This window comes from Nostoc sp. DedQUE05, assembly GCF_034530955.1.
In the GTDB taxonomy this organism is placed as follows: domain Bacteria; phylum Cyanobacteriota; class Cyanobacteriia; order Cyanobacteriales; family Nostocaceae; genus Nostoc.
Window position 1 is genome coordinate 68253 of sequence record NZ_JAVRCB010000019.1, and the last position, 57671, is coordinate 125923.

Here is a 57671-nt window from a genome sequence, read left to right on the forward strand (position 1 = left end):
CCCTACACCCAACCCCCTACACCCTACACCCAACCCCCTACACCCTACACCCAACACCCTGTTTTCGATCAACAATGGACATTAATCGGGCTAACCAACATCAGCAGGTGGCAAGGGAAGATTTAGTCATGTTTATTAATGCCTGCCTCTCCTGCACAGGACAGCGTGAGTTCTATGGTGATGGTTACGGGCAGCGCGTATCCATTGACTTTTTGCACGACTATATTTTAGGTAATTACCGCTTACTCTATACCCGAACATTGGCAGCAGGGATTAACCACTTCAACCAAGCGCAGATTATCCTCAAATTACTAGCAACAGGAAAATATACACCCCCTGAACATCGACAAGAAGAAGGTGCATTAATTGCCGCAGCATTAACAGCCCTACCACCACAACGAGGTTGGGAAGTATTGCAACAATTGCGAAAAAGAAGTATCAATAATCGTCGTAGCAGAGCGATCGCTCGTGATTATCTCCAGCAAAAACGTGACATCAACTTTGATGCTGTCAAGTATCGCTCCAAATTTCGAGCGATCGCCTCCCATGCTCACCTCACCCTACCAGGGGAATTAGGTAATTTTCTCTTTGGTAAATGGAAACAGCAAGTTTATCAAACAGAGCTATTCGAGACATTTCGCCAAGCACACTATAGCGCTCAAGCAGTTTATCAACTACCCTTTACAGTTGCCGAAGGTTTAGCAGTAAAACACGGGATTAAACGAGAGGTCTTTTTATCCCGTATTCAAGAGCAAATGACTTTGAATGAAAAATTGCGCTTTCAAAGTTCAGCCAACCGCACAGAAGTAGAAATCGACATTAATTTAGGTCGTCTCCCCCTAACTCGCTTGGCGCTGTATATCCTATCTTTGCCATTGGATACTCGTAAACAGCAGTGGGATATCTTAAACCAAGCATTAGAGAAATCTGCTGCCTTCACATTAAGAAAATCACCTCTAAAACTAGGACGAGTAGCCGCAGTTCTAGATTGCAGCTACTCCAGTTCCGGTTCAGCCGAAAAACATCGTCGTCCTCTAGGGGTAGCCTTAGCTACTCATTACTTACTAAAAGCAGCATCCCAGGAATACCAAGCTTTTTGGACAGCATCAACCAGCGATCCACTGCTGATTCTACCTCGTGGACAAACAGACCTAGCTACTCCCCTACTGGATGCTTTAGACTGGGGCGCAGATTTAGTAGTACTTGTCACCGATGGTTGGGAAAATGATCCCCCCAGTGGAGCATCGGAAATTCTACGTGTCTATCGCGATCGTTTAGACCCAAAACAAAAAACTTCCATTATTCATTGCAACCCTGTTTACAACGCCGATGACTTTTCTTTACACCCCCTGAGTCCCGCAATTCCCACAGTAGGATTACGGGATGCAGAAGATTTACCTACGATGTTGGGCTTTGCCCGGTTTGCTGAAGGTTCTGCATCTTTAGCCGAATTGGAATCATATTTAGCAGAGCGAGTTAAGCAAATGTTAAGGGTGTAGGGTGTGGGGTGTTGGGTGTTGGGTGTAGTGTTTAAGACAATTGAATGCGAGTACGTCAAGCAGTTCAACACATTTTTAATTCCCCCCACACCCAACACCCTACCCCCAACACCCTGCTAGCAAGAAAATTTATTTACTTTCAAGAGCATGAATTAAACCTAGTAAGAGTTTACCAACTAATTCACATTGATTAAGAATACTATTGGTAGTCTCAGAAGAAGCTAGTTCAATTCTTTGAGAGATTAACCAATGAGTCTCTAACTCTTTGAGAGAACCTTGCGATATATATAAAAAATGGATATATTCTCCCCTGGATTTGCGTCCATACCCTTCAGCAATATTCGCTGCTATAGACACAGAAGCTCGACGAATCTGTGAAGTCATTCCATAAAGTTCTTCTTTGGGAAAAGTTTTGGTAAGACGATAGCAAATTTCAGCTAGATTTACCGCCTCCTGCCAAACTTTTAAGTCTTGGTAAGATTGAATTTTGGAATTTCCCATAACTTATATATTAACTTACCCTACACCCCACACCCTACACCCTACACCCCACACCCCACACCCCACACCCTACACCCCACACCCTATCCTATGGCATCCAAAAGCAATCTGTTAGCAGACATATCACTTAAAGGACTAGAAATTGCTCCTTCTCAAATACGGGGAGCAGTGCGGATTGTGCCATTATTGCGCCATCAGGTACGTAACGACTTGCGCTTGCTGCGTCGTAGCTACGATGAAGATTTAGCAGTTGTTTCCTTAGCAGGAGAAATGACAGCACCGGGAATGAAATATTTTTCCTATGTTCCTCACGGACTAGTGTTGTCTTGGACTAATGACGGCAGTCCTGTGGGGGCTTTTGGGGGACAGCTTTTTAAAACAGATGGTAAACAGCTAAACTATGGTTGCGCCAGTGTCCGGTTAATGCACCGGATGGTGAAGCGGGAATCTACTAATCAACTGAGATTTTTGCCACTGCACTTGGCAATGGAAGGCTTTTTATCAATGTTTTTCTCTGGCCCTGATATTGCCTGGAGTGAATATTCTAAGTATGCCCTTTCTCATGGGCTGGGTAGCCGAATGGAAAGCTCTTTTAGTGGACGTTATATTGCTGGACTTGAAGATGCTTTGCGGGTATTTGAAATTCACTCTCGACAGGTTGGGGTATTGGTATTTGTTGCCGAAGCATTAGCATCAGCTTTTGTAGTACCGACACCAGAGGACTATCGACTTTTGCACAATAGCTTGTTAGAAGATTTCTATGGTGAGTTATTGTACCAATACGCGTTGCTGCACGATACGACTTTTCCCATGAGTGTATCTTTAGATGAGTCAAAAATTAATGATTTAAAAGCTTTGAGAGCAGCAGTACAAAATATGCGTTCAGATTGGGCATCGTTTCAGGGTTTCATGGCAGAGGGACTGTTAGGACGCAAGTTAATTTCCCAAAAAGTCTATACTGCTGGTTCGTTCATGTTACAACGATTTATTACTGACCTCAACCCCAACGAAGAAAATCATATTGGGGAAGCGATTATTCGAGAGAATGGTGAATTGGAGTATTTGAAGACTTATCGCTTATCAGGAATGCAGACTCGCCGAGTTTATTTGCTGAGTCAGTTAGCCCAGCATAATTGGAATTTGGATGCTACAGCTAGTAAATTGGGCAATACACGAGAGGAATTTGTGCTGCGTTTAGAAAAGGTGGGTTTTGGTTATTTGCTTAATGCAGAAATAAGACAAGCAGCATTGAAAAAAGTCAAGGGTAAAAGGTGATATTGTCTTGCTAAGATTCAGCATTATTTTTTTACAAATTAATTTCAATACATTCGTCAATTTCCGAAAAAGTAAGCTGTTGTGCGTATAATTTGGACTTTTTCGGGTCTGCCACCATTGGTAACTCTGTAATGCTCTGGAAAATTACAGATGCGACAGCTTATAACACTGAGTCAAACAGGGTGAATACAAATCCTAAATGATTCATGAGAAAACACCATATTCATGCAGCTTTGGAAAGTCAAAAATTTGACAATCAATCGCTAACTCAAATAACCCTTTGACCACAGAGAACGAATGGCAAAAAAAGTAAACTTCTCGAATCAATAGACCTCTTGCAAAAGTCCTAAATGCGTGGGACAAGTAGGTTAGAGTTGGGTAGCATCTATGACCTACGAACAAGTAAAGAGCCTGAAGTCAGAGGACTTTAAACGCTTGTGTGGTGTACGTCCAGATACTTTTAACGAGATGGTAGAGGTAGTGCGATCGCACAGCCAGCCAAAACAGAAAACAGGGCGGCCGGGTAAATTAAGCTTAGAAGACCAATTGTTGATGACATTGGAATACTGGAGAGAGTACCGTACCTACTTTCATATAAGCCTAAAAGGAGAGAGATTTAGAGAGAGGTTTTCCAGATACCGTGAAAAGTCAGAACTACTGCCCCCTGCCCCCTGCCCCCTGCCTCACTTCGGCTACGCTCAGTGACCACCTGCCTCCTGCCCCCTGCCTCCTGCCTCCTTCAATTAAAAATCCCTAAGCTCGTCTCGCCAAGTTTGCCACGAGCCATGCCAATTGAACAGGTTCAACGGGTTTAGCAACGTGTACTTGAAAGCCAGCTTCGATCGCTTGCTGTCGTTGTGCCTCACTTGCGTAGGCAGTAAGAGCAACGGCTGGAATTTGCCCGCCCGCTTCGGCACTGAGCGATCGCACTTGCCGAATCAGCCAGTAACCGTCGTCTTCGGGCATCCCAATATCGCAAATCAGCACATTGAATCGATTGGGGTCTTCGCAAAGAGCGGATAAGGCTGCTCTAGCCGATGCGACGGTTAGTACTTGGGCCCCATAGCTTTCCAGCACAAATCTGAACAGATCGCGGGTATCAACTTCATCGTCTACGGCTAAAATGCACAATCCTGTTAAAGCAGGCACAGGTTCAGCCGAAGTATTGACCGCTTCTATCAATGCCATCGGCTCTACATCACTCGCTGATGTCACCTCTGAGGTGAGATTCTTTAGCGGCAGCCGAACGGTGAATGTCGCGCCTTGCCCCTCACCTAGACTTTCCGCCTGCACCGTGCCGCCGTGCAGTTCGATCAGATGACGCACGATCGCTAGCCCCAATCCCAGCCCTGCTTTTGCCTTGGTGGTGCTGGAGTCTCCTTGACGAAACCGCTCGAAAATGTGCGGCAACAAGTCCGCCTTAATTCCTTGTCCGGTGTCACTGACTTGAATTTGAGCCTGAGTCCCGATCGACTCAAGCACAATTTCGACTCGTCCACCTGACGGCGTGAACTTGATGGCGTTGGAGAGCAGATTATACAAGACTTGCTGTAAACGATCGATATCCCCAATGACCATTGCAGGATTCAAGTGTGAAACAAGTTGAATGTTCTTGGCTTCGGCTGAGAGTTGAATAGATTCGAGCGACGATCGAATCACCACGCCTAAATCAATCAGACGGCTGTTGAGAAGCAGCTTACCGCTGGTGATGCGGGAAATGTCGAGAATATCTTCAATCAGTTGAGATTGCAATTTTGCACTGCGCTCGATAACTTCTAGGGCATGAGTGACCATCGCTGCATTCAGGCTGCGCGTGCGAAGCATTTTTGCCCAACCCAGCATGGTGTTGAGCGGGTTTCGGAGTTCATGGGAGAGGTTCGAGACAAATTCATCTTTGGCTCGGTTGGCGGCTTCTGCCTGCTGACGGGCGACTTGCTCTTCTAATAGCCGCGATCGCTCCAGTTCAAACTGCTTGCGATTGGTGATGTCTGAGATCGCCAGCAAAATCATGTCCGTCTGGTCGTCTCGTTGCAGCTTGCAGGCATTGAGCAGCATGGTTTTTTGCCCAATCCGTTCAAAATAATGCTCTATCTCAAAATTTTGAACTTGACGATCGTTGATTAACACGTCTTCTAGAATCGATCGCAGTTCGGGAATATTCCACTGCTGATTGCCTAGCTCAAACAAGAAGGCTCGCTCGGTTTCAGCTTGAGTAACCTGAAACATTTTGTAGAACGCTTGATTGGCCGTGTTCACCCGCAGATCGGACTGTAACACGAGTAGCGGGATCTGCACGGTTTCGACGATCGCTTCTGCATAGTTACGAGCAATTTCTAACATTTCGGCATGGGATTTGAGCGCGTTGATGTCGAGGAAAACCATAGTTACCCCGTCAATTTGATTTTCCGTCGTGCGATAAGGGCGAATGCGGAGCGCATACCAGTAGCCTGCTTGAGTTTGGATATCCTGTTCTTTGGTGTTGAGCGTCTCCAGTACCTCTAAGGTCATCGCTTCTAAATGAGAAACGTCAAAATCAGTGCGGAGGTCGTGAAACGGTCGGCCGACATCGGCAGCAATGAAATTGAACAAGCGCTGCGCGGCAGGTGTAAAGCGGCGAATTCTCAAATCATTGGTCAGCATTAAAATGGGGACGCTGATGCTCTCAATGAAGTTGTTCAGGTCGCTATTGTCTCGGTTTTGTTGCAGATTGCGGCTACGAAGTTCGTCGTTTGTTGTGGAAAGTTCTTCGTTAGTGGCTTGAATTTCTTCTTTCGCCGTTTGAAGTTCTTCGTTCGTGCTTTGCAACTCCTCGTTGCTCGACAGGATTTCTTCGTTCGCTACGCGCAGGCTTTGGTTGAGATAGTTCTGTTCTTGAATGACCGCTTGCAGATGGGCTTGCGCCGAAAGTTCGCGTTGCGTTGCGGCGGCTAGCGACTGCCTAAGCTGCATCACTTCACGCTCTAAGTCTTCTAGCTCTCGCTGCTCAGTCAGGGCGGAAGTGAGGGGAGTAGCCAAAGGTAAAATCGCTTCAAAAATCACTAGAAAATAAACCGCGTTTGCCGTTGTCGGCTGAAACGGCATCACTTCCAGATTGAGAAACGTGGATTGCTCACCCGATTTAATCTCAATTCGTTCTTGTCGAACCGAAACGTTTTGCGTTTGAGCTTGATAAATTGCCATCCGCAGCGCGTTCGCCAATCCTTCTCGCGCCATCAGCAGCAAGTTTAAGTCGATACTGCCAGGGGTGAGTTTCAGGTAGCAATCGGTGTCTCCACGCACAGACAAAATCTGCATTTGGTCGTTAACAACAACAGAGACAGGCGCATAGCGATTTGAAATCAGCCGGTCGATTTCTCGTGCCAGATCCAACGTACTGGCGATGGTTTCAGTGACGCGATCCCGATGAATGACGCTGATAAAGGGCAAAGGAGGAGTCGTAAACGAAAACAGCGATCGCGTCGAAGTCTGCTTCTTTCCATAAATCTTCGCCGCTTCATCTACAGAAGTAAACAATTCTGAGGAAGTTTTGACGCTCTCTGAAGTACCTAAGACCAGAAAGCCCGTTGAATTGAGGCTGTAGTGAAACAGCGACATGATTCGCTCTTGCAACAAATCGGATAGATAGATCAGTACGTTCCGACAGCTAATCAGATCGAGATTCGAGAAAGGCGGGTCGCCGCCTAAGTTGTGATGAGCAAACACACACAGTTCACGAATTGCGCTGCTGATTTGATAGCCCCCGCTTTCCAAAGGCACAAAGAAGCGATCGCGGCGCTCTGGGGAAACGCCCTCCATTTGGCTGTCTAAGTAGAAGCCGGCTCTAGCTTTGTCGATGGCGGCTTTGCTAATATCGGTAGCAAAAATCTGAATCTGCGGTGCGGTGGCGCGATCGCTAAAAAACTCTAACAAGCAGATGGCGATCGAGTAGACTTCTTCTCCGGTTGAGCAGCCTGCCACCCAAACCCGAATCGGTATTGCTGCGGTTTTGTTTTGGCTAATCACCGGAAAAACCTGCGCTTTTAACTGCTCAAACGTTTCCGGGTCACGAAAGAAACTAGTGACGTGAATCAGAATTTCTTCATACAGTGCTTGCACTTCAGCCGGATGTGCTTGTATATACAAAGCGTATTCTTCTAGGGTTTCTAGCTTATAGAGCAGCATTCGTCGCTGCATTCGACGATCGATCGTACTGGGCTTATAAGCGGTGAAGTCAATGCCCGTCGTTGTTCGCAGCAGGGCAAAAATTCGGGTCAGCGCATCCCCCGGTTCGGAGAAATTCTCTATAAGTTGCAGTGGCTCTGAGTATAACAAAAAGCGGCTACGACTGAGGGCGGCTATTTGTTTAGCGATCGCTTTTGGCGGCAGCACAAAATCAACGTTCCCAGTTGCCACAGCAGTACTCGGCATACTGTCAAATCTTGCCGTGTCTTCACACTGAGCAAACGTCACCCCACCAGCTACTTTGATCGCTTTCAACCCCTGAGAACCGTCTCCATCCATACCCGATAGCACGATGGCGATCGCTTTGGTGCCGCGATCGGCTGCCAATGATTTAAAAAACGCATCCCCCGGCAGATATTTGCCGTCAATCTTCTGACGCGAAGCCAAGTGCAGCATACCATTGACGAGCGTCATCTCAGTATTAGGTGGAATCACATACACTTCGTTTGGCTCGACCATCATTCGGTCTTGCACCTGCTGCACTGGCATGGTAGTGACTTTGCCTAGAATTTCAGACAGCAAGCTTTTGTGGTTAGGAGACAAGTGCTGAATTAGCACAAACGCCATGCCCGTATCCGTGGGCAAGTGAGCAATGAGTTCTGTAAATGCCTCTAATCCGCCAGCAGAAGCAGCGATGCCAACAATCGGAAAGGGAGCATCGGTTTTAGGGAATTGCTCTGGATCGATCGGTTCACCTGGAGGCAGTGCAAATGAATTTTCTCTGGGGGGGGGGGAAATTCATAGATAGAAGGCAGAGATCCTTTCAGTAACGGGGTTTTGAGCATTTTTTGCCAAAATAATTGGCGCAAACTCAAGTGTGAATGTGCTAGGTCAGCCTCATCCTATCGCGCTGGGTCAGTCATAATCTTCCCCCCAAAGTAGGCAATTAAGAGCCAATTGCACGTTTAATTACCTAATTTTTCAATTGTCGAAAATACAAATAACACACAATAGCACTGCAATTCTATTCCAGTGAGACTATTCCTTAGGACTCTTGCAAAAGTGCTTTTTGCAAGAGAGGGAAAAGGGTAAAGGGGAAGGGGACGATACAGAACTTTTTCCCCTTCCCCCCGCCCCTTATCCCGACTTATGCAAGAAGTCTAATCTTTTTGCTTGTAACCAAATGTCTTCTACAGGATTCTGTTGTGGAGCATTCGGGGCAAAACGCTCACAAGTTATCAACCATTGTTCTGTTTCTAATTCTGCATTGAGCGAGTCTAAATACTCTTTAATTTGCCCGGAACGGTGGTAACTAGCACCGTCCCAAATAATTAAAATTTTTGCACCTCTTTCGTTGTGACTGAAGATATTCTAAAAAACCTATTGTCGTGTGAGAATTAGCTTTTTTTACTTTGGAAATCAAAAATTCTTTTGTTTTATAGTCTAATGCCCCGAAATAAGTTTGTTTACAACGAGCGTTGGCTACAGGAACTGATACTCGTTCGCTCGTTTTGCCCCAAACATAACCGTTTACGTCTCCCCATAACAAGTCCCTTAATGCTGTAGCAACAATCGTTCATCAGTATCCAAGGCTGCTAGGGGATTTTCTATATCTATCCATGAAACCTGTTCTTCTAGCTTGTCACAACAAGAACGTACTAAACGCAAACCGACATCTAACGAAAGTTGAGTATTTGTTGGGGTAAACTCTTGCAAGATGCTGGCTTCTATCGTCTGATACCGATCGAGGTGCCTGCTGAGTTTTAGGAGAAAATTTGCTCCTTCACCACCATCTTTGATAGCAAACTGCAAAATGGAATCGACGTAAGCTCTAACTTTGGGGTTTTTAATTCCCTCGGTAGCTGATGTATAGAGCAATTCCCCATTAAGATATTCAAAATCTGGTACATACAGGCGATCGCCAACTAGTTCAAATATCTGCATCCCTTGAGCTGGTCTGACTGTTAACTTTTCGCACCTGACTCGATGAGCCGCTTTTTCAAGCAATGTAATCACTGCTAATATTACTGATGGATAGTTACTATCTATACATCTTATTTCTACCGTGCCGAGTTTGTTGAGTCTAACTGGATTCCAAGCTGACTTGAGTAAGTCCCCTCCGGCTTCTTTGAACAGATTCGGTTCAATTGAGGCTTTTTCCATTGCTTGTAACCAAGCATAGTAACGAGCAAATTGCTGTTCAACTAAACCTTCGACACTTTCGGCATAAGACATAAGGGAGCCAACAGGCTGTAAATGAGTGTAAACTCCTTCCCAACCAAAGATTTCGCTACCCCGATAACGAATTGTGTGCGCGGCTAGACCAATCGCTTGTCCCTCATAAAAGGGACACGCCCGCGTCAGGGAAATCAGTGCAGAGTCACAAGCTGTAGCTAAATTAAAGATATTTAATAGTTCTTCTCGCTCTGCCAATGTTGAGTTGTAGGATATTGCAACACGAGGGTCAATTACCCCAGGCGGAACTTCTAAATGCAGATGCGTACCTGTACATTTTCCGGCGTGTAAAAATTGTTCATAGCCTACAGTCCGCGCTTGGATATGGTAATTAGGCTGATCCCGCATAACTGGCATAGTATGCAAAGGATAGCTAGACAAAGGATAAAGGCGTAAACCAATCTGTTGCGCTGCACAGAGTGCTAATTTGAGATTTGTAAGATAAACTCTTCCTAATTCTTTGGCAGTGTCCGCAGGCGGCGTGTTAATTTCTACCATACTTTTGACGAACTCTGCCACAAAGTATTTTGGGTTTAAACCTTGTGCTTGAGCCATTAACTGGCAACTTGTTAAAAACTCATCGGCGCGATCGCTCAAATGACCAGCTTCATCTACCAGAAAAAATTCTTGCTCAAGACCAATACGACGCTTTACTAGATCCATTTAGGCCTCCGTAAGAGTAATCCCGCCACAGCCCCAATACTTTATATGTAGCTTAAAGGATAAAGTGACGAATAGTACGTTTGTAAAGCTGAAACACAAGAGGATTAAGCAGTACTGTCACTAGCAGGCGCAGCGATGGCGATTATGCGATCGCAAAGGATACTGAACAAAAGCGGCGATCGCACATTGAGGTGAAAGATTTCTTCGTCAACGCCACTGCCTTGCCATTCAGTTAAATGCTGGTTTTCTGAACTAATTGTAGCCATATTCCCTCTATATTCTAGAAATATTGGAACGATGTTTCTGTGCAAGTTTTTTGAGTTGTGTAAGCACAAGATAGTATGCTAATAACAAGCAACTAACCATTCTGTTCGGTTGAGATAGTCAAGCGATCGCTTTTTTCCCAGCGATCGCTTTTAATTTTTCACTAATTGGCACAATTGACCGTAAAGCTTATACCTTCTGACAGCTTACTGCTATTGGGGTTTATCCTTAGAAGACTCATTTATTTTGATTTGAGTATTTGTGGCGGGTTTAGTAATGCTTGCTTTTTGATTTCGATAATCTTGCACGGTTAGAAGTTGCCAACTAGAATCTTGTGAAAGTTCCAAAACCCATTGATGATAATCATATAGACTTTCTCTATGCCCAACACTGATAAACGTTGTTTTTGTCTCTTGTAACTGTTGATACAAGTTTCCTTCGTTTTTCAAATCTAAAGCGCTGGTTGCTTCGTCTAATATAGTAAAGCTAGGACGGGTAACTAATAGTCTTGCAAAAGCTAGGCGTTGTTGTTCTCCCAGCGATAAGATATTTTCCCAAGGAACTTCTGTATCAAAGTTGTCTACTCGACTAAGCAAGTTTTGCAAGTTAACTTGTTGCAATACTTCTTTAAGTTCTGCGTCGGTCATCTGGTGGTTTGTATTCGGATAGAGTAACTGTTCGCGCAAAGTTCCCAAGATGATGTAAGGACGTTGAGGCAAAAACAACAATTCTTTTAGGGGAGGTCGCACCAGACGACCGGTTCCTGCGTTCCACAAACCAGCGATCGCTCTTAACAGAGAACTTTTACCTCGACCACTAGGGCCAACAATTAATAAACCTTCTCCTGCTTGAACAGTCAGCGACAAATCTTCGACAATCACCTGTTCGTAATCCGGTGTTTGTAAAGTGACATCATCAAAAGCGAGATGATTTTCTTCGATTGTTTTGATGGTACTGACATTTTCTGGTTGTTTAGTTACTGTTTCTAAAGCATCTGAAAAATCAGCTAAACGCTCAACATAACTGGAAAATCGTCCAGAAGTTCCAAATTCATCTATTAATGTTGCCAGCCCATTAGCAAACATACTGCAAGCTACAACTGCTTGGCTAACTTGTCCGAAATCAATTTCACCTCGAATATATACAGGTGCAAATATTAAATAAGGAAATATTTGGATAATAGACCGATATCCTCTGTTAAAAATGTCTTTATTTCTTTCCCAATCAATCTTACTTTCAGAATTTTTAAAAAGATGATTAAATCTCCGCTGAATGATATTTAATTCTTGGTTTTCTCCCCGGAAAAAAGCTATCGATTCAGCATGGTTACGAACATGAGTTAAGCTATATGTATAATCAGCTTTAGATTCAAGTTCTTCTTGAGTAATCTTATCTAATTCTTGACTCAAATAAACAGCAATCAAATTGCCTATAATCGTATAAGTAAGCAGAAATGCTACAGCAAATTGGGAAATTGACCAAAGAATTATTAAAAAAGTCGTCATTTCCAGGATTTTTTCAAACAAAGTAGCTGAAAAATTTAGAGCAGTCCTGGCAATAGGTTCGATTTCTTGGGATAGACGTTGATCTGGGTTATCGATATCGGAGCTAAAATTGATTTTATAATAAGCGCGATCGCTAAAATATTTTTCTAAAATCTGCTGGTTAAGCCATTGATACCAATCAAGGGCAATTTTTTTTCTGACAAATTTAGTCAATCCTGTCAAGAACGTGATTAAGAGCAGTCCAAGACCGTAAAGTGATAACGTACTAAAAAACTTAGAAGTATCTTTATCTTGAATAATGACATCGATTAAATAGCGATCGACGAAGCTATTAAAGGCAGTTACGCCCACAAGTCCAATTATTAATAAGATTAGGAGAACGAGCATTCCCCATGCCTGAATCACATCTGAAAATGCTCTTCCGTTGAGATTTGTGGGATACCAGTAAGGCCCGGCGATCGCTTTGACATTTTCCCAAAATCGAGTAAAACCGGAAGAAGTATTTGTTAATGATTGATTTTGAATAACTTGGGTTGACATGTTTTATCAATAAACGGAAATCTTGTTTGAGTGAATAAGGCAGGAGGCAGGAGGCTGCAATCAGTGTAGGCTCTAAACTTACATTGATTGCAGATGGGGCTTAAATCCTTGCTTGCAAGCGATCGTGGCAAGCTATACAAGGACAGTATTCCTTCTGTCTTTCTTGCTAAACTTAGTAATTTTTAGTGCTGAGTAATAAGTGAAGTTTATCACTCATGACTCAGCACTTGGAACTATTTTTCCATTTAGATTACGGCAGTTTGCAAGTAATACTATTACAAGTTTTGAAACTTGTTCCAAACTTCAGGATTGACGATGTGAAGCGGCTTTTCACCTTGAAGCACTTGAAGTATTTGATTAGCTGCGGAAAGTGCAGCAGCCATACCAGCTTCAGGTGTAACTCCAGCTAGATGAGGTGAGTAAATTACATTGTCAAAGTTATATAAAGGATTATCTATAGATGGGGGTTCAGGCTCAAACACATCTAGTGCAGCTCCAGCTATCCATTTTTCGCGTAGAGCTACAACCAAATCTTTTTCACGAACTATCTTCCCACGAGAGGTATTGATCAAAAAAGCAGTAGATTTCATCTTCTTAAAAGCTTCCAGAGCAAACATTTCATGAGTTTCATCGGTTAGCTCAGGATGTAAAGATACAAAATCAGATTCAGCCAGAAGATAATCTAAATCTTTGACTAGAGTTGCACCTACTGTTTGGGCTTTATTGGATGGAACATAAGGATCGTAGGCTAAAACTCGCATTTGAAATGCTGTACTACAAATTTTAGCAACAGCACTACCAATTCTTCCCAAACCAACAATACCAAGTGTTTTTCCTTCTACTTGAATTGGTTGTATCTGATTACGAATTAAATAGTTTCCTGTTTTCACACACTGATTGAGGAAACTCAAATTTTTTGCAAGAGATAAAATCATGCAAATCGTGTGTTCTGTAACAGCAGTTGTTGACAACCCTGGGTTGTTGACTACGACAATTCCCTGTTCTGTTGCAGCAGCAATATCGATGGCATCAGTTCCAAATCCAGATGTACTGATGACTTTTAATTTTTTTGCCAATTGAATTGATTGGGCATCTAATTTAGTAGGATAACGGACAAATACGCCAGATGCGTCTTGAATAGCATCATTGATATTATTCTTAGTCGGTTCTTTGATAATTTCGATATTAGTGTGTTCCTCAAGGAGTTTTTCACCTGTTTCGTCATACATTCTCCCGATTAAAAGAACTTTGTGAGTTTTAGTATTCGTTGCTGAAATTTGGGGGAAAATAGCTGTCATACAATTTCTCCTAGATTAAATTATTTCACACAAAAGAGTTTATGGGCGATGGATATAATTGTTGAGGTAGTTTCATACTTTCTAGAATTAAATTAGAATTATTAGAATTAGATGCGGTTGGCTCTAATAGCTGAGACAAGTTTTGAGCAATAGTAATTAAAGGGTCGATCGCTTGAATAGAATCAATGCCATTTAACTTGAGATATTTGGCTAGGATATGAAATTCTGTACAACCAGAAATAAAGGAACGAGTCTTATATTTATTTAACAACTTTTGAACGTCTTCAAGAATTGCTAGTGGGTTTTGTCCTCGTTTTAATACTTTAAAAATCATCTCATGAATCAAACGATGATCTTTTTCATCTGGAGAAATAATTTGATTCGCAGCAGTACAACCTCGTTCAAACAATTTTTTTTTGTAAGTACCTGTACCTGCAAGTAAAAGGGCAGGCTCATCATGTTCTTGCAGTTGTTGGTCTGCAATTTTAATTAAGGAGATTACTTTATTAGTCTGATGCTCTGGAAGATGAGCCAAAGCATAATGAGCAGTGCAACAACCAATCACTATGCGATCGACTAATTGATTAAGTTTTTCTAAATGTATTTGCACAAAATCAATGAATTCTCTTTCATTTCCACTATGAACTGAAGTCGTGCGATCTGGTGCAGAGGGAAGTGAGAAAACAATAACGTTGGGTGCTTCTTGTTCGTTGTCGATATACTGGTTGTATTCATAAATGGTTTTAAGAAATTCAACAGTAATTACAGGCCCCATTCCGCCTAAAACTCCAAGAACTGGTAGTTTATTCATAAATATCCTCAAAATTTGTGATTACTATGGTTGAACTGTGTAGATGACTAAAAATTAAAATTGGTAGCGAAAAGGTTGTTATCTTCACGTTCGGGGTTCTCTGTGCGATCGCATAGCTTTAATAATGGTGTATTAGGAGATTTTACTACTTCTTCTAGAAGACCTTCTAACAACTTGAGAATCAAGGAAATACGTTCGCTGGCAAATATATCTGTGTTGTAAATTAATTTCAGATATAGTTCTCCTTCGTCTACAAAAGTGAATTCTAAATCAAATTTAGCAGTGACAATTTCTTGAGCAATAGAGTTAACAGTAATTCCATCTAAAGCTAAATCTACATTTTGATTGTTTTGCAGTACAACTGCAATATCAAATAGGGGATTACGGCTAGGATCGCGTTTGAAATTTAAATCTGATACTAGTTTGTCAAAGGGATATTCTTGGTTATCATACGCTTCTATTGTTGTTATTTTCACTTTTGCAAGTAAAGTAGCAAAACTATCGTCTACTGCTATTTGGTCGCGTAAAACTAAAGTATTAACATAAAAGCCTATTTGTTCTTCTAAATCGGGATGATTTCGTCCAGCGATGGGAGAGCCGATTGTAATCTCATTTTGTTCGGTATAGCGAAAGAGAAAACTTTTGACTAAAGTCAGTAAGCCCATAAATAAACTGGCTTCTTGAGTTTTGATTAATAACTCAAAATCCTTGATTAATTCTGGCTTTGGCTTCCAAATCGTCGCAGTTCCTGAGAAACTTTGCACTGCTGGCCGAATACGATCTAAAGGTAAGTCAAGACGCGCCGGAGTAGGAGTTAATTTAGCTAACCAGTAATCGCGTTGTGCTTGTAGTTTTGACGTTTGCAACTGCTGGTCTTGCCAGTAGCTATAGTCTTTATAATGAATCCTCAAAGGTGGCGGTAATTCTACATTTTGTTGTCCGTAGGCATGATAATGTGCGAGGAAATCTTTAATTAAAACGCCTGCTGACCACCCATCTGAAATGATGTGGTGCATATTAAACAGAACTATATAACTTTCTTCACTGAGTTTTAGTAAGTTAACCTTGAGTAAAGGCCCTGTTTCCAAATCAAAAGTAGTTTTGGCGTTGTTGCAAATAGCTTCAACAATGATATCTTCTTGTTTTTCATATTCCATTAAGTCTATCTGTTTAATTGCAAAATCAATTTGCTCGTGTACTACTTGACGCGGTTCATTATTTATTAAGGTAAATGTAGTACGTAAAATTTCGTGGCGTTGAATCAAATGTTGAAAAGTATTTTCAAAAGCAGCAATATTTAAATTTCCTTTGAATTGATAAGCACTGGGCATTCCGTAGGCATTATGGTTGCGATCGAGAAATTCTAAAGCCCAAAGGCGGCGTTGCCCATAAGACATAGGATAAGATGTTTGCTGAGTTATTGCTGGTATAGGTTTTTGATAATTGTATTGGGTTTTAGAGATTAAATCTGCTAATCCGACGATTGTGGGAACTTTAAAGAAGTCAGCCAATTTGATTAACACATTTAATTCTTTATGAACGTGATTTACTACTCTCGAAAGTAACAGAGAGTGTCCACCGATTTCAAAGAAGTTATCAAAAATACCGATGGGATGTTTAGTAAGAATCTTTTCCCAGATATTGACTAGCTTTGACTCTAAAGTATTACGCGGTGCGGCGTAAGCTATTTGGGTTAATTTACCTGTTTCCTTGATTTCGACAAGCGATCGCAAGTCAATTTTGCCATGTCTAGTTAAAGGAAATTGCTTTAAAAAGACAAAGGAAGTAGGAATCATGTAAACTGGCAGAAAATTCGAGAGGAATTCTCTGATTTCTGAAATTTCTATCTGTTTATCAGTTTGACAATAGGCAGATAACTGAGTTTGATTATTTAATGTCGGTAACACAATTGCTCTCTCAATCTGGGCATAACGGCTAAGTTGGTATTCAATTTCACCTGGATCTATACGATAGCCATTTACCTTAACTTGATTATCTTTTCGCCCCATAAATTCAATCACACCTGGGGCAATTTGTTTACCTAAATCTCCTGTTCTAAAGAGAATTTTTTCTGAACTAAGAAAGCTGGATTGAAATTTTTCTTTAGTGATTTGGGGAAGATTGCGATAACCAGCGGCTAATGCTGCACCTTCTACGCAAATTTCACCTACTATATGCAGAGGTACGGTGTTATTGAATTCATCCAGGACAAATAATCGATTGTTATGGAAAACCTGACCAAGAGGTACGTCTGTATTTAAATTTTCATCGATTGTATATTGAGATACGCCAACACAAGTTTCTGTGGAACCATAGACATTGCTGATAATTTTCGCTGGGAAGCGTTTTCGTAAAGCGATCGCAGTTGCTTTATCTAATTTCTCTCCCCCTGAAGAGATATATTTTAAGCTAGGGATAGTTTCTTCAGGTTCGAGTACATTTAAGATTTCTCGATAGATAGATGGCGTTGTGTGCAGTGCATTAATTTGGTTTTCTTGTAAAAAGGAAACTAAATGCCCTATATGCTGTACTTCGTACATATATAAAGCAGCACCTATTGTCAAAGGTAAAAAGATATTACGAAAAGATGGATCGTGGGTGACAGGTGCAGTGAAGATATAGCGCCATTCAGGATGTTTATCTAAGTCAAATGTGAGTCGTAAACTCCGAATTACATTCAAAATAGAGATATGACGACCCATAACTCCTTTAGGGTTTCCTGTTGAGCCAGAAGTGTATAAAATATAAGCAATTTGGCTAGAGTCTGGTTTGAGTTTCGGCTCAGTGATATCAAAATCTGCCAAAATATTATCGATTCGATCCAAACAAATTGCTTCGATTTCTTGAGGTAATTGGGAGACAAAATTACTCTCTGTGAGACAAATATCACAGCCGCTATCTTTTAAAATAAAATCGATGCGACTACTAGGATATTGGGGGTCTATCGGCACATAAGTTGCCCCAGTTTTAAAAGTAGCCAGAATGCCGATAATTAAGTTTTGATTGCGTCCGAGCGCTAATGCGATCGCTTTCCCAGAAGTAATGTGATATATCTCATGTAAATAATTAGACAAACGATTTACTTTATCATTCAATTCTCGATATGTAAGAGTCGTTTCTCCAACGATTAATGCTGGTGCATTTGGCGTAGATTTGACTTGAGCAATGAAGTCATCAACGATGGTAGAATTTTCCGGTAATTCTATTGTTGGGCCGATTAATTCTGCCAATAATTGTTTCTGTTGCACTTGTGTTAATAAAGGCAACTCAGAAAGCAAACCATTGGCATTTTTAATTATCCCCTCCATTAAAATTTCAAAACTTTCTAGAAACTGTTTGATAGTTTCCGGTTTAAAAAGTTCTGTATTATAGTTGCAGTAGACAATGAATGCGTCATTGACTTCGATGAAATTAAAGCCTAAATCAAAAGGAGTATAGCCAATTGGCTCTGGTGGTAGCGATACTTTTAATCCCTCAAACTCAGGTAGAGTTAAACTAGGATCCATATTGAAAGATACGGATATCAAGGGAGAACGAGAAAAATCCCGTTGTAATTGTAAGGCTGCTAATAACTCTTCTAAAGCGTGACTTTGGTGTTTAAAAGCGGCTATGAGTGTTTCTTTTGTATGACGAAGATGTGCAACAAAAGAAGTAGTAATATCTGTCTGAATACGAACTGGTAAAAATTGCGAACAAAAGCCAATTAATGTTTCGCTGCCTTCAAATTGTCGTCCAGAAATGGGAATACCAATTACTAAATCATTATGACCAGAAATTCGACGCAGAAAAGCTGTGTAAGCAGCGAACATTGTCATAAATAATGTCGCTTGATTTTTGCGTCCTACAATTTGCAAATTTTGCCACAGTTGAGGAGCAATAATTTTACTTTCTCTACCCCCTGTATAAGTTTTGACAGCAGGACGAGGAAAGTCAGTAGTCAGCTCAAATACAGGGATTTCTCCCTCATAAGTTTTTAACCAAAAATCACGATGCTCTTGCATTTGTGAACTTTGTGCTTCTTGCTGTCGCAAAGCTAAATATTGGCGAAACTGCATTGGTGGCGCTAAAGAGTCTGTAACAACACCAATTTTTGCTGAATAAAGTTTGCCAATTTCATTCAAAATTAGCCCTAATGACCAACCATCTGCAACGATATGATGAGTTTTTAAAGATAGCAGATAATGTTCGGGTGCTAAACGCATCAGTACAGCTGCAAATAAAGGAGCGATACTCAAATCAAAAGGTTTTTGAGACAACTGAGTTCTTAATTCTAAAGCACTTGCTTCAGGGTTATCTTCATCTATTAAATTAATTAACGGTAGGTCAATTTTGACACTATTGATAACTTCTTGGAGTTCGCCTTGTTCTAAGATTTGGGTTCGCAATGCCTCGTGGCGGTTGACTACTTCATTAATCGCTTGCTGCAAAGATGAAATATCTAAATCACCACGCAATTCTAAAGAAGTAGTAACGTTATATGATGCTGAAGCGGTTGTGTCTAATTCTGCCAATAACCAAAGCTGACGTTGCGCTTCATTGGTAGAAAATGTCTGGTTTAAATTGTTCCTACCATCTTCATCGTTAGAGCGATCGCTTTCTTCTCTTTTCTTTGCTTGCGGTGGTTTAGCATTTTCAAAAAAACCCGCTTGTCGCAGTTCTATAATTGCTTCTTTGACAGCAGTTACTACTTTATCTATATCTTTATTGGTATGGTAAGTGGAGAGAAAACAAACTCGTTTTTCCCATGTATAAATACCTTTGACATTCAGTAAGTAGTAAAAGAGTGGTAATTCAATAGGTTGTAAGAAAAGACTATAAGATCCAAAAGGTTCAAAGCGAAATAAAGAGCCGAAATTAACAATGCGGATAGGAATTCCTATTTCTTGAAAGAACTGATTAACTTCAGTAGCTAATCGATTAGTTAATTGATTTAGCCTTTCTTGAAGCGTTGCACCTTGTTCGCGTAAATGTAGCATTACTGCGCGACAAGCTGCCAAAGCTAAAGGATGACGACAGAAAGTTCCACCATAAGCGGTTAATTCTGTTTGTGGATGGGAATTATCTCCATAACTCCAGAAACCGCCATCAATTGTATCTAAAAAATCTGCTTTGCCACAGATCGTGCTGATAGGCAAACCACCACCAATAGCCTTACCGTAAACTACGATATCTGCGTCAACATCAAACCATTCTTGCGCTCCTCCTAGAGCTATCCGAAATCCAGTAATAATTTCATCAAAAATTAGCGCAATATCTTTTTCATGAGTCAATTTTCGTAATTTTTGCAGAAACTCTTTAGGTTGCAAATCGGGTTTACGGCTTTGAACAGGTTCTACTAAAACTGCTGCTAAATTATCAGCTTGAGCAGCAATTATTTCTAGACTTTCTTCGGCTCCGTAAGTAAGAACTATTACGTCTTCAACCATTCCTGATGGTGTACCGAGACTTAATGGTTGAGCGGTTCCTGGCTCCTCTCCAACTCTTGCTAAAATGCCATCAAAAGTACCGTGATAAGAACCAGAAAATAAAGCAATTTTTTGGCGTTTTGTCCGCGAACGAGCAATACGAACTGCTGCCATAATTGCTTCTGTACCAGTATTACTAAAAGCGACTCGCTCCATACCTGTCATTTCACAAATTAAAGCAGCCGTTTCTGCTGCAATATTAGACTGCATTCCTAATCCGATTCCGTGTTGCATTTGCTGCTGAACTGCTTCTATAACGAAATCAGGACTGTGTCCAAAAAAGTTAACACCAAACCCCATTGCTAAGTCGATGTAATCATTGCCATCGATATCACGAAAATATGCACCTTGGGCTGATTCTGAGACAATGGGATACTGAAATTCTTTTAAAGCCATGCGGAAATCAATGGTAGGTTTAACATCAACCATTGTCTTTCGGCTGTTTTGCGAATATGCCTTAGATTTTGCTGTTTTTTGATTATAAATAATCTCTAGTTTTTGGATAAAAGCTTGCTGTTGTTCTGTTAAAGATTTCTTCTCAGTCAGCTTTAAGGCTAATGGGTTTAAACTAGGAGAACTAGTTTTTTGAGGCGAATCAGTTTTAATTTTTTGAGGCAAAGGTGTAGTTTCTATTTTGCTTGTTTTAGAAACTGTTTGGTTAATTAAAACTTCTGATGTATTGCTTGGTGCCACAGATCCAGATTGGAGTATTTCTAATTGCTTGAGAATGGTTTTTTCATGTACATCTTTGAGGTCTTTTAAAGATTGTAGTTGAGCCATCATCAAAGCTTCTTTGCCAGAGGTTTGTGTTGATAATGGTACTGTTTTAACTTGGCTAACAATAGCGCTTTCAGCAGAGGTAGAAGCAATAATTAACTCTTGTCCATTGTAGATGCTGGTATTATTCTGTTGAGAAAAACTATCCGCAGTGGCAAAACCGCAGCGTTTTAAAACAGCACACCAACTTTCTCCACTTAACAATGGAGTATCTATACGTAACTCTTTGTCTTGAAAGCGCCACCATCCGGGCGTAAGTCCAAAGGTTAAATCAAGCCAGGAATTATTTTCTACTGTTTCTAGTAGTACTAAATAACCACCAGGTAGTAGTAATTCTCGAATATTATTTAGTGTTTCTGTAATATTTCGGGTACTATGAAGTACATTAGCAGCGACAGCTATGTGATAAGAATGTGCTGTTAGTCCCTGAGAAACTGGTGATTTTTCAATATCTAATTGATGGAAGTTGAGATTATCTCTGTGTTTAAACTTTTGTCGCGCTTTATTCAGGAGAACAGGAGAAAGTTCGGTAAAAGAATAAGTTGCATAATTGAGATTTAAATCATTAAGAATTGCTTCTGAAGTCGCACCTGTACCACCTCCTACTTCAATAATTTGGTAAGGGCGATCGCTACTAGAAAAACTCTTTAAAATGAAGTTAATTTCTTGAGCTACTCGTTGATTCATTAAACGAGATACTGGAGAATTACCATATATGCTTTCCGCATGAATCACTGAACCTGCTGGGAAAATTAACTCTAGAGGATCTATATTTCCTTTCAATACTTCTGCTAGATTTTCTCCACAGCGTTGCAGCATTTCTAACTCAGGTTTTGCTGCTGGACAAGTAGTTTGCAGATTTTCTATAGCTTCTGGTAAAGAAAAAGGCGTAGGTAGGTTTTGTACTATCCAGATGTTACCTTGATTTTGAATAATTCCAGCTTGCTCTAAAGTTTTTAAATAACGAGTAATTAAAACATGATATTTTGGGGCAATAGGCAAAGTTTGTAATAAGTTTTCTGTTGTCCAACTTTCTGCTATCTTTAGTTTTTTACCTAATACTTTTAAAGCTTTCAAGATATAGGCAATACTAATCGGTTGTAATTGTGAAATTACCCAGAGATAATTATTTAATTCTGACTCAGAATTAGATACTTTATTAGACGTTTCATTTAATATAGTAGCTACTGAAGATATTTCTAATGGTTTTGGTTCAATATAATCAGAAAGATAATTAGCTATATCAGCAATTGTTTGCAAATCGGTAAATAATCGATCTATCTTAACTTTAACGCCAAAATTCTCTTCAATTTTACGAGCAAAGTCAGTCAAAATAATTGAATCTGCTCCTAGATTTAATAAAGTTTCATCATCTCTAATATCATTTTCATCTTCTTTTAGAAGCAGAGCCAAGATAGACTTTAACTGATTGCCGATTTCTTGCTGATGTTTTTGGATATTTGAAACTTTTGCTACAGTCATCTTGGTCTCCATTAGCTCGTTTTCTACAGACACTTCTTTAATTGAACTTGATTCGACTGAAATAGCAGATTTAAATTGAAACCTTTTTCGTTGAAAAGGATAGTTTGGTAATTGAATATTTCTGTAACCGTAATCTTCATTGAATTTTTCGGCGTTAAAATTTACTCCATGAATGTAGAGTTGGGCTAGTGTTGATAACATAGTCTGCCAGTTATCCAAACCTCTATTGAGAGAACTCAGCCAGATAACTTCATCGTTATAACGGCGACCTTGTTCTGCAAGTATTGGTCTTGGGCCGACTTCTAAAAACAGGTTATATCCTTTGTTTAACGCCGTAATCAGACTTTGCAAAAATTGCACGGTTTGACGGCATTGTTGTCTCCAGTAACTTGCATCGGGCGTATTTGCTATAGTTTGTCCGTTAATTCCTGAAAGTATTGGAATTTGGGGCTGATCGTAAGAAATACTACGAGCAGCAGTTTCAAAATCATCTAAAATTGACTCTATTAATGGAGAGTGAAAAGCACCGTCAACTGATAGTAATTGAACAGCTATTTTTTGGTTTGTGCAGTTGGCTACAATTTCATCAACGCTATTACTTTCTCCAGAAATTACAATTTGTTGAGGATGGTTAATAGCCGCAATTGAAACTGTATTACTATAGTTTTGAATTAGATAAAGTACCGTAGCTTCATCTGCAAAAATTGAAGCCATTTTTCCTGTAGGCGCAGTTTGCATTAATTGCCCACGTTTAACAATTAATTCTAAACCTGCTTCTAAACTAAATACTTTTGCAATACAAGCTGCGACATATTCACCAACGCTATGACCAATTAGTAAACTTGGTGTGATTCCCCAAGATTGCCACAGCATGGCAACTGAATATTCTAGAGCAAATATAGCTGGTTGAGCGTATGCAGTTTGATTGAGTAAATCTGTGCGATCGCCAAATAATATATCTTGTAGTGGATACTCTAAATAATTCGCTAAAATATCTGCACATTTGTCAATATATTTACGAAATGTAGGTTGGGTTTGGTAAAGTTGATGACCCATACCTGCATAACAAGCTCCTTGACCAGTGAAGAGAAAGACAATTTTCGGTTGTTTTTCTCCTGCAAAACGTTGATAAAAAGTAAAATTATCAATAGTTTTTTCGTCAGCAAAAGTCGCTAATTTTTGTTGCAATTCTGATAATGTATCTGCAACAATCGCCAATCGTTCAGCTAAAGGCGATCTACCCATTGCCGCACTATGGCAGATATCTCCAATTTCTAGATGAGATTCTAAGTGAGTGTAAAAACGCCGTGCTAGTTCTTTTAAAGCTGTTTCGTTATGAGCAGAAATCGTCAACAGATGACTCGGACGTTGCAGCTTAATTTCTGGTGTGTTGCCAACAGGCGCTTGTTCGACAATTACATGAGCATTTGTTCCAGAAAAACCGAAGGAACTCACCCCAGCAATGCGGAGTTCACCATTGTTAGACCAGGGTATTGTTTGACCGGGAATTTTAATTGGATACCCTTGCCAATTAATCAGGGGATTAGGTTCTTGAAAGTGAAGATGAGGCGGAATTTCACCATGCTGGAGGGCGAGAATTGTCTTGATCGTGCCTGCTATCCCTGCGGCGGCTTCGAGATGTCCGATATTAGTCTTAACTGAACCGACGTAAAGAGGTTGCGATCGCTCTCCATAAACAGCAGCGATGGCGTTCATCTCAATAGGATCGCCTAAAGAAGTTCCCGTGCCATGTGCTTCTAGATACCCTACCTCCTGGGGTTTGACTCTGGCATCAGCTAAGGCTTGGCGGAGTAAATCTTGTTGGGCGGGGCCGCTAGGAACTGTCAACCCGGCGGCGGCACCGTTATGATTGACCGCAGATCCTCGGAGGAGGGCGAGAATGCGATCGCCATTTTTCTGGGCGACAGACAAGCGTTTCAAGACTAAAACCCCACACCCTTCTCCCCGTACATAACCGTTTGCAGCTGCATCAAAAGTCTTGCAGCGACCATCGGGAGACATCATCCCCGACTGGGAAAGGTTAATCGTAATTGCCGGATTTAAGATCAGATTTACTCCAGCTACTAAAGCTAGTTCGCATTCATGATTTCTTAAGCTGCGAATAGCTTGGTGAATGGCAACCAGTGAAGAAGCACAGGCTGCATCAATAGACATACAAGGGCCGCGGAGGTTTAAAAAATAAGATAGCCGTCCTGCTGCGGCACTTAGGGCGTTTCCTGTACCAAAAAAAGAATCGATTTCATCATAGTTGCTTTTGTAGACTGTCATCGCGTGGTCAACACTAGTTATACCGACAAATACACCCACGCGATCGCTTACTAAATTGGTTGGTGGTAAATTGGCGTTTTCTAAAGCTTCCCATGTCACCTCAAGGAGTAACCTTTGTTGAGGGTCCATTGAGGTTGCTTCGCGGGAAGATATGGAGAAGAAACGGGCATCAAATTCTGTAATATCCTGTTGTAAAAATCCTCCATAACGAGTGTTCATTTTGCCGGGAGTAGGTTCTGGAGCATAAAATTTTGAGATATCCCAACGGTTTTTAGGAACTTCTACAATTGCGTCAAGTCCGGCTTTACAGGAATTCCAATAATCTTCAGGAGAATTTATGCCTCCAGGGAAACGACAACCCATCCCAATAACAGCAATTGACTCGCTTTGTCTAGTTTCTAATTCGGTAATGCGAGCTTGCATTGCCTCCATTTTTGTTAAGGTTGATGCTATGAGTTTTTTATAATCTGTAGTTTGAGCCATATAATTTTTTTTAATGCAGAGTGACGCGGAGGTTTACGCTAAGGTTCGCAAAGTGTTAGTTAAAGGTGCTTTATTCATCATATTGTTCTAGTTCTGCTAGCTTTTGATTAAGTAGTGTTGCTAGTTCGTCTTCATCAAGGCTGTCATAAGGATTTGGAGCAGATGTTTGTGAGTTTATTTCTACCTCAAATTCGATACTATCAGCTAAGACTTCTTCTTTCAGATAATTACTAATACTTGTGATATTAGGGTAATCAAATATTACAGATGATGGTAAAGTGCAAGCTAAGTTAATTTCTAGTCGATTTTTAAATTCTAGTACCATTAACGAATTTAAACCTAACTCTAAAAATGAGGTTTTTTGAGGAATAACAGTACTTGGGGCTAATCCGGTAACTTCGCGTAAAACTTGCTCAATTCCTTGAGCTAAAGTTGTTGTTCGCTCATCTACAGCTACAGATTTTAATTGTTTTAACAATTTTGCTTCTTTGCTATTTTCTTTGATTGCGATCGCTTCAGCAAAGAATGGTTGATTAATCTGAAAAGCTTGATAAAAAGTAGACCAATCAATATCAATAATAGCTCCTTGATAAACGTTAGCCAGAATCAACTGGCTGAGATATTTTAGGGCGGTATCAGAAGACATACTTTGAATACCCCAATTAGCAAAACGTTGTTTGTCAATTTCATTTCCTGTATCCCATGCTCCCCAATTGATACTGATACTTGGTAATCCTAAACTTTGTCGTTGCTGCATTAAAGCATCCATAAAAGCATTCGCAGCAGCGTAACTACTTTGACCGGGCGAACCGAGAATTACAGCAGCAGAAGAAAAGGCAACAAAAAAGTCTAAAGATAGATTGCGGGTGTAGCGGTCTAATAATAAAGTACCTTCTACTTTGGGACGCATGACATTTTGATATCTTTGCCAATTTTGATTGCTCAAAAGCCCATCATCTAAGACAGCCGCCGCGTGAATTACTCCACGTAAAGAAGGTAAATCTGTGCCAAAACGGGAGAAAAGTTGTTCCATATCTGCTGCTGAGGTAATATCAGCGCTGATAATTGTAATCTGTGTACCATTTTTAGTTAACGAGGCGATCGCTTCTGGTTGAGATTTAACATTGCGGCTACATAAAACTAAATGTTTAGCTCCCATTTCTGATAACCACTCAGCCATTAATAAGCCCAGTTTACCTAAACCACCAGTAATTAAATAAGTTCCTTCTTTGGTAACTAGCTGCTGTTTTTGGGCTGTAGGAATTGTTGCAGATACTAACCTTGCTCCATAGCGGTTTCCTTGGCGTAAAGCTAGGTGTGACTCGCTGCTAGAAGCGTGGAATTCGTTGAATAAAAATTCAGCTTCATTCAGTTCTACCGTGGGCGATAAATCTAAACATACACAACGAATTTGCGGGTATTCATTATTAATTACTGCGCCTAATCCCCAAAGGGAAGATTGTTGAGGTTGCAAATCAGTCTCAGCTAGCACTCGATTTGCACCGCGAGTTATTAACCATAAATCAGGTAGTTTTTTCCAACTAGTAGTAAGAGTTTGAATTAAGTGCAATGCAGCATGACAACTCTTGTAAACTGTATCCGAACATTCTTCATCAGGTACATTTTCCCAAGCATAAATCACACCCGTAGGAAATTCTCCCGATGGATATGCTTCTTGATATAAGCGTTGAAAATCAGATTTTTGAGATGGATTGATGATAAACTCATCTTGAAAATGGCATTTATATTCATCACCAAATTCTACAGTGATGACTCGTTCTCCAGCTTTTTTCAATAAATCGCTCGACTGATTCAATGCTGTTCCAGGATGGACAAACACTAACCAAGAATTTTGAGAGTTTCCTGTAATAGTTGGAAGTGTATCAAGCTTTTGCCATTGAACCTGATAAAACCAATTATTTTCATTCTCCTGCCATAAACGTTGTAAAATTGCCGGATTAGTACGCCGTGCTATTAAGTCTGTAAACCGAGCGCAAAGCTGTTCTTGCTCATCGTAAACATCTACGTTTACGCATATTTCACCGTTAGTATTAGATTTAACATCAATGTGCGTCCAAGCTTGAGTACCAGGATTGCCAAATAATTCTAATGAAGAGAAACCATAAGGTAAATGTAATTCTTGGCCGTGAATTTCTGGGAAAGCCGCACCAACACTTTGCAAGCAAGCATCTAAAAGCACGGGATGCAGACAATATCGCCGATCTGTCAAACTGCGATCGATACTAATCTTAGCTTGAGAACCATTGCTTAAATAATTTAGTTCTTGAATAGCTTGAAAACGCGTACCATAGCTAATTCCCATCTGCTGATAAAGCTGATAAAATTTGGAAATCTCAACAGATTCTCCTTTTTGATCAGACCAATTACTAACAGATGTGGGTGTTTTTTGATTGTTGGGTTTAATTTCACCAGTTACATGGAGAATCCAGTTATCTTTTGCCGAATCACTACTAAATATTTCAAAACCATAGCCAAATGGCTTATTAGGCTTAAAAATCATTTGTAATCTGATTGGAGATTGAGATAAAAGTAATCCCTGATGAATAGACACATTTTGAATAATCGCCAAATTATCAGTAAATATTTTCTGGCTAGCTACTAAAATTGCTTCAATAAAACCCGTAGCCGGAAATAATATTTTTCCAAATACCTTGTGTTCTTCCAGATATTCTGGATTATCAGCACTTATCTCTCCTTCAAAAATAAATTCTCCCGTAGCTAGTTTTTTCACATCGCTAATAAAAGGATGCAACTTAGTTTTGAGATCGGCTACAGAAAATTGTGAATTTTTTAGCCAGTAACGTTCTCGCTGAAATGGATAAGTAGGTAAAGGAATCCGCTTTCCTTGCTTAAATACCTCTGTCCATTCTACAGAATAACCATTAACAAAAAGTGTCGCTAAACTTCTGTACATCTGAGTTTGTTCATCTTGTCCGGGTACGATACTGGGTAGCCATGATATTTCTTTGATTTGATAAGTTAGCCGTGCTATACCCAGTAACACAGGCTTCGGCCCTAACTCTAAAAAATGGCGATAACCACTGTCAATTAAGAATTTAAATCCTTGACCAAAATGCACAGTGTTGCGAAGATGGCGCAGCCAATAATCAGGAGTAGTAATTTCTTGACCAATTGGTTTACCCGTGATATTGCTAATAATAGTCAAGCTTGGTTCATGAAAAGAAATTTTATTTAAAACCTTGGCGAATTCATCAAGAATTGGCTCCATTAACAGAGAATGAAAAGCATGAGATACTGCCAAGCGTTTAGTTTTATAACCCTGTTCTATAAAAGTTTTCTCTAGTCGATCAACAATTTCAATCAAGCCAGAAATGACATTAATTGCACCATTATCTGCGGCAATATTTACTTGATTTTTGTATGGAGTAAGATAATTTGCTACTGTTTGATAATCAGCATAAATTGCTGCCATTGCCCCATTGTGCGGTAATTCTCCCATCAAGCGACCGCGTTGGACGACTAATTGCAAGGCATCTTCTAAAGAAAAGACTCCTGCTAAACAAGCGGCGACATATTCACCAATGCTGTGTCCTAAAAGTGCAGAAGGTTGTATTCCCCAAGATTGCCATAATTTAGCAAGTGCATATTCAACTGCAAAAAGTGCTGGCTGTGTGATTTGAGTCTGTTCGAGCAACTCGCTATTTGGCAATTGAAAGATTAAATCTAACAGCGATTTTCCTAAAATAGGTTCTAAGATTTTGTTACAAAGATCCAAAGTATTTCTAAAGACAGGTTCTTGGTTGTAAAGAGTTTGTCCCATCCCTGAATATTGAGAACCTTGTCCTGAAAATAGAAAAGCTACATTTGGTTGAGTTTCTGATGAAATTGGCGTAATTACATTATGAGAATCTTCACCGGTTTGGAAATCAGCAAGTGCTGTTTGTGCTGTAGTAATTGAGTCGGCTAAAACACACAATCGATGTTGGAAAACAGCCCGCCCTGTACTGGCAGTAAAACAAGCATCTGCTAAATTAACAGACTCATTCAAAGCGTACTGATAATTTTTGGCTAACTCTTTGAGAGATTTTTCAGAACGAGCCGAAAGCGGCAGTAGGTAAAATTTATTCTCGGATTTTTGCGGAGAGTTAGATGCAATTTCTCCAACAATAATATGAGCATTAGTACCACTAAATCCAAAAGAACTTACTCCCGCGATGCGTTCTCGTTCGCTAAAATGCCAGTCTTTTCCATGTACTGGAACTTCAAAAATATGAGAACTCCAATCAAAACGGGGGTTGGGTTGTTGAAAGTGAAGATGGGGAGGAATTTTATGGTGTTGTAAGGCTAAAACAGTTTTGATTAACCCAGCAATTCCGGCTGCTCCTTCTAAATGTCCTAAATTAGTTTTGACAGAACCAATAATTAAAGGTCGATTTTGAGGACGATCGCTAAATACCGCAGCCATACTTTCTAATTCTATCGGATCGCCGATCGCAGTCCCAGTACCATGAGCTTCGATAAAATCTATTTGCTCTGGTTTGAGTTTCGCTGTCTTCAGTGCTTGCTGTAATAATTTTTCTTGAGCATCGCCATTAGGTACAGTCAGCCCACTACTCGGGCCATCATGATTCACGGCTGTACCATGAACTCTAGCTAAAATGCGATCGCCATTTTTAATTGCTTGACTTAACCGCTTCAAAACAATCATCCCGCAACCTTCGCCGCGCACCATACCATTGGCACTCGCATCAAAAGTCTTGCAACGTCCATCAGGTGCAAGCATCTGAGCGCGACTTTCAATTAAGGAAATTACCGGGGTTAACATGATGTTGACACCACCCGCCAAGGCAATATCGCACTCACCATTACGCAACGCATTGCAAGCTAAATGTACTGCTACTAAAGAAGAAGAACAAGCAGTATCAACCGTCATTGATGGCCCTTGCAAGCCCAGTACATAAGAAAGACGACCGGCGGCTACACTTACAGAAGTTCCAGAACCGGTATAGGCGTTGATTGCTTCTGGTGCATAACTCAACTGGGCATAGTCTTGAGTCATCGCCCCCACAAAAACACCAGTTTGACTGTTGCGTAACTGCTGCGGATTTTGTCCGGCTGATTCTAAAGCTTGCCAAGTAGTTTCTAGTAGCAAGCGTTGCTGAGGATCTATAGCGACAGCCTCGCGGGGGATAATACCAAAAAATTCCGCATCAAATCGATCTATTTGTTCTAGAAATGCTCCGTAAGGAGAATATATTTTTCCTGGTGTATCTGGATCGGGATGATACCAGTCTTGAATGTCCCAGCGATCGCCTGGAACTTCTCTGACTGCATCTTTCCCTTGTTCTAAAAGTTGCCAGAATGATTCCAAATCATCCGCACCCCCAGGAAATCGGCAAGCCATCCCGACAATCACAATTGGATCTTCTGCTTGCTGTGGTTTTTCTGAGAGGATGTTTGAAAAATCATCAAGTTTACCGTATAACCCCTCTCCAAACCTCTCCCCCACTGGGAGAGAGGCTTTGAAACTGCCATTCTCTACAAGGAAAGGGGGGTTAGGTTGATTAGGATTGAGTTTTTGTACAGGAGTTTGTATTTCCGAAATATTTAAAACTTCTCGCAGGAGATAATCTGCTAAAGTTTCCACATTGGGAAACCGAAAAGTAATTGTTGTTGATAAAGAACAGTTGAAATCTGTTTGTAGAAGATTGCGAAGTTCTGTAGAGGTGAGTGAGTCCATCCCCATATCAAAAAAGCCTTGTTGGGGAGATATTTCCTTAGTTGACAATCCTAATACAGTGGAAACTCGCAAACTAATCTGGCGGATAAGTAAATCGCGGCGCTGTTTTACAGGTACGGTTTGCCATTGCTCTAAAATATTTGATGCAGTTTGAGATTTAGCTTTTCCTTGGGGTAAGAAGTTTTGATAAAAGCTTTGATTAATGTATGGAAAACGCTTCCAGTCAATAGAAATAACACCAGCACGCACAATCTTGTTTAACAAGATTTTTTCTAAAGTATTGAGTGCTAAATCGGGTGCGATCGCATCATAACCTTTGGCTGCTAATCTTTCTAAAACATTGCGATCGACTGCTGCGCCAATTTCGCTCCACGGCCCCCAATTGACGACTGTTGCAGGCAGATTGCGTGCATGACGATAATAGGTAAAGGCATCCTCAAAGGCATTTGCAGCCGCAGCATTAGCTTGTCCTGCCGAGCCAATTAGCGACACCGCAGAGGTATAACAAACAAAGAAATCTAAAGGATCGTTCAGAGTTAGTTGATGCAGTAGCCAAGTTCCTTTCACCTTGGGCGCGAGAACATGGTTAAAACGTTCTGGTGTCAGTCGCAGTAATGTTGTATCGTCTAAAGTGCCAGCGATGTGGAAAATTCCCCGTACTGGATACTGCGATCGGCATTCTTCTAGTAAGGCGTGCAGTTTCTTTGCATCTGTGACATCAACATCTTTAATTTGGATATCTGTGTTAGTTGATTGCAGGCTTTCCAGAATTTCAGGAGTGAGAGCTTTTGCACCACTGCGACTGCATAATACTAAATGACGAGCGCCACGTTCTATCATCCATCGGGTTGTGGCTAAACCCAACCCGCCTGTACCACCAGAAATTAGATAAAAGCCATCTTGACGGAAATTGATGTTACTATCTGCTAGTTTGCGCTCTACCAAACGCGGAGAAAAGCGTTGTTCGCCCCGCAAAGCGATGCGGTTTTCTTGGGTGTTGCTGTAAATTTCTCTAAATAATTTTTCTCCTAAATCTTGGGCGTGAGGATCTAAATCAATTGCTCTAAAATTTAGTTCGGGATGCTCTAGAACTAAGCTCAAAGCGATTCCCAATAACGAAGATTGGGCTGGAGAAGTTAAGGTGGTGATTTCTTTTGCTGGGACAGAACCTTGAGTGATAAGAATCAGTGCAGGTGGATTTTTTTGTTGTAATAATGCCTGAAGTAAAAATAGGAAACGTCTACAATGAATCTCTACTGCTTGATAAATTTCGCCTTCTATTTCTTGTAAGGGCCAGAGGTAGATTATTTCACGAGTTTCTGGCGTTAAAAGGTTTTGTAATAGTGATAAATAATCGTCGGCGTTATCGGGATCGATTTCTTCAGGCAAAATGAGAGAACAAGCAACTCCCCTTTGTTGGAATGGGGTGATTAAACTGCAAGCAATTCCTTTATTATCGGCAAAGATTAATTCATGAGAAACAGACTTAGAATCGCCATTTTCTTTAGCAATGATGACGCTTTGTCGTAATAGATTGCGTGTCTCTGGTTTGGTTGGTTCGATGACGTTAACTTCTACAAATCCATGATTAGCGAGTAAATTTTGCCAATGTTCCGTATCTACTAAAGGATAACCATTTCGGAGTGGATCTTGACTACATAACCACCATCCCTCTGTTAAACCAAAGGTTAAATCTACCCAACGACGCGCCCCAGTACTTTCTAATAGTATTAGTAGAGCATCAGGAGCTATTAGAGAACGGACATTTTCAAGTGTTTTGTTAATATCTGTTGTGGCATGAAGAACATTAGCAGCGATAATAATATCAAAACTTCCTGGAAGAAAACCTTGAGTCAGGGGATTTTTTTCAATATCTAAAGTTTGATATTGAATGAAGGGATAATCACTAAAACTTTCTTTGGCTCTGGTTAAAAAACTAGAAGAAATATCCGTAAATATATATTCAATTTGTGGAGGTAAATGTGGTAAAATTCCTGCGGTAGCAGAACCCGTTCCGCCTCCAATTTCGAGGATTCGTAGCTGACGACTTATTGGTAAATTTGCTACTGCACATTTAATTGTGGCTGCAACTAGTTCATTCATCAACTTAACACCAGCCGCATCAGAATATACAGATGCGATCGCATTCAAATCGCCTTGAGGAAATAATAATTCTAACGGCTCAATTTGGCGACGCATTACCGCAGCTAAAGCCGAACCACAACGTTCTATTAAATTAATTTCTGCCAGATAATCAGAAAATTCGCTGCGGAGGTTTTGGACTTGCAATTGAGATGCAAGTATCTCTGGTTCTTTGGTGAATAACCAGTCATTTTTTTGCAGATTAAGAATACCCTCCTCCGCTAGAATATCTAAACACCGCGATAATAAAGGGCGATAAAAATCAACTACTCCACCTCGAACAGCAATTTGTTCTTCTTGATAAATTTGACCTAATTCTGGTTGCCAATTAAGCTCTTTTAAACCTTCCCATATATAACTTACGCTTAAACCTTCCATCTCTTCAAGCAAGCGTTCGTATTGGGACAATTTATTTGCCAATTGCTGTTCTAATTCCTGTGGTTGGATTTGAGTTTTAATGACATCAGGAGTTATTAGAGATTCTCTACCATCAGGTAATAATGGTGCTAAACTAATCCACTCTTCTAGGTAAGATTGTGGTTCGTTTTGATGGTGGATAAGTTCTTGGCGCTGAACAGATTTGAGTTCAAATCCTGTAATTGCTACTAGTAAATCGCCTTGTTCTGAATATATATCAATATCAGAGATAATAAAATTATCAGAACTTTTAGTTAGTCTAGCTGCACTGATAACACGATCGCTTGGAGAGTTGAAGAATTGAAATTTAGCAATGCGAACTGGTACATAAGTTACAGATGATTCTTGCTGAAATAAAATCGCAGCGATCGCCTGAAAACAAGCATCCAACATCGCCGGATGAAAACGATAATTTTTCGCTTCTAAACTCTGACTATTTGTTAATTTTATTTCAGCAAATGCACTATTTTTACCAGATTTAAGCTGATTGATTATTTGAAAGCTTCTACCGTAATTGACTCCCGATTTTTGGTAGGTTTCATAAAATGAATTAATATCAAGCTGTTCTGGATAATTAGCAGCTAATTGTGCTAAATTTTGGCGATTTACATTTAGTGACTTTAAATCCTCAATTTTTCCGCTAACAAGTTCATCCCAGCTATTATTACTTTGATGATATATGTGAAAGTTATTTCGGTCAATAATTAGTTGTAGTGTATCTTCTTGTTTTTGCAGTAATAATGCTTTTTTAAATTCAATATTTTCTAAACTTACTGCTTGACTTTCTGTCGCCGCTAACGCCATTTCGATAAATGCTGCACCGGGAAATATCGGTTTCTCAAAAACTTGATGTTCTGCTAAAAATGCGGGGCTATTTTGACTAATACTAGCTCGATATTGAATAGAAGATAGAGGAGAGGAGAAGCGATCGCCTAGTAAAGGATGTCCAGAATGAGGGCGATCGGATTTAGTAGCAGAGTCTATCCAGTAGCGTTTGCGAAGAAAAGGAGAATTGGGTAAACTAATTTTCTGCCCTGAGCGAGAACGATGAAATTCTTTCCAATTAATATTTACACCTCGTACATACAGTTCGGCTAAGACTGTTTGTATTTGCTGATAATTACTGCAATCTTTCGCTAAACTACATAAGCAAAGGATTTCATTCGTAGGTAAATTACTACGCTCTATATTAGCTAAAGTAGGCTGATTTCCAATTTTTAGAAATATTTTATAACCCATCTGATGCAGAGTGGCAATTCCTTTATCAATATTGCCTGATTGACGTAGCTGTTGCACCCAGTAAGCAGCAGTTTTAATAGAATTACTCACAACTTCACCATTCAAACTGGAAATTAAAGTGAGTTGCGGATTGCTATAAAAAACTTCTTCAGCTACTTTTTTAAAAGCTAAAAATTTGCTTTCTCCAGATAATTTAGCGCGAGTTGCAACTAACTTAACTGCATCCTCCAGCGAAAAAACTCCAGCTTGTTGAGCAGCAATATACTCGCCCGAACCATAGCCGAAAATTGCCGAAGGGCGAATTCCCCAAGATTTCCAGAGTTCACAAAGAGCATATTGGAGAGTGAATACTGCTGGTTGAACATATAAAGGATCGTCTATATTTTGATTTTTATCGAGTAAGTCTTCTAGAGAGAAATTTAAATAATTTTGGAATAGGCGATCGCATCGAATCAAAGCATCACGAAATACAGGTTCATTGACAAAAACTTCTTTCCCAATCCCAGAGAATATCTTGACATCATTGCAAACAAAAGCGATTTTGGGATTTGCTTGTACCTCGTTGTGAATAATATTAGTTTCTCGACTATTATTGCTAGCAAAAGCCTGAAGCTGTTCTCGAAAATTGGCAGTGTTAGAAACTAATAAAGATAATCTTTGTTGATGGTGAAAACGACCTGTATTTAGAGAAAAAGCGATATCAGTTAAGTTAACATCACCTTTTTGGTCAATATAATTAACGAAGTTAGTAGCTAATAGACGCAAACGTTCATCATCTTTAGCAGACAGAGTAACCAGTATAGGAAATATATTTGTAGTCGCAGATTGTACTTGTGGAGGTTCGCTCAAGATAACATGAGCATTAGTTCCCGATGCTCCAAATGAACTGACTCCGGCTGCTTTCATCTTGCCATTGTTAACAGTCCAAGGACGAGTTTGTGTCACCACATCTAACGGTAAGCTATCCCAATTAATATGAGGATTTGGTTTTTGCAAATTGAGATGAGCCGGAATTTCAGCATGGTAGATAGATAATACAGTCTTGATCAAACCAGAAATTCCTGCCGCCGCCGCCAGATGACCGAGATTTGTTTTGAGCGAACCGACTAACAAAGGTTGAGATGGAGAGCGATTGATGCACAAAGCATCAGCCATCGCTTTAATTTCAATGGGATCTCCCAAAGATGTACCAGTACCGTGAGCCTCGACATAATCGATAGCATCGGCGCTTAAACGAGCGTCAGCGAGAGCCTCACGAATTAAATCTGTCTGCATCGGGCCGTTAGGAACTGTAAAGCCGCCACTCGCACCATCGTTATTTACGGCTGTTCCCCGAATTAACGCCCAAATGCGATCGCCATCTTCTAAGGCTTCACTCAATCTTTTTAAAACGATAACTCCGCACCCCTCACCAATCCCAAACCCATCAGCGCTTTCGTCAAAGGTTTTGCACCTACCGTCAGCAGCTAACATCTGATTTTTGCACAATGCGATCGGCACTTCCGGCGTGAGAATTAAGTTCACTCCTCCCACCAACGCTTGTCGGCATTCCTGCGCCCGTAAAGAACGGCACGCCAGATGAACTGCTACCAACGAAGAAGAACACGCCGTATCGATCGCCAGACTGGGGCCATTGAGATTCAAAAGATAAGAAATGCGTCCGGCAGCAGCATTTAGATGGTTGCCAGAGATATGATAAGCACCAACTGTGTTATAATCTCCTCCTGGTGCAATCAGACGAGCATAATCGTTGTTTGTGATGCCAATAAAAACGCCAGTTTTGCCGATTCTGGCGTTAGGCGCAGCCATAGCAGCATCTTCTAACGCCTCATAGGCAACTTCTAAGAGTAATCTTTGCTGGGGATCGATATGCAAAGCTTCTCGCGGTGCAATCCCGAAAAAGTGCGGATCGAACATCGAGACATCATCGAGAAAACCGCCTTGAGATACATAAATTCTGCCAGGTTTACCACGGTCTGAGTCATAAAAATCAGATATATTCCAGCGATCGCCAGGGATATCTCTGAGTGTATTACCACCAGCTTTCAGAAAAGACCAAAATCCTTCAGGAGTAGAAATATTTTTACCAAAACGACAACCCAAACCAACAACTGCGATCGGTTCGCTTTGTTGAGCTTCAACAGCCTTTAATTTCTCCTTCGCTTCATTCAGTGCCTTAAACACTCTCGCTTGGATAGACTTGTCGTTATCTGATATATCCATAAACCTGAATTAATTACGAATAATTACGAATTACCCAAAAAAGCCTCTAAATCTGCCAACTCTTGTAAAATTAAATCCTCATCAACCTCCTGCTGAATAGGAGCAACATTTGCAGATACATTAACCTGCCAACCAAAAACCTGTTCCATTAAATAATCAACCAATTTTGTAATATTGGGAAAATCAAATATTAGAGAAGTAGGTAAAGAAACCTCCAATCCTTTTTCTAAACGATTCTTTAATTCTATAGAAAGTAAAGAATCAATTCCCATTTCTAAGAATCCTCGATCTGGATTAGGTATCTCCTTTATCCCTAAAATAGTAGCTACTTGTTTCCCAACGTATGTAAATAAATGTTCTCGACGTTCTCCTGGGGGAATCTCTTCTATCAAACGGCGCGAACTACTTGATTCTTTAATTGATTTAACATCAATTTGGGTTTGTCCTAATTTATTTAAAAGAGGTTTATTACCATGAAATTGGTAAATGTTTTTGAACTGTACCCAATCTACATCAGCTAGTAAAATTTGCGTTTTTCCAGACCCCATTATCGCGGTCATCGCTGCCAAAGCTTTATTCAGGGGAATTTCTTTCATACCAATTTGTTTGAGCCAATCTTCATATTCTTGAGAAACTATGCCGTTTCCAGCTAATAATGCCCAATTCAAACTAGTAGCAGGTAATCCTTTAAGATGACGTAAATGAGCTAATGCATCCATTAGATGATTAGCAGCATCGTATAAACCTTGCTCTTTGGCTCCCCAAATTGCACCTGCGGAAGAGAAAAATACAAAGTAGTCTAATTGCGTTGCTAAAGATAACTCGTGTAAATTCCAAGAACCGCGAACTTTAGCCTGAAAAACCTCTGCGAGATCGTCTAATGTACATTCGCTTAATCTAACTTTGCGTCCTGATACTCCGGCGAGATGGAAAATACCTCGTAGTGGATGAGATGTTTTTTGGATATTGGCAAAGATGCGGGACATTTGCTCAAAATCTCCAACATCTGCCTGACAAACTTCTACAGATGCTCCTCTTTGTTCTAAAGTTCTGAGATTTTGAATAATTTCTGCAAATTCGGTTTGTGACTCCCACTCAGATCGTGATGGAAATTGGCGGCGCGTAGTCAAAATCAAATTTTTCGCACCCAAATCAACTAGATGCTGGGCAAGTTGCAACCCTAGATGACCAATACCTCCTGTAATCAAATAGGTTGCTTGAGCTTGGATAGTGACTGGTTTTGTCGGTAGAGATTCTTGGGGAGAAAGACGCGCAACGTAAGCTTGACTGTTGCGGAAGAGAAGATGATCTTCCGTGACATTTGTCAATCCTGAGAGTAAAGCGGCAAGATTTTGAGCAATATCGGCGTGGGGGTCGAGGTCTATCATTCCTCCCCATAATTCTGGTTCTTCTAGCGCCATCACGCGCCCCAAAGCCCAAAGGGGAGATTGAGTAACAAAAGATGGCCGATCTAATTTAAAAGGTTGACCGCCTTGGGTGACGAGGAATAATTTAGGCGGTAATGGTATTTTTTTAATCGCCTGGAGAAGATTTAAGAAATTGCTACAGCGATGAAATAAAGTAGACTCATATTGCTGGCTTTCATCTGCATTTACAAGATAAATAATCCCACGCAAAGATGGAGATGAAGCTAACCATGTTTCTAGCTCAGAGCTATTTTTAGAATTGGCGATCGCACAATCACCAAAATCTTTTATTAGTTGCTGTTGAATTGCTACAGCTAGATTGTCGCTTTCATCGGTAAAAATTAGCCAATTACCCGAAATATCGCTAGTTCGATCGGTATTTTGGGCAACAATAATACTTTGCTGAAATAAAGGACTGCCAATTTTTTCGTCAGGAGAAATAAATTCAGCTTGAGCAAAGCCAGATTCTAAGAGGATAGATTGCCAAGTAGATGCTGTAATGATGGGATGGTCTGGGCGTAAATTGCGCTCGCTAAACCGCCACCAACCTTGAGCCACACCAAATATCAAATCAATCCACCGCGACTGATTGGTAAGTTCTAGGAGTAATAAATGTCCTCCAGGACGCAGCAAACCTCGAATGTGGGGTAAGGTTTCTCTTTGTAAATCCTGCGTAGAATGCAATACATTTGCCGCAATAATCAAATCGTAAGAATTGGGTGAAAAACCTTGAAGTTCGGGGTCTTTTTCTATGTCCAAAACTTTGTATTCGATGAAGGAAAATTGAGCAAAAGTATCTCTAGCAGTTTCTAAAAAGAATGGCGAGATATCAGTAAATGTGTAAGTGATTTTACCAGAAGCGCAAGCTGAGAGAATTTGATGGGTAGTGGCTCCAGTTCCCGCACCAATTTCTAGAATTCTGATTGGTTCAAGTTGAGAATACTTGGCTAATAAAAGTTCAACAGTTTTAGAGATACCAAGGTTGAGAACTTCTGCCCAAGATGTATCTTTATAAAACTCTGCGGCTCCAATTTGCCCATCTTGAGAAAATAAAATGGATAAAGGAGAAATTTTACCTGTAAGTATGGCTGCAAGATTGCCAGCAACTCGCCTAAACAGTGTTAATTCTACACGAGCATTTGGGTACTGAACAATCAAATCTTCTACTGTTAGATCGGGATCGGATTGTCGCGGTTCACTGATGATTTTCCAGTTAGAACCCTGTTTTTCTAAAATGCCTGTTTCTGCCAATATATTCAGGCAATGTTGCCACAGCAATCTATGCTCCTCTTTAATGCCAGCTTGACGGAAACTATTTTCTGAAGAGAAGATAGTATTGATTTGAAATAGTTGCAAATCTTTTAAAGCTTGCACAATAAAGTCTGCACTGAGTTTTTCCATCTCCGAAAAAGCTAGAGAAACTCCTGTAAATTGTGCGGATTTTATTTGTTCTCCCAAATAAGAATCTAAAGCAGTTTGAATTGTTTCTAGATTTTGTAATTTGCTAGCTGATAAAGCATAAGGCAACCATTCCAACTGGTAAAGTAAGTTTTCAAAATTAGAATTACCAGTGTCTTGATGATGTAGCTGAATTAATTGTTGAACAATTGTTGATAAAGTTTGTTTTTCACCTTCAGAATAATTGCCAGTTTCTAGTAAAGTCTGCATCAAGCTTTTTGTATCTTTTTGAGACAACATCTTGACAACAGCAGATTCTTCTGAAATTGAGACTTGAGTCTTTAAAGGAATCCAATGTCGGCGTTGCTGGAAAGGATAAGTTGGTAAAGCGCATCTTCGAGGTTGGTAATCTTTATCAATACCAAACCAATCGATATCTGCACCACGTACATAAAGTTTGCCAAGGCTTTCTAGTAGAACTTCCCAATTAGAAAATCCTGAGCGTAAACTCGGTAATATTAGGGGGTCAGATAAAGATATCGATGATTGGATAATTCCTAATAAAATAGGTTGCGGGCCAATTTCAATAAAAGTATCACAACCTAAAGATTGCAGAGACAAAACTCCTTGATGAAATTGCACAGTATGCAACAAATGCTGAATCCAATACTCAGGAGTAACAATGCTGTCATCTGCAATTTCTCCTGTCAAGTTAGAGATGATGGGAATTTGAGGTTTGGCAAAGTCAATTTCTTGCAGAGTATTTTTAAATTCTTCGCATACGGGTGCGATTAGTGGTGAGTGAAAAGCATGAGAAACTTTGATTTGGCGAACTTTAATTCCTTCGTTGCTAAAGTGTTCGCAAAGGTGTTGAATAATTTTTTGTTCGCCGGAAATTACTGTATGTTGTTCGGCGTTGATGGCTGCGATCGCAACTTTTATTCCCTGATTTCTACACAATTGACGCACAGATTTTTCATCAAGAAAAATGGCTGCCATCGCTCCTTGCTCTGCGGGTAATTCCCCAATTAAATTTGCTCTGCGTACGATTAGTTTTAAACCACTTTCAATATCAAAAACTCCTGCAAAACAAGCAGCAGCATATTCACCCAAACTGTGTCCTAAAACAGCAGTCGGCTGAATGCCCCAAGAACGCCATAATTGAGCCAGTGCTACTTCAACAACAAATAAAGCTGGTTGGGTATAAGATGTACGATTTAAAGCTGCATCGGAATTAGCAAATATCACTTGCAGTAAAGATTTACCAGTGAGTTCTTGATATATCGTTTCACATTGGTCTAAAGTTTGCCGGAAAGTTGGTTGACTTTGATAGAGTTGATGAGCCATTCCCGGATATTGAGAACCTTGTCCTGTAAACAAGAAGGCAATTTTGGGAGGCTGCTTTTCATCAACTTGAGCGTGAATTACCGACTCTATATCTTGTTGTCCAAACTGATGTAATTTAGTGACAAAATCATCAATTTCAGAACCAGTTATCGCCAAACGATTCCTGAATTTAACTCGGCTAGTATTGGCTGTGAATGCGACATCACAGATATCGCTTTCGGGATGATTTTCGAGAAATTCTGCATAGCTTTTTGCTAAATCTCCCAAAGCTTGTTCGGTTCTGGCAGAGAGTGTGAGTAAATGCTGGGGACGTTTGATGTCATTGGGCTGGAGATTAATGGCGGGAGCTTCTTCCAACACGATATGAGCATTTACGCCACCAATTCCTAAAGAGTTAACCCCAGCGCGCCGAGGCAATTCTTTACCATCTTGTTGCTTTGCAGCCCAGGGGATGGCTGCGGTATTGACATAAAAAGGAGTCTTGGAAAAATCAATTTGGGGGTTGGGAGTATTGAAGTGTAGAGTCGGGGGAATAATTTGATGTTTGAGAGCTAGAGCAGCTTTGATAAGACCAACAATACCAGAAGCAATTTGCATGTGTCCGATATTTGTCTTCACAGACCCCAAAGCACACTCGCCCTGATGTGCGGCGCTGTATGCTCTAGCCAAGGCATCGATTTCAATGGGGTCTCCGAGTTTTGTACCTGTGCCATGAGCTTCTACAAAGCCAATAGTATCAGCCTCGACTCCGGCAAAGGCTAGTGCTTCGGCTGCGACTGAAGTCTGACCTTCTCCTCCTGGAGCTGCAAATCCCAATTTTGTGCCACCATCGTTATTGATAGCAGATCCTTTAATCACAGCGTAGATGCGATCGCTATCTGCTAGAGCATCTGTTAATCTCTTGAGTAAAACTACCCCAACGCCACTGCCAAAAATAGTACCATTGGCTTGAGCATCAAAGGCGCGACAATGCCCATCTGGAGAAACAATCAAACCTTCTTGATACAAATAACCGATCTTTTGGGGAGAGTTGACAGAAGCAGCTCCAGCTAAAGCCATGTCACTTTCACCATTGAGCAAACTTTGACAAGCCAGATGCACAACTACTAGTCCGGTGGAACAGGCTGTTTGGACGTTGACGCTAGGGCCGCGCAGATTTAATTTATAAGAAATCCGCGTCGTCACATAGTCTTTATCGTTAGCCACCATTGTTTGGAACCCTCCCATCGAATCTAATGTGAAGGGTTGTAATTTGTCATTGCTATCTAATTGACCGCGATTTGGATAACAGTTATTGATAAAATAAGTGTTCATGCTTGCTCCAGCAAACATTCCGATCGCTCCCTGATATGAGATAGGATTGTAGCCGGCGTTTTCTAAACACTCCCAGCTAGATTGGAGCAGTAAACGTTGCTGTGGGTCGAGCAATTCTGCTTCTCTGTCTGTGTATCCAAAGAAGTCGCTATCAAAATACTCTGCTTTATCAAGAATTGGTCTGGCTTTGACATAATTAGGCTGCTGAAAAAGTTCAGGAGAAACTCCCGACTCTAGTAATTCTTCTTCTGAAAAGAAAGATATTGTTTCGACACCGTTTTTGAGATTTTCCCAGAAACTATCAATGTTGTTAGCTCCAGGAAATCGACCAGCCATGCCAATAATGGCAATATCATGAGTGTCATGATGACGCGAACGGTTTTCGGCACGTTTGCGACTTGTTTCTTCTATAGCTGTTGTGGAATTAGATTCTTCAGTTAAGAAATGAGCTAATGTGGCAACTGTAGAATTTTTAAACATTTCAGCTAGAGGTAGCTGGCGACCAAAAAGTTTTTCTAATTGATTTTGGACGCGAATTAAGTGTAGAGAATGACCTCCCAATTCAAAGAAGTTATCGTGTAAACCAACTGAAAAAAGTTGCAAAACTTCACACCAAACGGCTGCGATTTGGCGTTCATTTTCAGACTGTGGTAAGCTGGGGTTGTTTTGGCGATCGCTAGCTAAAGATTCATTGATTGCTTGGATGCGATCGGCAAATAATCCCTGTTCAAAATCTTTTTTTAATTTAGCTTTTTGAACTTTACCAATAGATGTTTTCGGAACTAACTCAGCCTCCAAGGGTATGACATAAGCAGGCGCAATTCCTACTTTCTGGGTTAAATGGCTGCGAATTTGTCTGACTAATTTTACCGAATGCTCAAGATTATTTGATTCTGGACTAAAAGTAATAACTAATAAATCTGTTTCTCTATTTTGGTCGAAAACTGCAAAAGCAGCCGTATATGAAATAGCTACACCATCTAATTCTTCTATCGTTGTTTCAATTTCATGGGCAAAATAGTTAATGCCGTTAATAATAATTTCTTGTTTTTCTCTACCAGTAATAACTAACTCACCATTGTGCAGATAACCTAAATCACCCGTAGTAAACCAACCTCTATCTTGAAAAACTTCTTGATTTAATTCGGGGTTATTATAATATCCTTCAGTCACAGAAGGGCCTTTAATCTGAAGTCGTCCAATTTCACCTTCTGGCAAAACATTCTTCTCTTGGTCAATAATCCGAATAATAGCTCCAGGAATCGGCTGTCCTAGAGATACAAAACTATTTTCTTCTATCAGTTCATCTTTGCTTAAACCTGCTGACCAAGTAATTCCAGAACAAGATTCAGTCATCCCAAATGCTGGTTTAATTACTCTATCTCGCAATTGATGTTTTTCTAGAAGTTCTAAAAACAAGCGAATAGTTTTGACCGAAACTTGCTCTCCTGCATTCACTAAAAATTTGATTGAGGAGAGGTCATAGCAAGACTGGTTAAGTTCTTGGGCGTACTGATTAATTAAGGAGAATGCAAAGTTAGGGGCCCAAGAGATACTGACTTGATGCTTTTGAATCAAGTCTAACCATTTGAGTGGTTGACGCAGAATCAATTCAATTGGCACATGAATTTGATGACAAGCCAAATCCACAGCCATAATTCCTAAGAATACTATCGCCCCCACATGGTCTAAGGGCATCCAATTTAGCGTAACTTCTTGTTGTGTAAAATTATTCATCCGCACTGTACCGGCGGACATGGATAAAAGGTTACGATGGTGCAACATCACACCCTTGGGTAGACCTGTACTACCAGAAGTAAATAGTAATAATGCCGGATCTAGTGGTGCAAGATGAGGTAATTCATCAGCCGAATGTTGGTTTGATGGAGATTGATGACTTCGTAAATCATCTATCGATACTACTTGCAATCCTTCTAAATTAGATTGAGTAGTTAGTTTTTCTATTTCGCTAATTAATTCACAATCGGATAATATAATAGGTCGATCTAAAATCTGCCAGACATTCTCAAGTTTTTTAACTGCGGCATTTTTTATATCGTAATTGGGAGCAATGCTCAGAGGTGCAGGAATAATTCCACCTAAAAAACAAGCCCAGAGTGCGGGAATAAAATCTTGACTTCTACCAATTTGCAATATAACTTTATCCCCTAATGTCAGTCCGTGCTGATAAAGTCCATCTAAAATAGTGAGGGCATCGTTATATAAATCTTTATAACTCTGAAAATATTCGGTTTCGTCATTTCTAATATATGTGATTCCTTGATTTTCACACTTGGCAGCATCATTCAATACTTCTGAAAGAGTCCGCCAGCTATCTTCTAATTGCCCACCAAAACTGATTGAATTTTTCAATATTCCTTCTTGCTCAGGTTTCTGAGGCGATTTTTCATGCAAATGAGTTTCGATGAGTTTCTTGGTTTGAGGGATATGCATATACTTTATTTTGGCAAGTGGTAGGTAATTACTTGACTCAATATTTGTGTCTTACTACTTTATATTTTTGTAAAGCTTGCATTCTCATTACTTGAAACTAGATTTTATCTATAGAAGTTTGTTTTTATAGGTTTATAAATAATTTGTAGGCAGTTATGGAAATCATCATAGTTATTTAAGTTATGTTACAAAAAATTGTTTATAGCAAAATTACTTATTAACCAAAACAACGGCGCATTCATCCGAGCAACATAAAATCTATAAATTAACTTACAGAATTAGCCGTTTGATACAGAAAAACTTTATAACTTTTATCATTAAATTTTTTAGAGATTTATCTACACAGGCTAACTTCTCATTTTACAACTTATGTAACTTAGCAGTACATAAATACTATATATGATTTGGGATTTTTTTGCTATTTAAGTTTAAATATAATCTCATTACCAAGATAAATATGCAATACCAATCAATTATTTTTCCTTAACTGTCTTAACTGTCTTAACTGTCTTAAATGTCTTAACTGTCTTAACTGTCTTAAATAGTTCGCAGGCAATCGATACAGAAATATCGATCGCAATTATCGTAGTTAAAATAACTGTTGTGTTAAACTTAGCTTGAGTAGAAGCATAGTTAGACTCAAAAGGAAAAACAACATAACTATATATCCTAGAGCGATCGCCAGCAATTTAATTAACCTGGTGTTAGTGGCTATGTAAGCTTTAGTAGATAGAGTATGCATAAATTTGCGATCGCTCGCTACTCAAATAAAGTTTACAACTAAGCGAACTGTATACAATTCTATTCATACAAGCATTTTGGCTCTCTGCTGAATCCTAGTGTCAAAAATAGATGAAATTTTTCTAAATTACTTATTGTTTCCCAAACGCTTATGGTGTAAATTTAATCTCTATGGTTCTAGTATTTACTAGCTAGTTCTTCAAACACAATAGTTAATTAAGAATTTAATTAATAGGTAAATTCTACTCGACCAAAGAATAAGTTGAGTAATTTTGGCGTTATTAAGACTTAAAGCCAGTTTAGGATCGAAATATTATTACAGATTGTTTAACGTATAAATATTTTTTTGATATTAATAAAATTAATAATAATCGAAAAAAATAATGATTTTTCCATTTATTAATTACAGTAAAAAAATGATACCTTCTGTATTCAAACTAGAAGTTAATATTCTTAACCACCCATATAAACTAGATATAAACAATAATGAAGTAATACTGACAATATTTACTTTATAAATATGCTCTAAATGCGCAACACAAATGTACGGAGAAGTTTATGGAAGTGATAGAATCACATCTTGTTTCAATAGATTACCAAATTAGACAACTGCGAGAAATCCAGCCAGTAACACCTTTAGTTAATGGGGTAATTCATAATACAATAGAATCTAGAGACAAGAAAACTGATTTTATATATAGAGATTTACGCGATAAAATCTCCACTTTAACTACTAATTCTCCGGTTAACAAGCTGGCTTTATATCTATCAGCTATTAAAATTTTAATATTTAAATATACTGCTCAAGAAAATTTTGTTGTGACAACGGGGGCTTTGAACCTAGACAAGTCTGATAGCTTGATATTCTCCCGATTTTCCAGACAACAGTTTATTTCATTTAAGGATTTACTCAAAATAACTCGTAGTAATCTACAAGAAGGATACCATCATCAAAGCTATGATGTAAACGCTCTTGTCGAAACATTTATTGCCAGAGGCGGAAATCCAGCAGCGATTTTTGATATTGCTCTGATTCAAGAGGGATTGTGTAGCCGCAGTTCTTTGTTAAACAATTTTCAACTAGTTTTTGAAATTGATGCTCAAGATACTTCTATTTCTGTAACTTTTCCAAAAGATGCTTTCGGTGGAGATTTTGTGCAGAGAATGCTGGGACATTTTCTCCAAATTCTAACAGTTGTTACGGCAAATCCCGATCGGAAATTATCAGAAATTGACATACTAACAACACAAGAACGCAGTCAATTACTGACATGGAATCATACAGAAATTCAATATCCTCAAGATAAATGTATCCATCAGCTATTTGAAGAGCAAGTAGAGCAAAATCCCGATGCAGTAGCGCTAGTATTTGAAAATCAGCAATTGACCTATCGGCAGTTAAATGAGCAAGCTAATCAGTTAGCACGCTACTTGCAAACACTAGGCGTAAAACCAGAGGTACTGGTAGGTATTTGCATAGAGCGTTCCCTAGAAATGGTAGTAGGACTGTTGGGGATTTTAAAAGCTGGGGGAGCATATGTGCCATTAGACCCTAGCTATCCAGCAGAACGTCTGGCTTACACGCTTCAAGATGCAGCAGCGCCAGTGTTGCTCGCTCAGAAGTCGCTGTTAACGGCAATACCAAAAAATCAGGCAATTGTGGTGTGTTTAGACACAGATTGGGAAGTAATTAATTCTTGCAGTCGGGAGAATTTAGTTAGTGGTGTCCAGCCAAATAACTTGGCTTATGTAATTTACACTTCTGGGTCTACAGGAAAACCTAAGGGTGTGTTAGTTAATCACCAAAATGTGACTCGTTTATTTGCCGCTACTCAGTCTTGGTATCACTTTTGTGCAAGTGATGTGTTTACACTATTCCATTCAATTGCCTTCGACTTTTCGGTTTGGGAACTCTGGAGTGCTTTGCTGTATGGTGGACGTTTGGCGATCGTCCCCTACTGGGTAAGCCGCGATTCCTCAGCTTTTCACAACTTGCTGCGCCAAGAGCAAGTCACGGTTCTCAACCAAACGCCATCTGCTTTTCGCCAACTGATCCGGGTGGAAGAACTGGCGGAAAATCAAGAATCGAAACTCAGCTTACGCCTAGCGATCTTCGGTGGCGAAGCTCTGGAGCCGCAAAGCTTGCAGCCCTGGTTTGAGCGATATGGCGATGCCTGCGGCGGGCTTCGCCAACGCTCTCCCCAATTAGTAAATATGTACGGGATCACAGAAACAACCGTCCATGTTACCTATCGACCACTGACAATAGCAGATGTTAACAATAGCAAGAGCCTGATTGGTTCCCCGATTCCCGATTTGCAATTGTACATTCTAGATGAACAGCTAAAACCTGTACCTATCGGGATCGCAGGTGAGATGTATGTTGGTGGTGCTGGGTTGGCTCGCGGCTATCTAAATCGTCCAGAACTGACAGCAGAGCGGTTCATTACTAATCCGTTTAGCGACGAACCAGAGGCAAGGTTGTACAAAACCGGCGACCTAGCCCGCTATTTAGAAAATGGAGACATTGAATATCTCGATCGCATCGATAATCAAGTTAAAATTCGCGGTTTCCGCATCGAATTGGGAGAAATTGAAGCCGCACTGCTAAAACATCCAGAGGTGCGGGAGGCAGTGGCGATCGCCCGAACTGACCAACCAGGAGACAAACGCCTAGTAGCTTATATAGTTGCCAAACCCTCAAATCAAGCATTTGAGAACCAATCCCATAGCGAACAAATATCACAATGGCAACAAGTATTTAACGATACTTATCGCCAAAATGCTCCCAGTCAAGACTCAACGTTCAATATTATCGGCTGGAACGACAGCTACACAGGTCTACCCATTCCTCAAGAACAAATGGGTCAATGGTTGGACTCTACTGTTGAGCGGATTCTGGCTTTGCAGCCTCAACGGGTGCTGGAAATTGGTAGCGGTACGGGGATGCTGCTGTTTAGGATTGCTCCCCAATGTTCGCGCTACTGTGGCACTGACATTTCCGACAATGCTATCCGTTATGTGCAGATGGAAATGCAGAAAACTGGCAGCGCTTGGTCGCAGGTGCAGCTAATCAACAAACCAGCCCACGACTTTGAGGGTTTTGAAGCCAAAACATTTGATGCAGTTATCCTCAACTCAGTTGTTCAGTATTTTCCCAGCATTGATTATCTGGTAAGTGTCTTAGAAGGTGCAGTGAAAATGGTAGCGCCAGGGGGCTTTATCTTTGTGGGGGATGTGCGTAGTCTACCCTTACTGTCAGCTTTCCATGCCGATGTCATCCTGTACCAGACATCCCAAGAGCTACCTACAGAAGATTGGTGGCAGCGCGTACAAAAAAATCTCCAAGAAGACCAAGAACTGGTAATTGACCCGGCCTTCTTTAATGTTCTGGTGCAACATCTGCCGCAAATCAGCCAAGTCCAAATTCAGCTCAAACGAGGTCGCGATCGCAATGAGCTAACACGGTTCCGCTATGATGTTATTCTCCATGTAGGAGACAGGGTTTCTCCCTCAATCGAGCCTCAGTGTTGGGACTGGCAGCAAGATGAGTTGACATTATCCTCGATTCGCCAACTTTTACTAGAGACACCAGAGATTGCGATCGTCAAAAATGTTCCCAATGCACGTCTTTGGCAACAAGTCAAGCTCTTAGAACTACTGGCAAGGGATGAAAAACCAGCCACAGTCGGCGGTCTACTCCAAAACTTAGAAGCTCTCACCCAGCAAGAAGGGATAGAACCTGAAGACTTTTGGAGCTTGAGTGAGGAGTTACCTTACAGCATCGACATTAGCTGGTCGGATACGGGGACAAATGATTGTTATGATGTTGTGTTTAGCAGGCGATCGCTAGGGCTAATATCTCATGGAATACTACCTCTACTTAAGGAAACGCCCCAACTAAAACCCTGGAGTCACTATGCTAATAATCCTTTGCAGGGTAAATTAACTCGCCAGCTAGTCCCACGGCTACGCAGTTTCCTCAAACAGTCTCTTCCCGACTACATGATTCCCTCCGCCTTTGTAACGTTGGAGGCACTACCGCTAACATCCAACGGCAAAGTTGACCGCCGCGCTCTACCAGCACCCCAAACAACTAGAGCCGACTTGGAAAAAGCTTTTGTCGCACCTCGAACTCTAGAAGAGCAGGTACTAGCCGACATTTGGGCTGAGATTCTCGGTCTGGAACGAGTTGGTATCCACGACAACTTCTTTGTCTTAGGCGGCGATTCCATCCGCAGTATTCAAGTTTTAGCCCTAGCAAAAGAAAGAGGTTTGCACTTCTCAGTTCAACAGATGTTTTTACATCAGACGATTTACGAACTGACGCAAAACCTCGCCACAGCAAAGACTAGTAATAGAATCACAGAAAAAATCCAGCCGTTGGCTCTGGTCTCTGAACAAGACCGCCTCAAGTTACCCGACAATATTGAAGATGCTTATCCGCTTGCTAGACTTCAGATGGGGATGTTGTTTCACAGCGAGTACAGTCCCGGTTCTGCTGTCTATCACAACGTCAACAGTTTTCATCTGCGAGTTGTTTTTGACGAATCAAAATGGCGGATAGCTGTACAAGAACTTGTTGCTAATCATTCTGTACTGCGGACTTTCTTCGATGTTAGCAACTTCAGTGAACCGTTGCAGTTACTTAGGCGCACAGTTCGTGTTCCTTTGGTAGTAGAGGATCTGCGCCATTTATCTGCCCCTGACCAAGAAAGTATTTTGAATGCTTGGTTTGCAGCCGAAAGAAAACAAAATTTTCGTTTAGATAGTCCTCCTCTATTACGCTTTCATATTCATCGCCGCAGCGATGAGACATTTCAGCTAACTTTGATCGAACACCACGCCATTCTCGACGGATGGAGTGTAGGCTTACTATTCACTGAGTTACTGCAAAGATATTTATCCTTATTAGGTGAAGAAATTCTACCTCTCAATCCACCAAGAGCGATCGCATTCCGAGACTTTATTGCTTTGGAGCAAAAAGCTCTCAATTCCCAAGAGTGCCGACAACATTGGTTGGAAAAACTTAACGGTATTACTATTACAAAGTTACCTCGTTGGCCTCAATCCTACCACTCACATGAACCTGAATTAGGGACATTGGGTACTCAAGAAGTAACCCTATCTCTAAAAGATTCTCAAGCTTTAAAACAGGTAGCAAATAAAGCAAAAGTTACCCTCAAAAGCGTACTTTTAGCCGCACATCTGAAAGTGTTAAGTGTGCTTTTCGATCGGTCTGATGTCTTAACAGGTATGGTATCTAATGGTAGACCAGAGGAAGCTGATGGAGAGCGAGTATTGGGACTTTTTCTGAATACTTTGCCATTGCGTTTACAACTCTTGGGAGGCACTTGGATAGACTTGATGCAAGAGACATTCAAGGCTGAACGAGAATCCCTACCTTTCCGACGATATCCCTTAGCTGATTTGCAGTGGAATTTGGGCGGTCAGCCTTTATTTGAAACATCGTTTAACTTTACCCATTTTCACGTTTACCAAAGTATCTTAGGGCTGCAAGGTCTACAGGTATTAGATAGCAAATTTCTCGGAAAAACAAACTTCACTCTGGGAGTCCACTTTACTTTGGATCTCGTCTCGTCCCAGATACATTTAACCCTAAAATACAATGCCAGCGAGTTGTGCCAAGAACAGGCGATCGCCATTGGCAATTATTACACTAGCACCCTGGCGGCAATAGCTAGTGACCCTTCACAACGTTATGAATCTTTCACTTTACATCTTCTAGAACAAGACAAAACTGCAATATTTCATGCTCAACAAAGCCAGATTTCACTACAACAAATTGAGTTGAATACTAATGCAGCATGGCAAAGCAATATTTTAGCAAGTCAAGAGCATAAAAAACATCTAGATTACTGGCGACAGCAACTTAACGATGGGCAACTACCCCGCGTTCACTTACCTACAGATTTCCGCCGTCCTCCTATAAAAACATTGAATGTTTCTCGTTTAAACTGGACATTCCAACCAGAAATTGTCTCTGGTTTACGAATGATTTGCAATCAAACAGAAACTACTTTATTTATGGGACTTGTGGCGGCAGTAAAAATATTACTTTATCGCTACAGTGGTCAGCATGATATTACTATTGGTACAGAAATTACCACTCGCAATAATTATCAACTTGCATCTCCAAGCCAATTTTTGAATACAGTTGTTATCCGTGACGAAATAGAACCAGATCGAGGATATCAAAATCTGCTAATTAAAGTTCGTCAAACTGTTACCGAGGCATTTGAACATTCTGCTTATCCGTTTGATATTTTGGTAAAAGAACTGGCAAATTCCAGTGAAATTAACCGCACACCATTGTTCGATGTGTTAGTACTTCTGCAAAACATTAGTCAACCTGTAGAAGAAGTAGAGATAAAATCCCTGGGTTCGCTCAATTCTCCAAGCAAATTTGACCTCTCTTTTGTTTTTCTTGAACAGAACAACGAACTCAGTTTAGCTCTAATTTACAACACAGATATATTCCAAGCTGAGAGAATACAACAAGCCCTAAGACATTTGGATAAACTACTTCTAGAAATGATAGTGAATCCCAGCCAACCAGTTTGTAAAATTCCTCTTTTGTCAGCCGCAGAAACATCTTTTATCGAAAGCTTTATCAAACCAATTCCTCGTTTAGAAACACGCACAGTTATCCATGATTTTATCGACCAAGTAAAAGCCTTACCAGATAAAACATCAATTATTTATCCAGGTGGAGAATTTAGTTATCTAGAATTAGATATACTTAGTAACTCTTGGGCTAACATCTTTAAAGATTTAGGCATTCAAAAGGATATTCTTTGTGGCGTAATGCTTGAAGGAGATTATCGTCAAGTATTAGCAATGCTAGCAGTATTTAAAGCTGGGGGAATTTATTTACCTCTGCGTTTGGATGAACCAGAAGAACGTTATTCACGTATGATGGTTAAAACATCCCCCACCATGATAGTGGTCGATCGCGAAAATTTAGAGACTATCAAACTTCGACTAGCAGTATTACCAAAACCCCCTCATATATTAGTCGCAACTGCCCATGAAATTCAGCAATACTATCAGTGGAATGGCACAATTTATCAATGCTTGCCTGTAGTTGCAAGTAACGATCGAAAAGCTTTAGTTATACCTGATGCTGATGATTCTAACTATATTATGTTCACTTCCGGGTCAACAGGTGAACCCAAAGCTATACTTGGTAGTCATGGCAGTTTACGCCATTTCATAAACTGGGAAAAACTAGAATTTGGAATTAATCAAAATTGGCGCTGTCTGCAAATTGCAAAAATTAACTTTGATGCTTACCTTAGAGAAACTCTCGTCACTTTATGTTCTGGAGGAACTCTCTATATTCCTAATAGCATAGATCGCGAAGATTCGGAGCGTTTATTACTGAGATTGGGAGAATGGCAAATTAACTTACTACATACTGTACCTTCAGTAATGCGCCTATTTTTAAATATTGGTCGCAATTTAGCTAATGCTAACCAATTGCTTAAGAATTTACGAGTTTTGGTGTTGGGAGGAGAACCTTTATTTGTCAAAGAATTGTGCGAATGGCATCAAGTTTTTGGTTCTCAGACAGAATTTGTAAATATTTATGGGGCAAGTGAAACCACTTTTGTCAAACATTTTTATCGAATTCCCGACCCGAATAAAATCACTTATGCCAGAGTTCCTGGAGGGAAAACATTGCCAGAGGCGGCGTTTGCAATCATTGATGGAACTCGTCCCTGTGCTGTCGGAGAAGTAGGAGAAATCTTTGTCAAGTCGCCTTATTTAACAAAAGGCTATTACCAAGATGAAAGTTTAACCAATTCTGTTTTTGTACCCAATCCTTTGAATAACGGCGCTGATGTAGTTTACCGCACAGGAGACTTGGGACGACTGCTACCCGATTTGACGGTGGAGGTGATAGGACGCAGCGATAACCAAGTGAAGTTGAATGGAGTACGGATTGAGTTGGGAGAAATTGAAGATGCACTGGCTGCTATTGATGGTGTAGAAAAAGCACTGGTAATTGCAGAGAAAAAAGAAGAATCGGTGACAGTCAGTGCATTTTATCAAGCAAAAAATGCTGTAAATCATCAACAGATCGGCAGCCAATTGAAACAAGTGTTACCAACTTATATGCAGCCAACTTATTTGATGCAGTTGGCTGACTTTCCATTATTGCCAAATGGCAAAATCAATCGTCTAGCACTACTAAAAACAGAAGCAAATATTCTTCAAACAAACAATCAAATTACTAACCTTAATCAACAAGAGGCTTTATTAGCTTCAATTTGGGGTGAATTATTAGAGGTAGAGGTGAGTGATGCGAATCAGTCATTTTTTGAATTAGGAGGAAATAGTTTAAAAGCAATGCGCTTAGTGTCGCATATCCGCAATCGCTTTGGAGTTGCACTGCGATTACGAGAAATATTTACTCAAAATACTTTAAAAGCTCAAGCTGATTTGATTCAATCACGACAAAAAAAATGATAAAGTCACTACCGAATCAACAATATTACGAAGTATCCCACGCTCAAAGGCGGATGTGGATTCTGCACCATATAGATGAATATTCCAGCGCTTACAATATTAGGCTGGCAATGAGAATCAATGGCAGCTTAGATATTTCGGCATTTACAGAAGCTTTTCAACAACTTGTGAGTCGTCACGAAATTTTGCGAACTAGTTTTACAAGTGTCGCAGGTGACATTCAGCAAATTTTGCATGAAAAATTGCCTACAGAAAAATTAATAAATTTTCAAGATTTAAGAGGGCAAAAAGATGTTGAAGCCGTAGCTGATACCTTAATTCAAGAATCAGCTAACTCGCGCTTTGATTTAGAGAAGTTACCTCTGATGCGAGTTTTATTAGTGCAGATCGAGTCAGAGGAATTTTTGTTTGGTTTGACCATACATCATATTATTGGGGATGCGCGATCGCTCGATATCCTTTTCCAAGAGTTTGTTACTTTATACTCTGCTTACACGCAGCAAAAAACTCTCGTCTTACCTCCATTACCATTGCAATATAAGGATTATGCTGCATGGCAAAATCAGTGGTTAGAAAGTGAGGAGGTAAAAGAACAACATAGTTATTGGTGCGATCGCTTTGCCGAACAACCACCTATACTCAACTTATCTCCCGACTTTCCTAGACCGCAATTTAAATCTTCTCAAGCTGGTGTATATACTTATAATTTCAGTCAGAATATCGGCGATAAATTACGCTCTTTTGCTGCTGGGAATAATACAACTCTATTTATAACTCTTTTAACTTTATTTAAAATATTACTCTACCGTTACACAGGGCAGCACGATTTAGTCATTGGTATACCTATTTCTGGACGCAATCATCCAGACCTAGAAAACCAAATCGGATTTTATGTTAACACCCTAGCTTTAAGAACTTCACTCCCAGAAGCGGGAACTTTTAAACAAGCATTGGCAGAAGTAACAAATACTTGCCTCGATGCTTATGAATATAGTAATTATCCTTTTAATAAATTAGTATCTGCCCTGGATTTAGAACGAGATTTATCACGAAATCCTTTATTCGATGTGATGTTTTCACTGCTTAGTAAAGATAGTAAAGCAGTGATGAAAATTCCGGGAATTGAACATCAAGCATACCCCCTGAAACCACGAACGGCTCAATTCGATTTGAGTTGGAGTCTGTTTGAAGATGCCAACGATTTAAGATTGGTCATCGAATACGAAGCCGATCTGTTTCGAGAAGAGACGATCGCCAGAATGAGCGGTCACTTTTTACAAATAATTCAGACAGTAGTTGAGAATCCCGATTGCCAATTGTCACATATTGATTTACTAACTCCTGAAGAACGCTATCAATTACTAACTCAATGGAATAACACAGAAGTTGCATATCCTCAAGATAAATGTATCCATCAGCTATTTGAAGAACAAGTAAAACTTAACCCTGATGCAGTTGCGCTAATATTTGAAGGTCAAAAATTAACCTACCAACAGTTGAATGAGCGAGCAAATCAATTAGCTCATTATTTGCGAGAAAAAGGCGTAAAACCAGAAGTATTGGTTGGAATTTTTGTTGAGCGTTCCCTGGAGATGGTAATAGGAATATTAGGGATTTTAAAAGCAGGAGGAGCTTATGTACCTCTAGATCCTAGCTATCCAGCCGAACGTTTAGCTTATATGCTCTCAGATTCGGCAGTTTCTATATTGCTTACCCAGCAGTCCTTAATAGATTCTTTACCAGAAAATCAAGCCGAGGTGCTGTGTTTAGATAGTGATTGGCAGGTAATTGCTAACTATAGTCAGCAGAATCCCATCAGTCAAGTGACATGGGAAAATTTAGTTTATGTCATTTATACCTCTGGCTCGACAGGTAAGCCAAAGGGAGTAATGAATATCCATCAAGGCATTTGTAATAATTTATTGCGGACGATTGATGCTTATCCACTCACAACAAGCGATCGCATCTTACAAATAACTCCCTTTAGTTTTGATGTTTCAGTCTGGGAAATCTTCTGGTCTTTAATAGCTGGGGCTACTTTAGTAGTAGCTAAACCTGAAGGTCATAAAGATACTGCTTATTTGATTAACTTAATTGCCCAAGAACAAGTTACTCAAATCAATTTTGTTCCCTCAATGCTGCGGGTTTTTCTTCAAGAATCAAATTTAGAAAACTGCCGTTGTTTAAAGCGAGTATTTTGTGGCGGAGAAGCACTATCTTATGAACTAACTCAACGCTTTTTTGAGCAGTTTGATTGTGAATTGTACAATTTTTACGGCCCAACAGAAACAGCAGTTGATGCCACTTTCTGGCAGTGTACGCCACAGTCTAATTATCAAATAGTTCCTATTGGTCGCCCCATTGCCAATACCCAAATTTATATCCTCGATTCTCATCTCCAACTAATTCCTCTTGGCATTCCTGGAGAATTGCATATTGGGGGCGCTTCTTTAGCTAGAGGCTATCTCAACCGACCAGAATTAACTACCCAAAAATTTATTTCTAATCCCTTTGGTAATGGCAAATTGTATAAAACTGGAGATTTAGCTCGTTATTTACCAGATGGAAATATTGAATATCTTGGTCGGATCGATAACCAGGTCAAGCTGCGCGGCTTACGTATTGAATTAGGAGAAATAGAATCGGTTTTAGAAACTAATTCCCAAGTAGAACAAACAGTCGTCATTTTGCATGAAAACCAACGGTTAGTAGCTTATGTAGTTAGAAAAGACCAGTCATTAACCCCTAGCGATCTGCGTCGTTTCTTACAGCATAAATTGCCAGCTTACATGATACCTTCAGCTTTTGTAATGTTGTCAGCTATGCCATTAAACCCGAATGGTAAGATAGACCGTAAAAAATTGCCAAAACCCGATGAAACATCGATAGTAGAATCACCATATTTAGCTCCACGCAATCGCTCAGAAAGCATTTTAGCAAACATTTGGCAACAAGTTCTGCAAGTATCAAAGGTAGGAGTAAATGATAACTTCTTTGATATAGGTGGTCATTCATTACAAGCCATGAATCTCATGGCACTAATTTATCAAGAACTGGAAATTGACATTCCTTTGTCAATAATTTATGAAAAACCTACGGTAGCAGAATTGAGCGAGTATATCATCTACCTCAAAGAGATGAATATCCAACCTAAAGAACGTCCTTATGTAGTTTTCAATAAAGCACGAGAAAAAGCGATTTTTATATTTCCCCCAGCCCTTGGTTTTGCAGCAGCTTACGCGAATTTAGCTGATTATTTAACAAATTATGCTATCTATACTTTCAGATATATTGCCGATGAAGCAACTTTAGAAAAATATGCAGAATTAATAGATAGCCTAGCACCAAATCAAGATATAAAATTGATGGGACATTCAGCAGGTGGTTTTTTGGCAATGTTGATGGCTCAAAAGTTAGAAAGTCGCGATCGTATAGTTTCTGATGTGATTTTATTAGATACTTACAGAGACGGTCGTGAAGCTAAACAAGCCCAAATGTCAGAA

General features: G+C 40.1%; 16 protein-coding genes and 2 pseudogenes (1 of these 18 only partly in view). 6 read left to right on the forward strand and 12 right to left on the reverse strand.

Features of this window, described 5'->3' with window-relative positions:
- The first annotated feature begins 128 nt into the window (after positions 1-128).
- Positions 129-1499, forward strand: coding sequence for a hypothetical protein (locus RMZ42_RS16380; RefSeq protein WP_416211816.1), 1371 nt, complete (start codon positions 129-131; stop codon positions 1497-1499).
- 129 nt (positions 1500-1628) lie between these two features.
- On the opposite strand, the gene RMZ42_RS16385 is transcribed toward RMZ42_RS16380, so the two are convergent.
- Positions 1629-2000 (reverse strand): four helix bundle protein, encoded by a 372-nt coding sequence (locus RMZ42_RS16385; RefSeq protein ID WP_322672371.1) that lies wholly within the window; start codon positions 1998-2000, stop codon positions 1629-1631.
- Between the two features lie 90 nt (positions 2001-2090).
- On the opposite strand from RMZ42_RS16385, the gene RMZ42_RS16390 reads away from it, so the two are divergent.
- The gene (locus RMZ42_RS16390; RefSeq protein ID WP_322672372.1) at positions 2091-3275 is read left to right on the forward strand and encodes an ARPP-2 domain-containing protein; all 1185 of its coding nucleotides are present in this window, start codon (positions 2091-2093) and stop codon (positions 3273-3275) included.
- A 204-nt stretch (positions 3276-3479) separates the two neighbouring features.
- Here RMZ42_RS16390 and RMZ42_RS16395 read toward each other — a convergent pair.
- Positions 3480-3602 (reverse strand): annotated as a pseudogene (locus RMZ42_RS16395) (IS630 family transposase); the annotation flags it as partial.
- Positions 3603-3662: 60 nt separating this feature from the next.
- On the opposite strand from RMZ42_RS16395, the gene RMZ42_RS16400 reads away from it, so the two are divergent.
- Complete coding sequence (locus RMZ42_RS16400) at positions 3663-3980, forward strand: transposase family protein (RefSeq protein ID WP_322672373.1); 318 nt, start codon at positions 3663-3665, stop codon at positions 3978-3980.
- A gap of 48 nt (positions 3981-4028) precedes the next feature.
- On the opposite strand, the gene RMZ42_RS16405 is transcribed toward RMZ42_RS16400, so the two are convergent.
- Positions 4029-8141 (reverse strand): CheR family methyltransferase, encoded by a 4113-nt coding sequence (locus RMZ42_RS16405; RefSeq protein WP_322672399.1) that lies wholly within the window; start codon positions 8139-8141, stop codon positions 4029-4031.
- Between RMZ42_RS16405 and RMZ42_RS16410 the strand changes: the two genes are divergently transcribed.
- Positions 8089-8244 carry a hypothetical protein gene (locus RMZ42_RS16410; RefSeq protein ID WP_322672374.1) on the forward strand — a complete coding sequence of 52 codons (156 nt, stop codon included), beginning with the start codon at positions 8089-8091 and terminating at the stop codon, positions 8242-8244. The genes RMZ42_RS16405 and RMZ42_RS16410 overlap by 53 nt on opposite strands.
- Before the next feature lie 353 nt (positions 8245-8597).
- Here RMZ42_RS16410 and RMZ42_RS16415 read toward each other — a convergent pair.
- The 9 genes and pseudogenes from RMZ42_RS16415 to RMZ42_RS16455 form a co-directional block, all read right to left on the reverse strand.
- Positions 8598-8985 (reverse strand): annotated as a pseudogene (locus RMZ42_RS16415) (transposase); the annotation flags it as partial.
- A 5-nt stretch (positions 8986-8990) separates the two neighbouring features.
- Positions 8991-10334: a glutamate-cysteine ligase family protein gene (locus RMZ42_RS16420; protein ID WP_322672375.1), complete on the reverse strand. Its 1344-nt coding sequence runs from the start codon at positions 10332-10334 to the stop codon at positions 8991-8993.
- 104 nt (positions 10335-10438) lie between these two features.
- Complete coding sequence (locus RMZ42_RS16425; RefSeq protein ID WP_322672376.1) at positions 10439-10600, reverse strand: hypothetical protein; 162 nt, start codon at positions 10598-10600, stop codon at positions 10439-10441.
- 210 nt (positions 10601-10810) lie between these two features.
- Positions 10811-12643, reverse strand: coding sequence for an ABC transporter ATP-binding protein/permease (locus RMZ42_RS16430; RefSeq protein ID WP_322672377.1), 1833 nt, complete (start codon positions 12641-12643; stop codon positions 10811-10813).
- Positions 12644-12918: 275 nt separating this feature from the next.
- Entirely contained in the window at positions 12919-13941 is a 1023-nt protein-coding gene (locus tag RMZ42_RS16435) for a hydroxyacid dehydrogenase (RefSeq protein ID WP_322672378.1), read from the reverse strand.
- A gap of 25 nt (positions 13942-13966) precedes the next feature.
- On the reverse strand, positions 13967-14752 hold the full coding sequence (locus RMZ42_RS16440) for an aspartate/glutamate racemase family protein (protein WP_322672379.1): 786 nt from the start codon (positions 14750-14752) through the stop codon (positions 13967-13969).
- A gap of 47 nt (positions 14753-14799) precedes the next feature.
- Complete coding sequence (locus RMZ42_RS16445; protein ID WP_322672380.1) at positions 14800-25248, reverse strand: non-ribosomal peptide synthetase/type I polyketide synthase; 10449 nt, start codon at positions 25246-25248, stop codon at positions 14800-14802.
- A 70-nt stretch (positions 25249-25318) separates the two neighbouring features.
- Positions 25319-36991 carry an SDR family NAD(P)-dependent oxidoreductase gene (locus RMZ42_RS16450; RefSeq protein ID WP_322672381.1) on the reverse strand — a complete coding sequence of 3891 codons (11673 nt, stop codon included), beginning with the start codon at positions 36989-36991 and terminating at the stop codon, positions 25319-25321.
- Between the two features lie 23 nt (positions 36992-37014).
- Positions 37015-44931, reverse strand: coding sequence for a type I polyketide synthase (locus tag RMZ42_RS16455; RefSeq protein WP_322672382.1), 7917 nt, complete (start codon positions 44929-44931; stop codon positions 37015-37017).
- Positions 44932-46230: 1299 nt separating this feature from the next.
- Between RMZ42_RS16455 and RMZ42_RS16460 the strand changes: the two genes are divergently transcribed.
- Together RMZ42_RS16460 and RMZ42_RS16465 are read left to right on the forward strand one after the other, a co-directional pair.
- Entirely contained in the window at positions 46231-54168 is a 7938-nt protein-coding gene (locus RMZ42_RS16460) for a non-ribosomal peptide synthetase (RefSeq protein WP_322672383.1), read from the forward strand.
- A protein-coding gene (locus tag RMZ42_RS16465) for an amino acid adenylation domain-containing protein (RefSeq protein ID WP_322672384.1) crosses the window boundary here: on the forward strand, positions 54165-57671 show its 5' portion. The gene runs 330 nt beyond the window's last position; the window shows 3507 of its 3837 coding nt (coding positions 1-3507); the start codon lies at positions 54165-54167; its stop codon lies off the right edge, out of view. The genes RMZ42_RS16460 and RMZ42_RS16465 overlap by 4 nt, the downstream gene beginning before the upstream one ends.

Excerpts from the sequence above, each read along its gene's own strand:
- RMZ42_RS16380 (WP_416211816.1), top strand. The coding sequence starts at position 129 with ATGTTTATTAATGCCTGCCTCTCCTGCACAGGACAGCGTGAGTTCTAT.
- RMZ42_RS16385 (WP_322672371.1), bottom strand. The coding sequence starts at position 2,000 with ATGGGAAATTCCAAAATTCAATCTTACCAAGACTTAAAAGTTTGGCAG.
- RMZ42_RS16390 (WP_322672372.1), top strand. The coding sequence starts at position 2,091 with ATGGCATCCAAAAGCAATCTGTTAGCAGACATATCACTTAAAGGACTA.
- RMZ42_RS16400 (WP_322672373.1), top strand. The coding sequence starts at position 3,663 with ATGACCTACGAACAAGTAAAGAGCCTGAAGTCAGAGGACTTTAAACGC.
- RMZ42_RS16410 (WP_322672374.1), top strand. The coding sequence starts at position 8,089 with ATGAGTTCTGTAAATGCCTCTAATCCGCCAGCAGAAGCAGCGATGCCA.
- RMZ42_RS16420 (WP_322672375.1), bottom strand. The coding sequence starts at position 10,334 with ATGGATCTAGTAAAGCGTCGTATTGGTCTTGAGCAAGAATTTTTTCTG.
- RMZ42_RS16425 (WP_322672376.1), bottom strand. The coding sequence starts at position 10,600 with ATGGCTACAATTAGTTCAGAAAACCAGCATTTAACTGAATGGCAAGGC.
- RMZ42_RS16430 (WP_322672377.1), bottom strand. The coding sequence starts at position 12,643 with ATGTCAACCCAAGTTATTCAAAATCAATCATTAACAAATACTTCTTCC.
- RMZ42_RS16435 (WP_322672378.1), bottom strand. The coding sequence starts at position 13,941 with ATGACAGCTATTTTCCCCCAAATTTCAGCAACGAATACTAAAACTCAC.
- RMZ42_RS16440 (WP_322672379.1), bottom strand. The coding sequence starts at position 14,752 with ATGAATAAACTACCAGTTCTTGGAGTTTTAGGCGGAATGGGGCCTGTA.
- RMZ42_RS16445 (WP_322672380.1), bottom strand. The coding sequence starts at position 25,248 with ATGGCTCAAACTACAGATTATAAAAAACTCATAGCATCAACCTTAACA.
- RMZ42_RS16450 (WP_322672381.1), bottom strand. The coding sequence starts at position 36,991 with ATGGATATATCAGATAACGACAAGTCTATCCAAGCGAGAGTGTTTAAG.
- RMZ42_RS16455 (WP_322672382.1), bottom strand. The coding sequence starts at position 44,931 with ATGCATATCCCTCAAACCAAGAAACTCATCGAAACTCATTTGCATGAA.
- RMZ42_RS16460 (WP_322672383.1), top strand. The coding sequence starts at position 46,231 with ATGGAAGTGATAGAATCACATCTTGTTTCAATAGATTACCAAATTAGA.